This window comes from Methyloglobulus sp. (genome assembly GCF_040079455.1).
In the GTDB taxonomy this organism is placed as follows: Bacteria; Pseudomonadota; Gammaproteobacteria; order Methylococcales; family Methylomonadaceae; genus Methyloglobulus.
The window spans coordinates 1-57,671 of the sequence record NZ_JBEBKJ010000001.1; the positions used below are offsets into that span (position 1 = coordinate 1).

Genomic DNA, 57,671 nt, shown 5'->3' on the forward strand with positions numbered 1-57,671 from the left:
ACACACAGGTTACGATTAATTGCTTGCATTCACTTGCTCATTGTAAATTGTGGGATAGTAATGAAGCCCATGTAGTAATTTGGGAGAATGGCACGGGATTGGAAGCGGTCGCCTTGCTTCAAGATTGCATCCAGCAAAACCAGTGGGAAAGTTGGGTTGAACTACTAGTTTCTCCGGTCAATCTTGGCTTTACCGGTGGCAATAATCGGGTAATCGAGCGAGCTCCTGCGTTGTCCTACTTACATTCGTGTAGGTAAACCTCAAGGGAGAAGGAACTAGATCGCTTAACTTAACTCCATCGACTGAATATCCAAGTCATAAAGCTACTTGTTCTGCACTAACCTTGCCGCAAACCTTCCCGATGCAACGCTAACCACTGGATAGCAATAATCGGTATCCCTGATTCAATCTTACCTTCATCCAACATTTTATAAGCCTCGTCAAAAGGCACGGTATATACCAAAATATCTTCATCTTCGTGATCCAGACCATGAATTCCGCCGACTTGGGTGCTGTCAACCCTGCCATAAAAAAGGCTAATTTGTTCCGAAGAACCACCCGGTGTGGTGTAAAAGCGGTTAATTAATATAAGCTCCAAAATATCGCAACCCGCTTCTTCTTTAGATTCACGGTGGGCAACCTGTTCGGGGGTTTCACCTTCGTCAATTGCGCCTGCGACAATTTCCACTAACCAAGCACGTTCAGGGTTTGCTGCCGCACCGATGCGGAATTGCTCGATTAACACGACTTTGTCGGCATCGGGATCGTACAGTAAAACCGCTACGCAATTGGTGCGCCGGAACAGTTCACGACTGAACTCTCCGCTCCAGCCACCGCCAAACAAGGTGTGTTTCAGGTAATATTTTTCCATTTGGTAAAAGCCGCTATAAACCACGTCTTTTTTAACGATTTCAAACTGTTTTTTCATTTTTTACCTTGATATTCAAGCTTGTAAATAACGCCAAACTGATCGTCTGAGATAAGTAAACTGCCATCTGGTTGTTCCAAAATATCCACTGGTCTGCCAAGTATTTTGTCATCTTTACTTAGCCAGCCGTCAATAAAAACCTCTTCCGAGACGGGTTTGCCCTGTTTGAAACGAACCAAAGCAATGCGGTAACCATCCGGTTTAGTGCGATTCCAGGAACCATGTTGGGCAACAAATAGCTGATTTCTATATTCAGCGGGAAATGCACCACCGCGATAAAACCGTAAACCTAGCGGTGCTATGTGGGCTTTAAATTTCCAGGCAGGTGCAGTGAATTTCTTGCAACTTTTACCTTTACCAAACTCTGGATCAAGAATTTCGCCAGCATGGCAGTAAGGATAACCAAAATGCTCACCCATTTTCGTCCAATTATTCAATTCCTCTGGCGGCACGTCATCGCCTAATAAATCTCGACCATTTTCGGTAAAAAACAAGGAATCTGTTTCGGGTTGCCAGTCAAAACCGACGGTATTCCTGATGCCTGTGGCAATGATTTCAAAATGACTACCATCTGGATTTAAGCGTATCAGGGAAGCGTAAGGCTTTTCGGGTTTACAGATATTGCAAGGCGCACCAATGGCGGTGTAAAGCTTGCCATCTGGGCCAAAACGCAGGTATTTCCAGCCATGATGCTTATCTGACGGCAACTTATCATAAACTACAGATGGCTTTGGCGGCTTACTTAGGGATTCGGTAATATTGTCATACCGGATGATACGGTTGATTTCCGCCACGTATAAAGCGCCATCTTTGTAAGCCACGCCATTCGGCATGTACAAATCGGTAGCAATGGTATGGGTTTTATCGGCAACACCATCGTGATTGGCATCTTCAACGGCATAAACATTGCCGGATGCGCCCGTGCCAACAAAAACCACACCCTTATCACCTAATGCCAAACTACGCGCATTCGGGACGTTGTCGGCAAAGATAGACAGCTTAAAACCGTCCGGAATATGGAGGTTTTTTAGTAAATCTTGATGGCTTGCAGGTTGTGCAAAGCCAAAACCTGTGTTAAATACAAGCAGGAACGTAAGTAAGGTTTTGGTTTGTGTCATAAAATATTCTCCTCAACTAAACTTATACTCAGTTTATCATTCTAACAGGGCGTTGAATTCATTTATTCAATCCCCATAACGGCTATATAACACAACACAAGAGGCCACACCATGATGCGAATTTTACTGTTTTTAGCTACTAACGTCGCCGTAATGATCGTTATTAGCATTCTGTTTAACTTACTGGGCTTAACTGGCTACATTAACGCCCAAGGGGGGATAGACCTGGGCCAGTTGCTGATGATGTCCGCAGTCATCGGCGTAACGGGTTCCGTGATTTCGCTGGCCATGTCGAAGATGATGGCTAAACGCTCGATGGGGGTGCAAGTTATCGAGCAACCACAAAACCAAACCGAGAAATGGCTGATTGATGTCGTCACCAAACAAGCCCAGAAAGCGGGTATCGGTATGCCGGAGGTGGGCATTTTTCAAGCCCCTGTAGCCAATGCGTTTGCTACTGGCATGAATAGGAATAATGCCTTAGTGGCTGTCAGCACGGGGTTGCTACAAAGCATGACTCCTGATGAAGTGGAAGCTGTGGTCGGGCACGAAATAACGCACGTTGCTAATGGCGATATGGTGACGATGGCCTTAATGCAAGGCGTACTTAACACCTTCGTGTACTTCTTCGCCACCATTATAGGGCACGTCGTAGACCGCGCCTTATCCGGCGATAATGAACGTGGCGGTTTCGGCATGGGCTATTACATCGTACAGATGATTGCCCAGGTTGCTTTGGGTTTCTTGGCTTCTATGCTGGTCTGCTGGTTTTCCAGACACCGCGAGTTCCATGCCGATGCGGGTGGTGCAAACTTGGCGGGAAAGGAAAAGATGATCGGCGCGTTGCGAGCGTTACAGCGTGGACATGAAGCCGAAGAACTGCCCGGCCAATTTGCCGCTTTCGGCATTAACGGTGGCGGCATACAAAAACTGTTCATGACCCATCCACCTTTGGAAGAGCGTATTGCCGCATTACAAAACAACAAATAATTCTAGCTTAGATAGATGCCGGACAGCGGGTTGTCCGGCATTTACCATATGAATCGCTTACTAACTGAAGGGAAGATATTAGTCGCTGTACATAGACTCAACTGGTACTGAGTGGTTTCAGTATTGGTGTTTCCACAAAATCCATGCACAACCAGTTGATTGCCAACCCGTACAAAACCCACCGCAAGATTTGTCCCACACCCACTTAGGAAACCATAGTTGGCATTAGTCGCCCCCCAATGTAAAGGCTGTTGAGGCAAAACCTTGTCTTGTAAGTATCGGTAAAATAGGATGCCCTACAACTGACCCAGTTGTCCAGCTACCTTGGAAGTAATGTTGGGATTTATGTTGACACATCAATTGGTATACCCCCCCTACTGAACAATCACCTTCTCCGGCGATGCCACACGGCCTAGCCGTTCCACCAGTACATCCCAATTGACGCGAGGATTATAACCCAGCACGTCAATTCTCGGCAGCCAACCGCCTTTAATCAGGTAATAACCCTGCCCGGCTGCCTCTAAACCCATCATTTGGCACACACCATCATGCAGATAACAACCCATGCCGATTTTGTCATAACGAAAGGTTTCAAACATGCCTAAAAAGCTTCTGGATAAGGCATCAGAAGCCCCGCCACCGCCAATACTGGCGATATTTTTTACCGCTTTTTGGCTGATGGTGTGAGCTGAGTCATCGTTATCAGGTGTCCCTAACCAGGCATAAAAGGAAACCGGATGCCAGTTTTCCAAAATGAGTTTGTTGATAGTTCCCGACACTCTGCCGGTAATATTTCCGAATTCAAATTTTCTCGTAAGTTGATCTAAATCCAGGCTTTCTATTGCAATATCGCCATAAACCTTAGGAAAATCAGTGAATAAATCTGATGAAGCAAGGTTATTGACTTTAATAATACCGTCGAAAACGTTAATCCTTAGCTCTCCATCCAGTGTTAAGGTTTTATCGTGGTAATCAACACCTGGAATCTGGCCGCTGATATTTCCTGATAAGGGTGTCCAACCCAACGTTTTCGATAACTGCTCCAAGGACACGTTATCCAGCGACCCTGCAAAAGAAACATCGGGTTCTTCCTGTTTCTTGGCTTGCCAACTGAATTTATCGACGGCAACGAAACCGCTCAAGAACGGTATTTTGATTTTCTCAACCAAGGTGAAACTATTCCCCTGGTTGATAAACGGTATTTTGGTTGACCCCATAGGCAAGCCTTTAATGGAAAGCTGCTGCCATGCCAATTCTGATTGTTTTATAAGCATTGGGTTATCCGACCAGTTAAGCAATCCAGACCCGTCATTGATTGCCAAGCGCCCAGCTTCATCTTTTACATTCAATTTGCTGAAGTGTATTGAAGTATCCGTTAAGGTCTGCTGAATAAAGCTGAAATTCGCCTGGACATCGCCCGTAACGGTAACGCCTGCAAAGGGCGATTCGGTAAAAAACGGGTTGATATAGGTTGTCAACAACCCTTGCAAAGTACCACTATGCAAAGCGACATCAGCCTTATCAATCTTGATGCCGTCACGGTAATAAGCTGCACCCTTTCCGCTTAATACTCCAACATTTGGATGTTGATAAGTGAAAGACAGAATATCGGCCTTCTTGGTTTTGGTATCCCAAAGACCCTGGGCATTCAACACGATAGGTTGCAACCCAGCTTCCAAATAAACTGGATCGACATAAAGCGCACCGCCAGTGAGTTTAGATTCGCTTTGCCAAACCCAATCTTCTTTGGATTTTTTGCCTTCCCAATGCGTAAGTAAATTTAATTTTTCGGTGGCAACTTTGCCATCTTCGGTTTGGTCAGTTAAGCCTTCAACCTCGGCTGTTAAATTAAAACCCTGCATTGTGTCTTGCTTACCCGAAAATGTTCCTGTTAGATTCAAACCACCTAGTTTCACTTGTGCTTGTTTCTCCTTCGGCGGTTTTGATTGTAATAGCTTATCTACCAACTTGTTGCTGATATGTTCCGCTTTCACCTTACATTGCCAATTTTCTCCGTTAATTACTGCATCTAACGATAAGCGGCTACCTGCTAGACGTGCATCTTCCAGTTTAACGCTGTTAAGTTTCGGGCTAAGGTGAAAAGAAAAATTCGTCGTTGGCGATTGCCAATAGGCAGAACGGACAGATGCCCTGCCTTGATTGCAATGCAGTTCATCGTGATCCCAGGTGAAATCATTACAGCGGATGTCCGCAAGGGAAAAGTCATTGAACGGTTTGGGCAACGTCAGTTTTGTTGCCGACATTTTGAATTGTGGCTTTTTTTGGTTGAGGTCGATAAGCGCAAGAGTCACACCCTCCAGTTTCCAGTCTTTGCCCGCTATCGAGCCAGCATCGAGTTTGGCTGTATCAATCGCATAAACGGCATTAGCTATTTGCCAAAGTGCTATAAAAATACATAGCTTTATTATGGGACTACAATCAACCTGCGGGTCTTTCAAAATCAGGTCACTTTTGTTTAATGGTTTTCGAGAGGACTTTAATCACATCATAGTAGGACGTGCCGAGCTAAATGGAGAATCTTCCGCAACTTACAAGCTTCACTTTGTCTGGCAAATCTATGGTACTTATTCCGAATTTATTTTTTGTTTTTTGATTTTTTTGTGATTATTTCTCTTAAAAAGATTAGTTTAGGTATTTTGTCAATTCCGTTTTCCAAAGAGAATAATACAGAAACATTTGCTAAAAATTTTCTTTTTTTAGAAAGTTCATCTGGATTGATTGTAGGATCCAATTGCATCTTAATCCTTTTACCATGTAAATTTGGAGCAACAACATGCCATCCTGTTTTTTTGCTATCTAAATCGATCGCCCTAATCTCAAGTTCAATACCTTTAATATCTTCGATAATATCCTCTTCCTCAGATTCCTGGATATAACTTGGCATAGCTTTTACAGAAGCATTATTTATCTCTAGATTTTTATCTACACCAACTTTTATTGATGAATCTTCATCTAACTTTGCAGGTCTCACTACCTTGACCGCATTTTTTGTTAATTTTTTATTAATTGCATCTTCGACTATTGATTTATATTTTTCCGGTTCTATATCAAATTCGTTAGCTGTTAATTGAATTATTGTGTTGTTATTTCCATTTATAGCTATTTTATGATTTAAGTTAGAAGACTTATCCTTATCTAGTAGATAATACCCAGCAGATAATATAAGGGTTATTACTATAGCGGATAATAATAGCGGCTTATTTGCAAGCTCTTCTATCTTGAGCTGCTTTCTTGAATTGTCAATAAACTTTTCTAAGTTTTCTTGACTCCCAAAAACAAACTTAACAAAAAGGTCTTCAGAAATGCTGCCTGATTGTAATTCGTTAAAAAAGACTTCAACTGATTCAATCGTAGTTCCAGGAAATAATGCTTCAAGAATAGAAGATGATTGTTTGAAAACCTCATCTAATGCCATTAACGATTCAGCTACTTCTCTCAATGGAACTGATTCTTTATTTGAATAATAAATTTGTTGATTGATTATGAGTTCCATAATTTGAATTGGACAATTAATGTCCCATATTGTTTATACAAATCATATTGATAGAATGAATACGGCAGATTGGGGTGAAGAGCGAACCCTAACATGGCGTCGATCAAAATTTGTTGGGTTCACAAATTGATCCCAACAATTTCTAACTCGGAAACACCCCCGTAGACAAATAGTTAGTAGGATGGATAAGCATTGCGCATCCATCAAATTCAATCTTGACATTCAACCTTGGCGAATGATGGATGTGCTGCGCTTATCCATCCTACATCTATGCAGCCACATCCACAAACGTACTTTTTGATACAGGTTGAGGAATCGGATGCCCTTCGCTTTGTAAATCTTCCAGATGGAATTGAATAGCCTCTTGAATCAACGTCATAACTTCTTGCTCGGTCTCACCGACCGCAATACAACCCGGTAAATCAGGCACGAAAGCACCGTAACTCGACTCGCCTTTTTCAACGATAACCATATACCGCATAATTACTCCTTCAAGCCAGCTTGTTTCAAGATATTGTTTAACGTACCACGCGGCACGTCAATGCTGGGTTTACCCGCAACCGTCACCGTGCCTGATTTTGTAGTGTGATGAAATTGGCGATGGCTGCCTCGCTGGCGTACTAAAAACCAACCATCTTGTTCCAAAATACCTAATAATTCAGATACTTTCATACGAATAATTTTACGCCTTTGTTCTATGAAAAACTAACTCGGAAACACACCCGTAGACAAATAGCGATCCCCGCGATCACAAATAATCACCACGATCACCGCATCGCTTAGTTCTTGAGATAATCGCAAAGCAACGGACACCCCACCTCCTGACGAAACACCCGCAAAAATACCTTCTTTCGCAGCCAAATCCCGTGTAGTTTGTTCGGCAGAGGCCTGATCGACATCAATAATCCGATCTACCCGCTCGGCTTGGTATATTTTTGGGAGATATTCTTTCGGCCAGCGCCTGATGCCGGGAATTTTAGATTCCCCTTCCGGTTGTACGCCGATTATTTGGATGTTAGGGTTTTGTTCTTTGAGAAATTTTGACGTACCCATAATCGTCCCCGTCGTACCCATGGAACTAACAAAATGGGTAATTTGGCCGTGGGTATCCCGCCATATTTCTGGCCCTGTGCCTTCGTAATGGGCGCGGGGATTATCAGGATTGGCAAACTGGTCGAGAATCCGTCCTTCGCCATTCGCCTCCATTTCCCTGGATAAATCAATTGCCGCTTCCATACTGCCTGCCGCCGGGGTCAGGATGATTTCCGCACCGTAAGCTTTCATGGATGCGATACGTTCCGAACTCATATTGTCCGGCATAATCAAGGTCATTTTGTAACCTTTGATGGCGGCCGCCATTGCCAAAGCTATGCCTGTATTGCCGCTGGTCGCCTCAATCAATCGGTCGCCTGGCTTGATTTCACCCCTAGCTTCGGCATGTTTAATCATGCTCAGGGCTGGGCGGTCTTTCACTGAACCGGCTGGGTTATTGCCTTCCAGCTTAATTAGGATGGTATTGCTGGTTTCCCCAGGCAACCGCTGTAACCTGACTAATGGCGTATTGCCGACAAAAGATTCAATCGTAGGATAAGACATGGATTAAAGTGAGAAGTCAAAAACAGTTTTGATTATCCCATAAAATCTTGCAGGAATGAGCAGGATTAGTTAACGCGGGTTTGTAAAAACTTACAAAGGATAAATGCTAAAAAGCTGTTAACCATCCTTGGTTAACAGTAAAGACGAAACCCAACTTACCTTAATAAGCTGGCTATCGTTTTTGTCCAAGGAGTTAAAGTTAACGATTTTTGCTTTTCGGTTGTTAATTATCCTTGTCTTGAATCATACTATATCCCTAAAACAGGAAGCCCCATATACGTATGAATACCTATCAATACGTTATTTTTTGCGACGCTTCCTGATTAACTTACCGCCAGTGGTGGGTTCTTTTGCACCGCTTTGTTTAACCAGCAAATCAAAATCTATTTTTTTATCATCTAAGCTTACCCGCGCCACTTTAACTATAACGCGGTCGCCGATACGGAATTTATTGCCGGTACGTTCACCGATTAACTGGTGGCTAGTAGGGTCGAAATGGAAATAATCTTGACCCAGATTGCTGATATGCACCAAGCCTTCCACATAAATTTCGGCAAGTTCGACAAAAAAGCCAAACGAAGTAACCGCTGAGATAATACCAGGAAACACCTCGCCGATTTTGTCCATCATGTATTCGCATTTGAGCCAACTGACCACATCACGGGTGGCATCGTCCGCCCTGCGTTCATTGGCAGAGCAGGATTCGCCCAGCGTTATCATATCCGGAAAACCATAGACGAACGTTTCCGGTTTATTGCCCTGTAAGCAATGCCTGATGGCACGATGGACCAGCAAATCGGGGTAGCGCCGTATCGGTGAAGTGAAATGGGCATACGCATCCAGCGCCAGGCCAAAATGTCCTTTCAATTCTGGGCTGTAAACCGCTTGCGACATTGAACGCAACAATACAGTCTGTATCAAATGGCAATCCGGCCTGTCTTTAACGGACTCGATCAAAACCATATAATCGAGCGGTGTTGGCTTATCACCACCGCCCAATGATAAGCCTAATTCACCCAGGAATGTTTTCAGGTTCATGAGCTTATCGGCACTGGGACCGTCATGTACCCTAAGCAGCTTGGGCATTTTTTTAGCATTCAAGAATTTCGCAGCAGCCATATTTGCGGTAATCATGAATTCTTCGATCAATTTATGGGCATCGTTACGTACGGTAGGCACGATTTTTTCTATTTTGCGGTCTGCGCCGAAAATGATACGGGTTTCCTGGGTATCAAAATCCATCGCCCCACGTTGTTCACGGCTAACGCGCATGACTTTGTATAAGTCATACAGTTGCTTGAGGTGTGGCAGAATAGTTTTGTGTTTGGCGATCAGTTCCTTATCGCCATCGACGAGTACTTTGGCGACTTCCGTGTAGGTAAGACGGGCATGGGAACGCATGACGGCTTCAAAAAAACGCGATTTGGTAACTTTGCCTTCCTGGTCGATAAACAGCTCGCAAACCATGCACAGCCGATCAACGTCAGGATTGAGCGAACATAAGCCATTTGACAAGATTTCCGGCAACATAGGAATCACTTGCTCAGGGAAATAGACTGAGGTGCTGCGCTTTTGCGCTTCTTTGTCTAGAGCAGAGTTAATCCTGACGTAATGCGACACATCGGCAATGGCAACCAGCAGCTTCCAGCCTTTGGGAGTTTTCTGGCAAAACACCGCATCATCAAAATCCCGTGCGTCTTCGCCATCAATGGTGACCAGAGCTGTCTTCCTTAAATCGGTGCGAGCTTCTTTTGCCGATTCCGGCACTTCAGCCGTCAGTGGTTTTATTTCTTCCAGTAATTCATCCGGCCATTGGTGCGGCAATTCGTGGGAACGAATCGCCATCTCAATTTCCATACCTGGTGCAAGGTGGTCGCCCAACACCTCGATAATTCGGCCTATGGGCTGACGTTGTTTGGTCGGTTGTTCGAGAATTTCCGCGACCACTATTTGCCCTTGCTTGGCTTTACCAACACCGTCTTGGTGTATTAAAACCGTTTGGGCAATATTTTTTTGTTCTGGGACGACGTAAGTAAAACCATCTTCCTTGTACAACCGCCCGACAATCTGGTGCGTATTCCGTTCCAGGATTTCAACGACCGCGCCTTCCCTTCGGCCTTTCTTATCTATCCCGACGATGCGAACCATTGCCCGATCATTGTGCAGTAAGGGGTTCATCTCTCTCGGCGTTAAAAATAGATCATCCGAGCCGTCATCCGGCTTAACGAAGCCAAAACCATCCGCGTGACCGATAACGCGTCCTACAATTAAGTCTTTGTTGTTGACTACGCAGTATTGCTGCACCCGGTTGAACAATAACTGTCCGTCGCGCTCCATCGCCCGCAGTCGGCGGCGCAACGCCTCAAGTTGGTCTTCGTCAACAATGGAGAACGCCTCGGCAATCTCGGCGCGGCGCAGCGGTTTTCCGGTGTGTTCCAGCAGTTGCAGAATATGCTCACGACTAGCTATGGGCTGTTCGTACTTTTCTGCTTCGCGTTGGATGTAGGGGTCTTTTTTTGTGCTGAATGCAGCTTCTTTTTTGGATTTTAATGTCATGTATTTACCAAACGTCTAATGGTTCGAGTCACTTGGCTAACTCACAAAAGGTGAAAGTGTTGCGAACGGATTTAATGAGAAGAGAACTTAAAAATACGGAAATTGTCTAGGGGCTGTTCTCAATTAAAGTATATTTCAATATAAATCAATTGATTACAAAACAATCAACTTTATTAAAATTTTTTATATTCAATAAGTTACGGCTAATTGAGTACAGTACCTAGTTTATTTAAGACGACCACAGACCGTTTACGGTTGCTAGTTGTCCTGTCATCAGTCAAATTCTTCGTCACTTACAGCTTAAGTATTGAAAAAGCCCCTATTCGTCACTAGTACTATCTTAGATTTCGCAAAATACCAGCATGTAAGTGCAATATACATCAGTATAGGTTACGGTGCTGAATTAGATGTAATATCGGTAGATAGCACTTAAGGAATGTTCTGCTCTCTATCTCCGCGCTCAAATGGCAACTGCCGTTTTAAAAAAAATATAGTGTTGGAATGATTGGTCTTGCCACACTCTAGCGGACTGAAATGGTTTAATTAAACGGGACACATCTAGAGGCAGATTTATAAAGTCATTAGAGGTGGCTATGAAAGAACAAACGAAACGGCCAAGTCCGAAGTACATGCTTGAATTTAAATAAGATGCGGCAAAGTTAGTGAATAAAAACGGCTATACTCACCAACAAGCAGCGGATAATCTTGGCATATCCTTGAGCGCGATGGGGCGTTGGGTCAGGGCAGAAAGAGCCCCTACAGCGACATCTGCAACAAAGAAAGCAACCTTGAACCTGACGGATCACTGAGTTGGCCTACTTCATTCGGTCAAATCCTGGCGAAGGATAAAATTGAACTGGCTATTGCCGTATTATCGGGCAAAATAAAGCAGCGCTGATATTAACCACTTTTATCACATTGATTTAAAATATTTTAAAAATTCCGAGGGTTTGGGCTTGCCCCACCCTGAAGCGGCTATTGCTGCGCAGCAAGATAACAGTTTGTGTTTTGAATTAAGAGGATTTTTTATGCTGACCATTAAACCAGAATTAAAGCGGACATTGAAAAAGTTGGCACAGCACAACAAGAACACATTTCGCTTGATAAGATCATCAAGCGGCTCATTAGCCTTTACGCCAAACACAAGCAACCGTCCGAATTGTGGGTGGACATTATTAAGGATTTGCCTGAAACACCCGCTTTTGCTGGTCAAGACCCGTTAGAAATGCAAAAACAAAGGCGCGGCGAAACACCCATGACAAAACAACAGGCGCAAGCCAAGCAAGAATTATGGTTGCTTATGGCAAAAATCCCCAGATCGGTGAGTTTGGCGGATGAGTTAATCCAAGACAGACGGCTTGAGGCAAAAAGGGAACATGTGCTAGTAAACGCTTATAGAGCGGTACTTTTGCGGTATTCTTGCGCTTCAAGTGCGAGATCCAGACTGCGCCGTCTATGGTCGCACGGCAAATGGCACCGTGACGTTTTGCTATGATTGCCCCAGGCTGCCAACCTTGGAAAAGACCCTCCCAGACAGTTTTAGAACTTTCTTGATGGGCACCGTACAAATAATATTCCTGGTTATCGATGACATCCAGCACACCGGGCGCACTATCGGCGGCATTGATTTTTTTGATAATCGTTGCGGCATCGTCATTTGCCCAATCGATTCTGCGCTCTTGTTGCTTCATTTGGGGACGCAGCTCACCACGCACATCGGGTTTTGAATAATCCAATGGTTCAGGTGTAAAAGTCTTGGTTTCGAACCGTTCGACTGCCTGAAGCATCGCCTTGATTGCGGCTTTAGTCACTTCTCGGCGATAGATGCTGGCTTTGCTGGCTTGCCGCATTTTAAATGTTTCGGTCGCCCAAATATCACCGGCATCCATTTCCTCCACAGCCTGCAACACGGTCACACCCCATTCCTGTTCACCATTCATTATCGCCCAGTCCAGGGAAGAAGCCCCCTGGTCGCCGACAATGCCAGGATGGACAATGAGGCAAGTATGATTGCTCCAGACATCTTCCGGAATTTTTTCTTTTAAAAACGGGCAGATAATTAAATCGGGCTGAAAAAATGTCACCCGTTTTCTGATATAGTCAGGATTGAGCGCCAAGGTTATCGAGATGTCATGGCCCAATGCTTCCAACTCCATATGGGCACGTTGACATAAGCCGTTATAGGCTGATGATATTAGTAATATTCTCATGATGTATCTCCTTTATTGGATGTTAACTTTGTGATTATCGTTTGCTAAAGCGGTTAATGGTTTCGCAAAAAAGCGTAGCTATCAGCCTTTCCGGCCATCAACCGCCACACCCGATGTTCTCCCACATGTACATCCCGCTCTCATGCAATTCCAGTTCTCTTAATTGTTGGGTTGCAGTGTGGTGTTTGGTGCGTAACTCAGCCAGTTTCTGGGCGAATTGTTTTGCCGTTACGGTTGCAGCGTCTTGTTTCGCGCCTAGAACGGCTATTTGAACGCTCCATTCTTTAAGTTGGTTCGTTAATGTTTGGCTGTCTTCGTCTGTTGTTTTCATGGCTCATTCCTCATTGGTTTGCTACAAGTCACATGGGTATGTTTTCAGATCGTAGGACTTGTTGAAAGCCGCTTAATGGTGGGCAAAACTGCCTACCCACCTTTCCAACTAACCGTGATCAAAGCGGCATATCAGCAAACTTCCCGGTACAATGCACAATCCGCGAGGTGTTATTTTGAATGACACCTTCCACAAATTGCGGGCCGCCAAATGAGGTTCGCGTTCGGGTGGTGAAAACGCGAGTATCGAAGCTTTTGTAAGATCCAATACTATTGCTGACGTTGACATCGGGTAGCAGCAAGGTCAGCGTATCGGTACGAAGGTCGGGGACGGCAGCTCGGGTGATGGTCAACAGGTGTCCTAGTACCGTGACTTCATCTGTAATTTCTGCACCGCGCCCGATAAAATCTTTGTCGCCAATCGTAAACATAAGGACAGGGGAAGGCACTAGATCTGACGTTGCGTAATTGACGTAAAGCCCGCTTCCTCTGCATTGATAAAGGTTCGCAGGTGTTGCGGCAAAACTAACGGCGCTAAATAAGGCTAGGCCCAGGGATAGTAAAATTTTCATAATAATCACCTAAAAATAATAAGTTTTAAAAAGATTCGACGTTACATTTTTTAACATCGAATCCGTTTGCAATACCGTAGGTTGTGGTGTTCCGTGCAGCCATCATAAATAAAGGCATCCATCCCGCGTGGGCACGAACAGCACGTACCCACCCTACTTGGCTACATTCAGCACATCCTACGGACTAAGAATTAAAGTGAGCCAATAAGTCCGAGTCGTCGTCCTGGAGACTCGGTGTTTCATCGCTTAATTTTCCCGTTACTGATTTTGCACCAGCGTTGATTGCGTTCCTTCAAAAGCGACTTCTTTTCTACTTCCATCAGGATTGGTCACGACTTTAAAGCAGTCCATGTTAATGTCGTAAGGCTCTACTACGTTGCTAAATGACTTATGTACGGTAATTAAATAATTACCCGCACCGGCACCTCTCATGGTCACTCCAGTATTTCTATTCTCCAAGGCGTTGGCGGTCAATGCGCGCCCATTAGGCACGATGACTTGCATGCTGATCGATTCCGCTGCACCCCCGATTTTATTGCCAACTTCAGCGATAACATGGGTAGTCCCTATTGGACAACTTAGTGAGTAAACATCGGTCGCAAATCCGGCTGTGTTCAAGAATACCGAAGGGCCGTAATATAAATCGGCCAAGGCCACAGACATGTTGGCTGATGCCGCAATAGCTAGGATCGCCAGACGGGCGCTTTTACGTATAAATGTTTTCATGATAATTCTCCAAAAATAAATAAAATGGTTTGTATGGGTTAGTAACATTTTTGTACTAACCCACACAGTTCAATGGTTACTTGATGTCGATATAATTGACTTTTTCAACACCTTTGTTATCGCAGGTGCCGGTGCCGACAATTTGAACGGTTTTACCAACTTGGTAGGCGGCGACCACGGCATCAGTCCAGTTTTTACCCAAACCGGTATGTGCGTTTTCAAAGGCATACCAATTGCCGAAACAAGGGCCTGTAGTCGTACTGAACATTTCGATACTGGTTCTGGCTGGCGATGCGACTGTTTTGTTTATACGGACGGTTTTCACCCGCGACGTTGCCGTGCTGGCAAAAACGCTTTGTTGAAACACAGCAAGTCCTACTACGACCAATAATGTTTTTACGATAAGTTTTTTCATGATCTATTCCTTATGTCAGCGATGCTGACGATTACATGGATAATGCTCATTTACGAGAAGCCGTAAGTGAGGATGGCTTGTTAATTATTCACCATCGATAATTGAGTCGTTTGAGGCTTTAAATGGGTTCAAAAAAATTGCTCAGGAATTTTTTTATTGTTATTTAACGGGGTCATTGCACGAACCAAAATCTGCTTCGGAGGTAAAGACATTCAAATTCTTCTAAGCAATTGGGCTTTTGTATTTGATGACTTTTATATGGGGCTATTTGTCAGTATTGACCCTGGATTTGCCCCGTTCGTGAAAAGGAATTCAGTTAAGCTGGTACTTACAGTGCTTATATTGTGTAATAGCATTGTGGAGCTTATTTGCGTTTTGTTTATCATCTCATCTATGCGCAAAAATTTAATTGAGCCGAGAATGGGTAGAGAGGCTAAGCCCCCGTCATAGGGGCATTAAATAAATGCAGTCGGAGAAACTATGACGAAATCAACGGTGATGTACTGGAATCCCCTGGCTTTCGAAAGTCGCGGAAAATGGTCGCCCATCGAAGGGCTGGAAGGCATGGCCGAAGAACTAACTTTGAGCATCGACCAAATGACTGGTGAGTACACCAGGCTAACCCGCTTCCTGGCCGGTGCCGATACCTCGCTTTTCGGCGGTAAAACCCACCCTTATCCCGAAGAGGTATTCATTGTCAGAGGCCGTTTGTTCGATCAAGCATTTGACCTGTGGCTAGAAGCAGGCCATTATGCCAGCCGACCTCCCGGCGAAATGCACGGGCCATTCAAAACGGATGTCGGTTGTGTTGTCTTGGAGATATCGTTTCCAAATCGGGTTTCTGACGGCGATATCACCTAACGTCGCGGTCAAATATTTGACGATCCAAAAGCAAGCCGCTCCTAATATTTAAGTTATATTTTTTTGTTTGATTTTACCTATGCAAAAATGGACAAGTAGCTTTAATCTATAAAGTTTGAGTAGTTTTTGAAATTTTCGCTTAATTTTAAGGACATTGCTCAAGAAGACCCGCCTTTAAACAAATTTCAGCACCCATCAAACCATCAACAAATTCAGGCTTTTGCAGGCCACCGCTACGATGAAAGACTTCTTCGGTCAGCTTCCGGAATAATTTTTCCACGGGTTGCCCTGGGGTTGATAGGAGTTCGAGCAATACTTGCGTGTATAAACTGTGTTCGTTCTCTCCACCGTCACTCGCCAATTGGCCCGGCCCGGTCGAATAAGCGATCAGTGTGCCGCTAGACTTGCGCTCATTACTTAAGCCTAAGCTGCTCAACACGCCTCGGCATTGACCCACCGGACATATGGTCACCCGGCAAGTATCCAGAATAATAATACTGGCACCCTGCTGCAGCCCATCCAGGCTCCGCCTGAGCTCGTCAAGCATATAACCGGTATGCGGGATTTCCGAAGGTAAACCTAGGTTAGCGTCCGTGGGTATCAGGTAATTCTTGCCTTCAAATTGAATGCCATGACCGGCATAGTAAACTAGGCGCAACTCGCTAAGCGATGCTTTGTGATGGAAAAAATCGAAGACCTGTTGAACCATGCTTTTTTGGTCCAGATTGGTAAAATAATCCACTTCAAAACCCAAAGCGGTGAGGGCATTTCTCACTGCCTGGGCGTCATTTTCCGGATTCTTGAGGTTGCCGATGTTGTAACGGCTGTTGCCGATCACTAAGGCAACCCGTTTTGAGTGCGTATTTATGGGAACTTGAGAAATAGGCTTATTCGCGGCTGAGGTCACACTAACGAACAGTAGCGATAACAACAATACTGTTTTAAGCATTTGAAGGGATAGCTGAATGCAAGTTATGTTCATCAACGTAACCTCATCAACGCTCGAGTGGTAATTCCGGCAGGATTTGCACGGACTCAATAATCTTTGAATTTATTACTTCTTTTTGTGCTTCAGTTATCGTATCTTCCGGCACTTTAACTAGATATTTACCAAGCTGGCCGGGTCCGCCGAGTAAAGACCCTCGAATCTTAACTAATAACAACCGGATATCTGCTTCGGGCGAAGTTGACTTAAAGGTAATCTCTAACACAGGCCCCTGAAATTGAGATGGAGTCGTCACCGAACGCCATTGGTTTTGTTTCGGTAGTGTAGTGCCAACACGCGATAATAACAAAGTCGTAATTGCTCCGGTTTGTAGCAGGATTAAGGTCACGGCAACAGCCCATTTTGGATTCAGCAATAAGCTGTTAAATGCGCCTATAAAACGATTGACGACGCTGTTTCGCCTATCCGGAGATGTCGGCTGTGTTGAGCCTTCCTCGGCTCTAATCCGGCTCATTAACGTATTCAAACCGTAATCCAGCGGATAGTCAGGTAACTCGTTAAGTAATGTGTTTTTTAGTGCCTTTTCGATTTCAACTTCTGTTGCCGCCTGTTGATGTTCAGCTACATACTGTTCCATCCAGGCTGTTTTAATTTCATCCAATTGACCGTTAACATACAAAAGCAGCCATTGCTGAAATTGTGTACGGTGTTCTTGTTCATTCACCATGATCAATTCCTCCCATTAAGCGCTTTTTTAGGCAGTTCTTAATACGTAAACGGGCATAATGTAACCTTGTTTTTATAGTGCTTTCCAAGCAGTTGAGAACCTGGGCAATTTCGTGGATATCTTGGTCTTGAATATAAGCTAAGTGTAAAACCTCTCGATGCGCATCGGATAATTTGCCCGCAGTAAATAAGCTTTCCAAGCAGTATTTTAAGCCTTGTTGAATTTGCTCTTTATGGATCAGGTCGCTAATGGATATGTCCTCAGAAGGCAGGGTTTCTTCTATTTCTTCTATGGAAATGTGGTTGATGACATTTTTTCGAAGACGGTCGATTGTTTTGTGTCGGGCGATTCCAAGCAGCCATGTTTTGAATTTGGATTCGCCACGGAATCGATCCGGCTGTTTCCAAACTTCAAAAAAAGTATCTTGAACAACTTCTTCAATCACTGTGGCATCCTGAGTAAACGTTTTAAAAATGTAATTCCTGACTGAGCGGTGATATTCAAGGTATAAGCTTGATAGTGCCTGTTCTCTTAACGACTTTGAGTTTCCATTGGCAATTTTTTCGAGCAATGAAAGTATCTGTTCTTCCGTTAAACCCATGTTCTTATCTCTAGTAGTCGAAACAAACTCGTTATGAGTTCAAAAATAAATTATTGCAAGGTAATTTTTAACAGTAATTGCAACAAAAATCTGGTAGCTTTGATCTCTTTACCGTGAATGATTAAGATTTGTAATTCACCTTTTCAGTCGAAAAGCTGGTAATTTTTATAATTCTACGAAGCCTTTAGCCACATTTTACAGTGGTTATTATCTTGGGTGCTTGGCTCAACCTGTAGTATAACCTTTTATTCACAACGTCATTTTTTCGGGCATTAGTGTCACATTGATTAGTAGCTTTCAAATTTTGCAATCAGGTATCAGATGAAGAAAGTAGTCATTTTTCTAACGATTACCCTTTTTGTTAGCATGAATCATGTTGTTGCCGATTCCAATCGCCAATTGATTCCAGCTAGCAACGTGGAAACGTTGCTGAGCCAAGGCAGCGAATATCAACGCTCCGGTTTTTATCTGGAAGCACAGAGCACTTATCAAGCGGCGTTGCTCGCAGCGCAGCGACAAAATGATAAGGGAGAACAAGCGTTTGCTCAGAGCGCTCTTGGTTATATTGCCTATTTGCAGCATCATCCGGATCAGGCCGCCCCGTTGTTGCAGCAAGCATTGATCAAGGCAAAACAGGCCAAAGAATTCGATTTAGTGGCCGTTACCGAGTATTACAGCGGCTTGACAGCGCAAAGCAGAAATCACAATGACCAAGCGCAAATGTACCTTCAACACGCTTTAAATTCAGCGAGGCAGTTAAGGAATCAGGAACTCGCTGCGCGCTGCCATCTGGCGCTTGCTCAAATGGCGGGTACCCTCTCTGGGTTTAAACAACACCAGCAACTCGCACTGACTAGCATTAATTTAATGACAGACCCAGCATTAGCGGGTGAATTACGTTTGATGCTTTCCGAGCAATGGCTTGATCATCCCCTATTACCGCCTTTAACGGTTGCGAATGGCGCACAAGAGCAGCGGCTTGCGATACTGCATCAACAACTGACGCTGTCATATTCGCACCTTCCAGCAGAAAGTCACCGCTCACTTGCCCGGTATTTCGGGTTATTAGGCCATGTCTATGAAAGCCAGCAGCGGTACCAGGAAGCACTGACCCTTACTCAATCGGCACTAGAGCAATTACAAACCATCAACGCCGAAGACTTAAAGGTATTTTATAATTGGCAAGCCGCCCGCCTTTATACAGCACTGCAACAAAAAGATGCCGCAATCGCCAGCTATCGCCGCGCGATTAGCGCCATGCAAGCTATTCGGCAGGATATTCCGGTAACTTATCAAAACGGCAAATCATCATTTTTACAATTATTCGGTCCGTTGTATCGTGGCGCAGTCTCTTTGCTATCTGAATCATCGAAAACTAAGGGAACAGTAAGCCAAAATCCGTATTTGGCAGAAGTTCTCGGCTTAATGGAACAATTAAAACAAACGGAATTGGAGGATTTTTTCAAGGACAGGTGCTTATTGACCGACTTTCAAGGCAGCTTAGCAAAGACTCAAAACATTAAGACAGCAATTTTTTATCCGGTAATGCTTGATGACCGCATCGAGTTGTTACTGAGTATCAACAATCGTTTATACCAGCATACACTTACAATTGAAGGCGAACTGTTAGATAAGCAGATCAAAAGTTTTGCCGGTCAATTGCGTTACGGACAAAATTATCAACAGGCAGCACAGCAGTTTTATGATGGCTTGATCCGCCCTATAGAGCCGCTTTTACAGGCGAATGCCATTGATACTATCGTTTACGTACCAGATAGTTCGTTACGATTGTTACCGTTAGCCGCCTTTCATGATGGTCAACATTATTTTATAGAGCGCTATGCCGTTGTCACTACCCCCAGTTTAGCGTTGATTTCTCCCGCGACACAAAAAGTCATGAATAAAACTTTGTTGGCAGGATTGAGCGAGCCAAGCATTGAGGTTGCGGCGCAACTCTCAGGTAAGCTGCTTAACAAACTACTGGGGGAAACCGTTAACAGTCGGGGTTTAAGCGGCAACAACAGTCCCGTTGGGTTAAGATCAGTCGCGGCGAAGTTACGCAAAGTTGGCGGTATTTCTTCTACAAAATCGAATGCCGATAATCTACACGAAATTGCGCAAAGCTTGGCCCTACCCGGTGTTAAAGCCGAAATTGACAGCTTAGCCGCCAAACTACCCAATCAAGTGCTATTCAATCGCAACTATACCTTGCAAAACTTTGACCATGCCGCCAAACAAGCCGATTACAGCAGTATACATATCGCTTCACACGGTTTTTTTGGTAGCAGTTCAGAAGATAGTTTTATTTTGACTTACGATAAGGTACTAGGCATTGATCATTTGGAAGCCTTAATAAAGGATCGGGGGCAAGCACAATCGCTTGATCTGTTGGTTCTAAGCGCCTGCCAGACTGCAGAAGGCGACGACCGCGCGCCCTTGGGGTTAAGCGGGGTAGCCCTAAAAGCAAAAGCCAATAATGCCTTAGGCGCATTATGGCCGATCAATGATGAAGCCACCGTTAAATTAATGCTCCGGTTTTATGATGGCTTTATCAATCAGGGTTTAACCAAGGCTAAAGCACTACAACGTGCGCAGATCGATTTACTACAAAGTAAAGCGATGACCAACCCGTTTTTTTGGGCGCCGTTCATTTTGGTTGGCAATGGCTTGTAAACACTTAAGGATAGGGCTAAAAATAACTTACCGCTCGGGAACAGAGAAAATTTTTCCGTTTTCTATTTCGGGAAGTATTTTTAAGGAATCCTTATTAATCTGTAGGGTGCGTTTTACGCACCTATTGGTGCATACAATGCACCCTACACGACTTAATTTAGCATAGTCACCTGATGGGCTGTCATTTCGACCGTAGGGACGACTGCAAGGACAGATATATTGCTCCTGCAATATCTGCATTCACCACATCCCTGTGGCTCAAGCAGGAGGTAGAGCAACGCAGGAGCAGTTGCCGAGAAATCTTAAACGCATAAGCGTGAATAAAAGCTCAAGATTCCTCGCTTTGCTCGGAATAACAAAATACGCTGAATAGTTACAACAGGACTAAAGATGAATAAAAAAACCATATTAGCCGTCATCTGTTTCTTGACTATCTCGACGCCTTGTCTGGCCGAAATCACGACCGATGGCACCGTTGGACCGAAAGGGCAATTATCGGGTCCGCAGTTCCGTATCGGTCAGGAGCTGGGATCGCTACGCGGCAATAACTTGTTCCACAGTTTTGGTCGCTTTAACCTGAACAGTTCCGAAAGCGCGACGTTTACAGGAAATAGCCATATTCAAAATGTCATCAGCCGTGTAACCGGCGGTGCGCTATCAAGTATAGCTGGTACGCTAAAATCGGAGATCGGCAGTGCGGCATTTTATTTCATCAATCCAGCAGGTATTGTCTTTGGTCAGAATACGCAAATTGATGTGCCAGGGGCATTTTACGCCAGTACTGCCGGGGAACTGAAATTCGCCGACGGCACAAAGTTTAGCGCAGACCACCCACAAGCCAATACCGTAAGTATGGCTGCACCTGAAGCCTTTGGTTTTCTGGGTAAGCAAACCGGTACGATGGACCTAAACGGTGCTGAGTTGGTGTTTAAACCAGGGACTGCCGTGCAACTCAGCGCGGCCAAGATCACTATGGATAAAGCAAGCCTTACCGGCGAAGGCATGGACTTGCAATTGGCTGCGGTGGGAGATGCCAGGCAGGATGTGGGTGTTGCAACCTTGCCCAACCAAGCCTTGGCGGGCGCTATTTCCATTAATAATACGGTATTGGATGCGTCCGGTAATGGTAAAGGGCGGATCGCGGTGAGGGCTGGGGATGTGAAAGCTTTAAAGTCCGGTGTTTTTGCTAATAATAATGGAAATGATGATATGCCTAAAAATCAGGGTATCGATATGCGGGTTGACAACTTGCTATTAGATAATAGTTTTGTAACCAATTACGCCCTTAAAATAGGTGACGCTGGTACTATAACTGTGAACGCACAAAAGGAATTAACTTTAATTAATCGTGGAACAATTGCTTCTTTAGTATTTAACGAAGGTTATGGCGGAGCAATTGTAGTCAAAGCAGGAAAAATAAGTATTGGTGAGCAAAAATCCGAATCAGAAGCAGGTATTTTATCGCTTGCTAACGAAGGTACTGGGAAAGCCGGCACTGTTAACGTGACAGCAGAACAAGGACTCTCAATTTTCAATAGTGGGTTTATTGCTACCTCAACATTTACCGAAGGTGATGCTGGTAACATCACTGTTAAAGCAGGAGAAATACTAATTAATGGTCATAAATCAATAACGCCTACGGGTATCTTTTCGGATGCTAATGTTAATAAAGGAAACGCAGGCATTGTAAACATCAGTGTAGAAAGGGAACTTAAAATATACGATGGTGGGCGTATTTCTACCATTACCTTTGATAAAGGTAATGCAGGGACTGTGAACGTCGAGGCAGAAAAAATACTAATTGATAACTCGCAGGAAAAATTGGCAACAGGTATTGCTTCGGTAAACGCCAAAGGTTCAAGTGGAAAATCTGGTAACGTAAACGTCACCGCCCAAAAGGAGTTGGTACTGGCCAATGCTGGAGTGATTTCTACCAATACGTCCGGCACACAAAATGCAGGTAATGTAATGGTCAAATCAGGAAGTATAACTATTGATGGACAAAACTCACAATTTCTCGCTGGTATTACTTCAGATTCTAACAGTGTTGGAGATGCTGGCACTGTAAGAGTCAGCGCAGAAGGGGAATTGAAGATTGTCAATGGAGGACGTGTTTCATCTATTACACAAAATGATGGCGATGCCGGAATAGTGAATGTGAAAGCCGAAACAATAAAAATTAATAACCTTATTAACCCAGGGATTTTTACGGGTATTTCCTCAGCTGTAGCGCAACAGAATAGAGGTAGCCCTGGAGTAGTAAATGTTACTGCTACAAAATCCATATCAATGACGGCAGGCGATATCAGTATTAGCTCAGGTAAATTTTCTGATAATCTTGCCAAAAGAAATGCAAAAATAACCGTTACCGCGCCTCAGTTAAACCTAAACAATAACAGTCATATTACTACCGAAGCCCTTGGAAACCTTCCTGCCAGCCCCATTGAAATCAACACCTCACAGCTCAGCATGGATAATAGCTCAATCACAACCGCTGCCAACCAGGGCGATGGCGGCCCTATCACCATCAATGCCAACGATTGGGTGCAACTCAAAAACAGTCTTATTACCACCTCGGTAGCCAATTCACTGGAATCTTTTGGCACAAACATCGGAAACGGTGGCGACATTACATTAAATACCGACGTATTAGTCATGGATACCGGGTTTATTCAGGCCAATACAAATGCAAAAAATGCCAGCGGCGGCAACATCAATCTTAATGTCAAACAACTGGTTGCGAGTAACGGCAACTTGCAAAGTGGAGACGACAAGCCATTAACCTTTAAGCCCAATTCTGGTATTAACGTCATCCAGGCCGCCTCGCCAAACGGCATAAACGGCACTATAACCAACACCGCACCGCAACTTAATATCGTTGGCGCACTGGCTGGTCTCAATACACCTCAACTTGATCTGAATCGCGTCGGTCACGATCCGTGTTCCAGCACCGTACAACAAAGCACCATGAAAAAACTGGGCAAAGGCGGCATTCCTTACTTCAACAAAGGCCAGGATGGTTACACCCTAGATCGCTTGCTGCCCAAAAAGCAAGACAGACCATCGCAAACCACTTACCTATCACAGGCCTTACCCCATAGTCACGATTGCCAACTCAAAACAAAGCATCCACGACCACAAGGCGTGACGAAACAAGCGGGGTAAAAAATGCCTAACAAACTATTGCCTAGCCTGTCATTCTTTCTTTTATGGGCAGTCTTTACGTCCTGTGAAGCGCGCAATAACCCGTCCAGCCGTCTTAGCGAACAAAAGCAAACGCTGCCTGAATTTTCGAAGGATACGGATAAAAAACCGTTTGTATTGCCGCCCATAGAAGAAAGCAAATCCCCGGCAAAGAACACAGGGCTTAAAGTAACCATTAAACGTGTTGTGTTTTCCGGACACAGCGTTTTCGACGAAGACCTACTGCAAAACTTAGCCAAACCCTTTTTAAACCATGCCATTGATGTTGGCGACCTGGAAGAATTACGTTACCAGATAACACAGCAGTACGTTAAAAATGGCTATGTCAATTCCGGTGCGATTATCCCCACGCAAACTTTTAAAGACAACACCCTCAACATACAAATCGTTGAAGGCAAGCTATCTGAGGTCAATGTTGCTGGCAATGGCTGGTTACATCCGGACTATATCCGTAAGCGCCTGCTAGACGACAAGCCATTCAACACACAAACTTTTCAAGATCGCTATCAGAGGCTGTTAAATGACCCTTTAATAGAACAGATCAACGGCAACCTTAAACCTTTGCCGCAACTCGGGGAGAGCGCACTTGATTTACAGGTAACACGCACCACGCCTTACCAGTTAGCCTTGCACTTCAACAACTACAATCCACCCAGTATCGGGGCGGAACAACTGCAAGTGGAGGCTTGGGTCAGAAACCTGACCCGCTGGGGGGATAAATTCGATTTCCGTTTTGATACAAGCCAAGGCTCGGATATTTTCGCAGGCGGCTTGACGATGCCGCTAAATTCGTACGGCACTGTTTTCGATTTCCACTTTGAAACCGGACGATCTTCTGTCGTAGAAGAACCGTTAAACAAAATCAATATCACCAGCCAAGTGACGAATTTCAACTGGACGTTGAATCACCCTGTCTACCAAACAGCTGACCAAAACTTAACTCTTGGTGTCAGTTTGGGGACTCGGTTTAATCAGGCCGGCTTATTAAGCAACCCCTGCTTTGCATTTAACGACGCGCCTTGCAAAACCAAAGTAGTGGCTTTGCGTTTTATTCAAGATTACAGCGGGCGTTTTGAACACCATGTTTTTGCCTTACGCTCGGTCTTCAGTGTTGGTTTAGGTGGGGTATTTGATTCGACAGTTCAAGCGGATTCAAAAGGGCCAGATAGTCGTTATTTCGCTTGGTTAGGACAAATGCAAACTGCGTGGAAAGTGATGGATAACGGGGCGCAATTACGATTACGAGGAAACCTGCAACTCAGCAATGAAGCCTTGCTTCCTCAAGAACGGATCGCAGTTGGGGGTGTTTATACTGTTAGAGGTTATCGAGAAAATGAACTGGTACGCGATAACGGTTATAGCGGCAGTATCGAATTCCATTACCCGCTGTTCGCAATGCAGGGAACTTATGCCAATCAACTGACAGTCTTTCCATTTATGGATGTTGGCGCAGGCTGGAATAACCAAGATAACGCCGACTATTTGCATGCTATCGGCATCGGCATGAGTTGGCAGGGCTTAAAACATTTCAAGGCGGATTTTTACTACGCCCATGATATCCATCAAGCGACTCAAAAAGCCTCACACGATCTTCAGGACGATGGCATATTTTTCAACCTTTCGATGTATGCTTTTTAATTCAGGACTTTTGCACGAAAGAGAAAAAGCCTTTCGAAATATACCTTGTGAGGTTTGACACGGAACAAGACTTTGATAGCTTCAAGCAAGACGAAGAACGAAAGAAGTTTTTGCATTTAAAAGAAAAGTACATTAAAACATCCCTTTTGATTAAAGGCAGTCTGGCCTAAAAATTAGCCGATTAACTATAGCCATGATCCTCGAAGTAGCTCACCTATCTGTCCGACCAAACCATACCGGTGAGTTCGAATTTGCTTTTCGTCATGCGCAAACAATCATTGCGGCTATGCCGGGTTATATTTCTCACGAGTTGCAGCGGTGTGTTGAGCGTGAAAATGAATACATCCTACTTGTTCGCTGGGAAACGCTTGAAGACCATGAAGACGGGTTTCGCGGATCACCTCAATATCAAGAATGGAAAAAATTGTTGCATCATTTTTATGAGCCTTTCCCAGTCGTTTTACATTATGAACCAGTGCTAGGCACAAATGGTCAGAAATAAAAAAATCAGCCAAGCACTTCACTCCCCAAAAAGGCATTAATGTTAAAGATAAGCATCCTATACCCGAACACAAAAGGTTCACGATTTGATCTTCCTTATTACGTTGACACGCACATGCCGATGTCTATTAAGCTCCTGAGTACTCATCCTGGTTTCAAAGGTGTCTCAGTGGAACGTGGGTTAAGTGGCGGAATCCCTGGAACTAATGCAGCATACATAGCCATGTGTCACTTCTTGTTTGATTCTGTTGAAGACTCATGGCTGCATTCATCTCTCATTCCGCAATACTCCAAGGTGATATGCCAAATTACACAGATATAGAACCCGTTATTCAGGTTAACGAAGTACTTATATCTCAATGACAGGTTAAAGTACAAGTAGCCCGCTTTAGGAGAACGGGATGAAATATCACGTTATCACTATCGACATCTTGTTGGTCGCATTGTTACTCTACATTGTCGGGTTTTGGTGCTTTTGCGTTCATTGTAGGCAGCGCTTGTGAACTTTGGTTCTGGGTGCGGCTACTTATTTCAAGGTGCACTCCATCAATAAGCCTTACAAAGGCTACCTCAAACTAAATAGTTGGAATATTAACAAAAGTTGTTTTTGTGTTGTTCTTAAGCGTCAACGCAATTGGTTAGCTTAACTATAAGGTTTCATGAAAAGAACTAACTCCAAGATAAAGTTTGAAATAAACGGAATATAGGGATATGTTTTGATTAAAAAGAGCTTTATGTGAATGTCTGTTAGCCGGAAAATGACTAAACCTTGCGTCTGTCCGAGAAGGGTTGGTTGGGGCTGCTCAACTAACCAATAAATGTGTTCATTGTCAGCGGCTGCTTTCAGTGGAATAGGTTATATTTTTTGTTCGCAAATAATGTGGGTCTTGGGCGATGTTTGCAGGCTGTTTGCAAAAAATGCGGGTTCATTCGCAATTAATTTGGGTCGAATGAGGCGGGTATTCTCAAATAATTCGAGCCGAAAAAGCGGATGCTAGCAGGTCTCAGGGATTATGTTCGCAGACTGCTACAGCTAATGAAAGCCAAACAAGAACAAAAATCCCAAGTTGTTCGCAACAAATATACCTATCCAGTTTAAAGAATACGTATTAGGCATGGTATTTTTGGAAGAAATAATTTGTAGGTTAGAATGTAGCACTAGGTATACATTTTTTACGACTATTGAATGGCTTGTTAAAATGCTTACGATCTGTGAAGTTTAAAGAAAGGTTTTCAATAACACATGCAAATCAAACAACTACTATTCATTGCTTTCACAACATCCATGCTTACTGCTTGTGCGGAATTCGGGGGGCAACCGCCAGCGCCGGTATTTGGCGGTCAATCTGGAAATAATGGCAATGATCCGTATTTGGGAGAACCTAGCAACCCTGAGCAAGTTCCACAACAGCCTCCTCAGGTTATTGAAACGAAACCACTTGAAGGCTTAGGTAAAGCACCGGAAATGGTAGAAATTAAGCCAGACTTACCACCACCTGCAGCAGAGCCAAGCGTAGATCCTACACAACCTGCTGAAACAACTGATCCGTTTGAGGCCGTACAGCAGGATGAAAATCCAGCAGAAACCCCAGTGTTGCCGGAAACTGAACATCCGGCGGAACAGCCAAAACCGGCTGAGATTGTTGAGCCAATTGCTCCTCCCGTGCCAGAACCACCTAAAGAACCAGAAGCGTTAGTGCCATTGGAAACGTTTGCTCCGCAATCTCCCGCAGTAGGCTCGTTGGTTATGGCTGCCAATGAGAATAGCCAAAGTGGTAATCAGGATTCAGCCGTTGCTTCTATCGAGCGGGCTATCCGAATCGAACCGAGAAACGCCACACTCTACTATAGATTAGCCGTATTGCGGTTAAAGCAATCAAAACCCCGATTAGCAGAAGATATCGCCAGAAAAGCCGCGTTATTGGCGGTTAACGATAATGCTTTGAAAAAACACAGTTGGTTGTTGATTGCGAATGCGCGGGAATTACAGAAAAATGTTGCGGGTGCCAGGAAAGCTAAGGCCGAAGCTGATAAATACTGATTGCACGGAGCAAGCAAAATGATAGTTGCGTTTTTATGGGAATCGCCAATAATTTCCCCTTCCTAGGGGAAAGGGAGAGGTTAATAACCACTTGATTTTAAAATCCTCATCCCACCCTTCTACTACAGGGAGAAGGGTGTTTTTGAATTTATAGAGGTTAACTTATGTTTGCGCCGCAACCTAACCGGAACTAAGCACAATAAATCCAGTCCCAACGCCATGAAATTCAGTCCTTGTCATATCTTTTTTGCACTGGTGCTCGTGCTATTTCCTGTTACCTATCAAGCTGAACTCAATACTAAAATCGATTTGCCCGATATGGGCGATTCTTCCGGAACCATCATCACTCCCGCAGAAGAAAAGGAATTAGGCGAATATTTTTTCAGGAGTTTGCATTCCCAAATTACAATCAATCAGGATGCAGAAATTCAGGAATATATTCAAACAATTGGTCAAAAGCTGGCAGCTAATAGTGATGCCCCTAGCTTACCGTTCCATTTTTTTGTCGTGTTGGAAAACGACATCAATGCGTTTGCAGGGCCTGGCGGCTATATTGGGGTCAATTCCGGTTTGATCGTTTTGACCGAAGCGGAAAGCGAGCTGGCTTCGGTAATGGCGCACGAAATCGCCCACGTTACTCAACGGCACTTATACCGTGCAGCAGAGGCCGCTGGCCGTTTGTCGCTGCCGACGATGGCGGCAACTATCGCGGCAATATTGTTGGGCACACAGTCGCCCGCTTTGGGGCAAGCCGCGATTATGGCTATTATGGGCAGCAGTGTGCAATTCCAGATTGATTTTACCCGTGAAAATGAAATGGAAGCGGATCGAGTGGGGATGCAGACTTTACAGGAAGCTAGGTACGATCCCCGCAGTATGCCGACTTTTTTCGAACGTCTACAGCAATCCAGCCGCTATTACGGAAAAGATGTGCCGGAGTTTTTACGGACTCACCCAGTTACTGCATCGCGTATATCAGACACCCGTGGACGGGCAGAAACCTATCCCTATAGACAATATCCAGATTCCTTAAGTTATCAATTAATCAGGGCCAAGCTTAAGGTTTTAGCCAGTAATGACGATGCTGCAACGACAAAACAGTTTCAGTCCGGTTTGACGCAAGGCACAACCGAACAACGGACTGTCGCAAGGTATGGCACGGGCTTGGTGGCACTTAAAGCGCAAAGATATATCGAAGCGGAGTCGATTTTTCAGCAATTGGCAAAACAAAATCCAGGCCAATCGCACTATGCCACCGCGCTTGCCCGTACCGCGCTTGAGTCCAAAAATTATCGGCTTGCCCTTACACGCTATCAGCAACTCACCGAACAATTCCCCAGTAACGAAGCCATTAAGCTCGAATATATTACTGCTTTGGTGAGGTCAGGGGATTCTGTTACAGCAAAGAAAAGTCTATCTTCTTTGCCTTATAAAACGCAAAGCCTTCCTGTTTATTATGAATTGATGGCGCAGGTACATAATGATTTAAAAAAACCGGCAGAGTCACATCGTTATCTGGCTGAATACTATTATGCCATGGGGCAAATTCAGGATGCGATCTTCCAAATCAGATTAGCACAACAATCAAAAGGGCTTAATCAGCATTTGTCGGCTATATTGAGGGAAAGGCGTGATTTCTTTTTGCATGAACAAATTGAAGCTAGACGCGGTCAATAATTGTCATAAACCATTTCTGAACCTAAGCTTAATGGAATCAATCTTAGGTCAGCTTGTGCTTACAAATTTAGTAAATAGCGATTCCTTACTTTTTGTAACTGACTGTAATAAAATGTGATTTTTAAGGAAGTGCTAATTAATTTAAAAAATACTATTTTTTGTTGGACAAGAGCATTTTTTCGGATATACAATAGTCCCAGCTTTTCGGAGCGATGCCGATTTAACCGTCGGTATAGAGGGGGAAATAGCCTTTTAGGCTATTGATATATAACAATAATAAAAAAGTAATTCTGCTTGAGTTAAGTTGTACAGGCGACACACAGTACAATGAAATAATAACTATAATTAAGACTCAACATGCCCGCTTTATGCGGGCTTTTTATTGCCTGTTAGTTTGTGCGACTGAATTATAATCTTGCTCATGAAAGCTCCTTTGTTGAAACCAGCCGACTAGCTGCTTAGCTGATCGGGCTTGTTTCAATCACAAGCGGCAAATCCTGAAGCTATAGGAATACACAAAAAATAACGTGATTCAGCCATGCTTTTTATCAAGCGGAGACAGTAACCAGCATTGATATTAATCGCATAAGTCTGACCACACCCAGCAACATACAGGCCATTCCCTGGAGTAAGGGAAATAAGTAAAAATCGGCTGATTAACGCAGTAAACTAAATGCTTCGCAAAATTTGTTTTGTAATGCCATTAACCGTACATTGTATATATACCAACCCCCTTATTATCAGGGCAATCGCGCTTAAATCACCCCGAGACGCGAAGTAAATAATCGTAATCCCAACCGATTTTTAACCGTTTGATCTTGATGCCGACCTTAGCAGTTTTTTCAGTCTTAATGGGATTCAGGCCGTTGGCACCGATCAAATTTTGACCAGGTAATCCACGTATACTGCTTAGCACCAAAAGTAAACTGTAATCCAGAACAATCCTTAAGCTTATTTGCAAGCCTCGACCTGGCGTGCGGTATCATAGGGCATTAGGCTTTAATTTTCCTCAGTTCAGTTAAGGCTTCATCAAGTCTTAAAGTCTTTGCTCAAACAACCCCAAATGTTCCTGATAACCCGGCAAACCTAATCTCGCCCCCGACTTCGTACAACAAAGCGCTCCCGCCGCACTGGCGTAAGCTAAAACCTCATTCCACGATAACCCCAAGGCTAATGCCGCTGCATAAGCGCCGTGAAAGGCATCCCCTGCCCCAGTCGTATCAACAGCAACAATAGGAAATGCCAGTAACGCACCATGATTATCCTCGCGTTGCCAGATTAAGCCCTGCTCCCCTAAAGTAATTACCGCTGTGGCCGTGTCATTTGCCAACTTACGCAATGCACTTTCATTGTCGCCATGAAGCTGCACAGCAAATTTTTCTGAACATACGAGGTGATCGACAATTGACATTAACGCCAACGTGCCTTCATGCACCGAACCCGCGTCCAATACAGTCGCAATACTTTGAGCTTTAGCTTGTTTCGCCAATGGCACAGAAATTTGCGGCTCGTGTCCGTCAAACAGGATAACCTTGGCTTTAATCGCTGAGAAATCAACTGCATATTCAGATAAAGGCTTAGTTTCGCCCTTATAATTGATTAACGCTCGTTTACCATCAGGCTTGACCAATACCATTGATACTGGCGTGGGCGATGATCCTCTAACAATCTTATCGACAACCACTTTGTTATCAATAAGCTCTTGCCTGTGCATTTCGCCATAAAGATCATTCCCTAAATAACCAACGAATGCTGACTTTAACCCCAATTTAGCCACCATTACCGCTGCATTTGCCGCAGGCCCGCCACCGCAGCTTATAAAACTGTCGGCGACTATTTTTTCATCCTCACCTGGGTGATGCGGCACACAATACACGAGATCATACGAAGCATGGCCGACGCAAAGCACGTCTACTGTTATTGGTTTAGTTGTCAAAAAAACTCCTGCTGAAAAAATAATTACCACAACATACGCGGCTCCAACTGTAGACGGGGAAGCCCCAACCTAACTGCCACATAACGCTATGAAAATCTATCTTAAGATAAAATCAACTTGGTTAGAACACCTAAGTGTGTATTAAAAGCAAGTATTGTTGGCACTCTGCTCGTATCTGCATTCGATTGGATTGATCTAGCTATAATACCAATCCCATAGGCTCACATATTATCCCTTCTCCAGTGGAAGAAGGTTAGGATGAGGGGATTCAAATAACAACTTATTGGGATTGGTATAACACCTTGATTATTCTAACAACCAAGGCCATACTTCTAGCGTCTCCAATCGGAGACATTAAAATAAAAACTCATTGAGGATTATTTATGAAAAAAATATTAAAAATTATGGCGTTAGTTTGTGTGGCGTTAGGTTTAACGGCTTGTGCGACACCTTATCCAGTCGGCGGAATAATGACGAGTGTTAATTTGCCCGTTCAAGTCACTTCTAATGATGGGGCATCTTCAAAAGTTGGGGAAGCTGTTTGTAAAAGCTACTTAGCGATGATCTCTACCGGTGATTGCAGTATTGATGCCGCTAAGAAGAACGGCAACATTACCAAAGTTCACCATGCCGATTGGCATGCAAAAAACTTTTTGGGCTTAATCGGCACTTACAGGCTCATGGTATACGGCGATTAATCGCGCGTTATTTTTGCCGAATTGAAAGAGGCCGTTAATTATAGTTTCGATTTTTTCACACTCGGCAATCTACTAATAAAATCCCGCTCAGCCTTGATTTATTAAAGGTGGCGGGATATTTTTTCAACGCATTTCCTAAAAATGAACCTCATGCGAATAAGTAAGCCGTTAAGTATTCCTCTGTCCAACTTTCACCAAAGCTACGGTTCATTAATCGAAGTCCTGGAGAATTAATTTTATGATGTTTTTTATAGTCGTCCAGATAAGTTTTATGTAAAGTCGTAGTATCTTTATCAAATATTTCAACATGCTGAAATAGTTTGGCTAGATTTTCTATGAGCAACGCATGTATCTTGCCTAACATTGAAAATTCACTCATATCCCGTGGCCTAATAAAAAACTCATCTCCTGATCGGCATTCTTCGAACCATTGGGGAAATACTTCTTCCTGATTAAACTCAGGATAAGCTGAATGTGCAGAATCCATAAAATCTTTGACTATAGTTGAAATTGGCATGTGCTGAATCAAACAAACCATATCCATCAACGCAATGATCGGCTTTTGCCCTAACATCACAAATTCCATACTGTACACAGGCAATTGACAACGGCATTGCGGAAAAAAAAATACTGCGATAATGTTAATTTTAGGGGCATGCGTATAGGCAATACGCAATTGTCCGACATCCCCTACCCTAAAAAAATGATTCTCAAGTGTTAAAACACCATCCTGTTCCTTCCGTTCAATCTTGGAAAACCGCTGGGGTAAGTCAATTGGTTGACAGGGAAATGCGGTAAACTGTGCTTCTGTTTTTTTTATAACATATTGAAAAGACATAACCCTGTAAATTATTAGGTGGATATGCCATTATTTAATTGCCCCTTACACCATAGCAGCGCAGAAACGCTGATATCAGTGAAATACGCGGGAGAATGTAACTGTTGCACTCTATCTATAGACTGAGCCAAGGACTCGTTATGGAGATGGTTCAGTGCGGCAGCCGCGACAAGCGGTGATCGCGCCAGTCCACGATGGCAAAAAATACCAGTAGTGTTGTACTTTTCAATTTGTGTGATTAGTGCTTTGACAGCTTCTAAAAATGCACGTCGGTGTTTCAACTCTGATACTCTTTTATAGAGATGGGTGCTGATTTGTTCAAGCGAGGAAAAGTCAGTAAGTATTTTCCCATTGGTAAAGACATCGGCAAAATCAAACTGTGAAATGGAATATCCCAACAAGGCTGGCTTTGGGTATATCTGGTGAATATCTATTCCAGACACATTGATCCAATGTTGTAGATGGACGATACTGTGATACCGCTCTAACTCTTGAAGGGATGGCAAGCTTGATATATATAACTTGTCTTTATAAATGTAGCTCACAAAACTATACAGAATTAAGGGCAGGGAAATCGTTGAGTAAATCACGCAGAATCGACTCACGTAGCTTATTATCCGGGAATTGTCTGTTCGGGTGACTGCACAGATGCAATCCCTTCCATTTGTCCTTGTTTAGGCATTGTTCCTTAACGAGAGACTCAGTTAACGTGAGCAATCCAGTGCTTGGAAAATCGGCGATATCCCAAACAATTGAAAAATCGCTCATTAGTGGATAAGCGCTAACAAATTGTGGCCCATCATTGATGTGAATCAACACGGTTACCTCATCTATAAGGCTGTCAACGGTTGCTACCAAGGAAAGTGCTGCTATCAGCGTATCTACTGTTGTCGGAGGATTGGATGCCAAAATAATAGGTACATTTAGATTTTTAGGTCGATAAGCGATTTTATGTAGCTGCGCTCCAGGTTGCAGAAGCTCTATTAGACCTTTATGACGCGCCTCGTCTCTGTCAAAAGCAGGGGCAAACTTCGATTCCAGAGCCAACTCCACGAGTAGTTCATTACCCGTTTTTATCAGTCCTAACGTTTCTAGTTGATAAATCGACCAGACATGCGAATAAAATAAACAATGAATGGATCTGGATGTGGTCATTTATGACTCCCGATTATTGAAAATTGTGACAATCGCTTGGTTTCGTCCGACCAAATCCAACATGGCAATGTATAGACCATCGAACGATACCGCAAATTTAGTGGTGGTTTGGGTAAAATTGCCAATCATTTTGTGCTGAAGACCTGCATCGCAACAATATAATTCAGCATTTTGAGTTAACCAAAAAATTGCATTTTCTGTACAGCTTATTTGCTTAACTTTTTCAGTTAACACCCATTTTTTAATTTCTTCAAACTCATGCAAACACCAAATCGAATATTTGTTTTGGTCTTTGATGCTTAAGGAAGCACCCAGAATAATATTATCAATTCGCCGAGTCATCGCTACCAGAGGGCCATCCAACATCCACTCAGATAAAATGGCTCCTGTACTGTCTCGCTTGACTAATTTTTCGTTAGCCATACCTTCACTTATACAAAAACTACCATTTTCAAACACGCTTATTTTCGGATCGAAGAGGTAAGATGGGGATCGAAAACAAAAATTAGAGCCATCGTTTAAGTTATAAAAATAAACATTGAAGTCATCTGTGAATAACAGCGTGTTGTTATAAAAGTAAAATTTTTTAGGATTATTGATTTTTTCTATTAGCAATGTCGAAACCATACGGTTTAAATCAAGTTGCTGGATTCGGCTAGGGGTTGCGTAGGTTATTGATGCCGATCCGGTAACTTGAATCGAATGCGTATTCGTTAGCGTTTTTAATACATCGTCAGGATATTTTGGATCGATTATGTCCGTATATCCTGAGTAGGTCAGTCCAATCAGTATCCGCTCATCTGCATGAAAACACTGTATCGCCAAAAGGTTATCGCCAGTGGTCAACTTTAACTGCTGTCGCTGCCCACTCTGTTTTAAAGAAAGGGAACAATCTGATTTATTCTGTTGCAGGAAAGGAGGCATCTTTACCGTTGAACAAGCATTTTCATACTGTTTTTGCAACTTGTTCAAATAAAAATAAACCAAACTGGCAGTTTCAATTCTTTTTTGGGGTGATTTTATCAATAAATGATCTATCAAATCCCGTAAAGGCTGGTATTCGATGGCTTCCAAAGAAGGTATCTGAGATAACACGCACTGGGTAATCTCTTCAACACTGCCCATAAAAGGTCGATAACCTGTGCATAATTCAAAAGCAACAACGCCTAAGCTGTATAGGTCACTATTAAAAAAAAACTGATTTCTAATACGCTCAGGGGCTATGTAAGCGGGCGTTCCAGTAACATGATGACCTTCTTGGGCTTCACGAAGGAAACAAGCAGCACCTAAATCGCCTAAAACATATTCAAATTGCCCATTCGCTTTAGGCCGCAAAAAAATATTTCCGGGTTTAATGTCGCAATGAATTCGATTAAGCGCATGCAAGTAGATAAGTGCCTTTAGAATATCGTTCAGGCAATGGAACACCAAGTCAACGCTTAGAACCCCAGCCGATTCAATAAGGTCAGCTAAACTGCCACCGATAAGATATTCATAAACGAGACAAGAATGTCCGTCGGTGCGATTAAAAGTATTTAAACAACGCGCCAAGTGGTTATGTTTCAGGTCGTAAACAGCGCTTATTTCCCGTAAATAAGCACCTTTTGCCGCTTGTTTAAAACACTTGATAATCACTTTGCAGCCCAATTGATTATCAAAAGCTATCAGAACACTGCTGGTTTGGCTTTCTCTTAGAATTTCCAGAACGGTATATTGTTCTGGAAAAAGATTGTTATCAGGTAAAACGTAATCTTGCCAGTGCTTCATCAGGATTTAGCTCTTGCGCAAAACCGGATTGTTCGAAGAAATCAATTCGTGATTTAGCACTGATAAGGAATTCACTCGATTCTGCCCCAGTATTTTCATAACTCACTTGTATACAACTCAAGTCATGCCCACTAATCGTGGAAAAGACACCTTGCAACATCCCTGCTATCATGAACTCTATAGGGCTGTTAAGGTGTTTTAAGGTTTCCGCAAACAAGCTGTTTTTAAGGTTAGCCCTTACGATGCCATGCGTTTCGGCATCCTCAAGATAGAACTGCATTTTGCCCCAACCATGACTGGCAAAATAGGATTCCAGCAAATGAATGAAGCTATCAACATCAAGTTGCCCCATTTTTTGGTTGGTAGTGACATGAACTTCTTTATCCAATGATGCGCTGATTCGTTCTCCCCAGATAATGCCGCAGTTTTTGAGGATCAATGACCAGGCATCTCCAGTTTCGTATTTTAAGACATCGTAAATGCCCCGGAGGATATCAGATGACAAATAAATGACTCTAGCATCGGTAACACTGAGGACTGTACCCTTGTTGAGATCAAAATTCAGCGAACTGTCTCCAAACAGCCTATCCAGAACTTGTGTACTCAGCTGTCCACTATTTTGGACACTCGAAACGCTATTGCTTGTTGTACTCATGTCATTAATCTCAGTCTGATGAAAGTATGTCGACCGCCAACTGTAGATGGGGTCTAATCATTTTGAATGTCTTTGCCGTCAGGACTTCTTCATAGTTGATTATCAACCGCGAATACGTCTCATAAATCGAACGCTGGCCTTTGGGAAGCGTATCGGCATGTTCCGTAATTTCTGGATAAGGTAGTGGTTTGCGAGTTAAGGCGATGGCTGGATCAGGTTCTTCACGCGCAGGGTATGAAAAAGATTGCAGGATGGTTTTCAGCCAAATCAGCAGTTTATCCCGAAACCAGTCAGGGTCGTCCATCATCATGCTGTGAGTTGCATAAATACTGACATAACCGACATCCCGCATACACTTTTCCAGGGGAAGCTCATGGTATTTCGGATAGGGATACAATGAAAAAACCTGTTTAATGGTTTTAGCTACGACGGCTAATTGAGCGTCCATTATTTCACGAGCCGCAACTTCCCTATCCTTAAACTGTGGTGCCAAGGAGCGATATTGGGAAAATTCCTCCGTAGTAAGATGTCGACTTTCTGCCTCGCTGAAAAGGCTTCTTATCTGGGCATCATCCCTGAGTTTTGATTTCAAAACTGCATCAAGTGTACTCATAGTCTATTCCTAATTAAATTTTATAAATGGTTCGTCATAACTTTAATAAACGATTATCAAGGGTTGCCTTTCCAAGGTAACAAACTAAAAAACTTATCTGTTCTCTTATTGGTCGGCTGACCGTTAATCATTTGGGCTTTTTCGGCAGCACGCAGGGCAGAGTGAGTGGCGGCCACAAAAATGCTGGGAATCCCTTCATTACTTGCTTCTGAAACATCAAGGTCACCAATACCTGAAGTAACGGGTTTAGCTTGCCAAGGTAAATTCTGAAAATAACCGCCCATCGGTTTAGCGAGCTCGGAAAGTTTTGGCGATTCCAATTGGACGACTTGATGATATGGAATACTTTTCTGCGGTTCAGCCTTGACGCTTTGAGTGTGGGTGGAAGCCTCTTTTGACGCAAACCAAGGCAATGCCGAAAAATAAACATTCGCTACAGCCTTATTAATAGGTAACGGTTTATCGACTATCCGGTCGATGGTAATTGTCTTTTCGGCATGGCCTACTTGCACTTGCCTGGGTTCTAACCCAGTCGCTACAGGGGATTCAATCTTTTTATGATTTTCAATAAACCAAGGTAATCCGCCAAAAAAACTTTTGGCAGAAAGGCTACCCTGATGGTGCAAAAGGTTAACAGCGTTATTTAGCCGCAATTCAGCTATTGCGCCTGATACATCAATAAGGTTGTCGATTTTGTCTTTACTGGTAGCCCAGGGTAATCCTGAAAAAAAACTGCTTACAATTCGAGTATCTTTTGGATAATCACGTACTATCTTAGTTTGAGCGGTAGTAGACTTTGTAGTCTTCCCACTGCTGTCAAAATCAGATAAATCATCAGGAGGAACAAAGGTTACTTCTGGTTTTTTTGAAAACCAGGATAATCGCGAAAAAATGTGTTTGGCTTTGGGCTTGCTCGAATCTTTTAAATCGGGAAGAAAACTTTGTATCGGGTTCGCATAAACTTCGCTTTCTGGCATCGCTTCGGGTTTGCTGGACACCACATCGTCTGATGCCTGCGGCATGCCTTCTTTAGCAACGAACAAACTTTGTTCGGCGACAACTAGATCACCCTGCAATACTCCTTCTGCTAGCACAGCCAAAGCAGATCGAAATGCAGCTAATTGGGCGGGAGTATAGGGATAAGCCATGATTCTCGTTATCTATGTCTGCGTATCAGTCGAGCTTTTCCAAAATTTCTTTTGCGTTAGCACCTTCTTTGCGCCAAAACTCAACCGCATTCACCTGTTTTTGACTACCGATGAGAAACTTGCAAACATCATTACCCATGGCATAGCATTGAATTTCAATACCACCTCTTTCAGCCTTATCCAGAAAAGAGAATACGCCTGCAAACAGGCCTGCATACATGTGACATACGGGTTTACCAACCAATCCCATGGACTGGGCGATAGCGGAATTTCTTAGCTCAACAACTACTATGCCATTATTCTCAAAGCTAGTATCTAAGCGCCAATCACCGAAACCTTGAATAATGAGAGGCCACCACCACGATTCCAAAACAAAACGTTTATTCATTTGCCAGACATCAATTTTGCCGCCGCCAAATTCTTGGCGCATCTTTTCACTGAAGCGTTTCATATCACGGAGCGCCCACTGATGCCCACAACGGTACATTAAAAGGCCGGATGAATCGCCGACTTCTTCTTCCATGCCCAAATGTAAACCATTAATAAAGGATTCACTGACCTTGGCAACCCTTTCTCCATCACGAAGATAAAGAGCGCCTTTTTCCGGATCGGTCTTGAAAAATTCTTCTGGGACATAGTAATTATGGTGTCCATCAAAGCCACCGTTAACAACACTTATAGCCATAACTTTGCCTCTTTTATGTTTTGATAATGCGCTTCAGTTTTAATTTTTTGCGTCAGTAGATTTAACTTTTGCAATATCGAAATCTAAGCTTTTCAGTTCTTCAACAATTGTCCGAATAATAATTTTTTTTGCGGCTACCAGAACGTCGCCGGTCACTGGATGAAGAATCGGTATCTGAGTACGCTGCCCAATCAACTTTTCCAGAGACTCGAAAGAATCAATATAAAGCCCTTCTGGGAAGGCAAGCTCAATATCATCGCCGATAACATGCGCTTGGCAGGATAAACGACTATTTGCTCTGGCACCTGTTAACACAGATAAAGTTAGCGATTCTTTTGCAGTTGGCGGGGTCAAATGTTCAGGATTCTTAAGCACATAAACATGACATGTCGCACATAGACCGCGTCCACCGCAGAGCATTTTCACACCAACATCGCGCGAAAGTAATGCATCCAATAAACGTGATTGCGTACTGACATCAATCGTTTGCAGCCCATCTGCATTAAACTTAATTTTCATTTGACCTCAGTTGGTTACTAACCTTTTTAAACAAACAGAACATCAACCTTATGTTTTTTAACTATCAATTTGGCTCATCTTGATTACGGCCTAGTTTGCATCAATTTCTACTTTGCCTGCACTTAGCCAGCAATCTTGTTGAGCAGCTCAACCATTCTATCTGGCTCTACAGATTTCTCTTCTTTGCCGAAATCAAAATATGACTTTTTAACACCATAATCAAATAATGGCTTTTTAATCACACATTGCGAATCCGTATTCCAAGGCTCTCGCGTGAAAGCTATCGTTTTATTCTCATCTTTTAATGCCGATAAGAAATACCAAACACGTTTACCCACTTCATCATCAATCTCTATTAAGAGATAGTCAGCTTCAATATTTGAACCCATTGCATCTATAGTTTCGGTGGGATCGAAATTGCCAACATATAACCATTTATTTTTGAGGTTTTTCCGATATTGCTTCAGGAATTTTTTAAAGAAATCAGCTTGCTCATCGTGCATTCCTACGCTTGCAATTTTTAACTGATTAGTTGAAAAAAACATTAAGATACTCAAAAAAATTCTAATGATTTACGGCAAAGATGCTATAGCACAAAGACTAGACCAGACCTTGGCTTTTTTCAAACCACACAGACAATTAATTCGTATCGACTGCTATTCGTTACTTTTGCAAAGATTAAATAATGGACTAACATTGAATCTATCAGATTGTAAATCTTCGTAATATCCGAGCATACATTGCATTCATTTAAGCGAAATATTCGTAACCTCTTCCTCCCTCTGACTAAAAATTACTGAATGAAACCTAATCAAAATGAGTTCACAAACGGGGCGACCCACACAGAAAAGCCACCGCTGGTCATGTCGGCTCTTAAAACAGAAACGATGTCTGCTCACAAGCAGTTAGAACGTACAAACTATTTTATCAGGCTGTTTGAGCCGGATTATTCGATACAGGAATACCGAAGGTTACTCTGCCGTTTTTATGGCTTTTTTTCAGCTATCGAACCTTTAATATTCGAAAATCTGACAGAAACGCAGTTATCGGTTTTAGGGCACAAGGTAAAAGTCGGTTTACTGGCAAAGGATATAAGCCTTTTTGAGGGCGATGAAGCTGGGTTGCAAAACATGCCTCAGTGTGACAAATTACCTCGATTAAACTCGTTTGCCAGACAAATGGGCGCGCTCTATGTTTTGGAGGGTTCTACTTTAGGTGGCAGGATTATCGCTAAACGGCTCAAGGAGCATTTCGGCACTGAGATCCTAGATAAATTGAATTATTACAATTGCTATGGTGAAAATATCAGTGTCGAATGGAAAGGTTTCCAAAGCTTTATGGGCAGTCAATTTGACGATAAAGAGGCTGAAATCCCTGATGTTATTGCAGCAGCCAACGACACTTTCCTGTGCTTACACCAGTGGTTTGATAAACCATAACGTATATTAACTCAAAACCCATAGACAAATGAGTAAGTAGACCTTTACGTAAGAATATCGCCCCCTTTTACAGTGGGATTGGGACTAGTACAACTTAGCCCAGTTTGTCATTATATAGCTTTCGGCGTTCCGCTATATTCTTCACAAAGAGTTCGCGTGTATTAGCATCGACTTTTGTCCAGGTCACCACTTCCATAAATGATCGAAAACAGCCCATACATATATCTTCATCGTCCATATCGCAGTTATCGTTGCAAGGCGATGGAATTTCTTCTTTTTCAGCCATGTAGATTCAATCTCAAAAAATATGACAGTTACTAAACCTGTCAGCCATATACTTAAAGTTATATAGAGCTTACCTCTACATTGCATTTTCGCAATTATGTTTTGGTAACAACCACACCCTAAGTGTAGCTCAAAGAATACCTATTTACTTCGACGGCCTTAAATTGTCCCTCTGAAAAACCGCCAGCTAAAATAGCATATATCCCAGCGATCTTTCACCTGCCAGTATTTTTCCTATTGCTAATGCACGTTAATGAGTTGCGTTATATTTTTCCTTAACTTCCTTATAATCGGCTAATGCTTCTTTGACCAATTCCCCGCCTTTTTTCATGTCACCATCGTTAAGACTGGTGCGTGCCTGTCCCAGCTTGTTGCTACCTTGCGATTTCTTTATCGAAACTTTTGGGTCGGATGTAGAAATTGATTTTTGTGATTGCTTGGCTTCTATCACCATATCAACAATTACCTTAGTGTCTTCGCCTTTTTCCAAAGCGGTTACGGCTTGCTCTAACTTAGCCACCGTTTGATCTATAGCGGCTTTTACTTGCTCATTGTTTTCTGCATAAACCATAGAACTTGCAAATGCAAAACTGAATACCGTTATATAGACCAGAATTTTTAATAGATTCATGTGTAAAAACCTCGTTAGTTAGTGTAATTAGGAACATTGTTGTCGCTTATGAAGTTGGCATTATCTTCTGTGCAGCTAGTTTTCGTTGTAACTTCGTTACTACACATTGGGGGAACTCTAGATTATTGCCGCCGACTTCAATTCTAAGGCTAGCCCACTATTAAGTCCATGCCTATTGCTGTTCCAGGCAAAAAGTAATCAACGAAATTTGACTCTTTTAACTATCGTTTGTATTGATCAATCAAAGCATGACAACGCCAAGGCTGCGCTGAATGCAGACGTCTACTTCACCCATCCTTACAACTCATGGGAACGCGGTTTGAACGAAAACACCAATGGCTTAACAGGCAGTACTTTACCAAAAGCCGCATGATAACTGGAGTTGCACTTCGGAGTTGAATCCGCCAACTATTTCAGTTTACATTTGGCTAGAAGTGAGCATTACACTACTTACCAGCTTTTCTGTCCAATTCCCTGAGATGCTTTAATTTTTCACCTATTTTTATTTCCAGCCCGCGATTCACCGGCTCATAATAACAACTACCCTTTAAATCATCGGGAAAATAATTCTCACCAGCGGCATAGGCTTCCGGCTCATGATGGGCATAGCGGTATTCTTTACCGTAATCCAACGATTTCATAAGCTTTGTAGGTGCATTTCTTAGGTGTATCGGAACGGGCAAACTGCCATGCTGTTTGGCTTCTCGCATTGCGGCGTTGTAAGCCATATACACCGCATTGCTTTTGGGCGCACAGGCCAAGTAAACCACGGCTTGCGCCAAACTCAGCTCGCCCTCTGGACTGCCTAAGCGTTCCTGCGCTTCCCAGGCATTGATGGCAATCTGCAAGGCCCGTGGATCGGCATTACCGATGTCTTCCGATGCCATCCTGACGATTCTTCTTGCTAGGTAAGATAAATCACAACCACCATCCATCATCCGACATAACCAATAAAGGGAAGCATCTGGAGAGCTGCCACGCACCGACTTATGTAAAGCGGAGATCTGGTTATAAAACTCTTCGCCTTGATTATCAAAACGCCGGACTCCGCCTGAAAGCACTTCGGTTGCAAAAGCCTCTGTTATTTCATTTTGATCGTGTGCCAAAGCCAATTCGGCGGCTATTTCTAAAAGGTTAAGCAATCGTCTGGCATCGCCATCAGCGGCCTGAGCAAATTGCTGTTTGATAGCTTCAGCAATTTTTATATCCAACGTGCCTAGCCCCTTGACCTTATCATTTAGGGCCTGCTCCAGAACCGTTAAAAGATCGTCGGTTGTCAGTGCATTCAACACATAGACGCGGGCACGTGACAACAAGGCGTTGTTGAGCGCAAACGAGGGGTTTTCGGTAGTCGCACCGACAAAGTAAAACGTACCGTCTTCGACATGTGGCAAGAAAGCGTCTTGTTGGGATTTGTTAAAACGATGTACTTCATCCACGAACAATACGGTAGCCCTATGCTGCTCATTCTGGATTTTTTTGGCTTGTATGACCGCATCCCGAATGTCTTTAACCCCTGAAAGCACGGCGGAGATAGGGATGAATTCGGCTTCGGAATGCTGTGCTATGAGGCGCGCCAAAGTAGTTTTTCCTGAGCCAGGCGGCCCCCAGAAAATCATTGAATGCAGATGACCTGATTTAATGGCTTCGTATAGGGGTTTGCCCGGCTTTAAGATGTGCTGTTGACCAATGTACTCATCCAACTGGATTGGACGCATCCGATCCGCTAAAGGTTTGGTTAAGTCATCACTCATAGATGCCAAACTAATGCATTGAAATCTAAATAAATCTATTTCTGCCGATTAATCATCAGAAAAAACATCAGCTCCTTTGGGTGGTTTAAACTCAAATAAAGTCTGTTTTAGTGGCGCATTCACGATCACATTGGAGAAATAAATCCGTGTTAGCTGACCGAAGTTATCGCTTAATTCCATGCCAGCTAAAGTCCCTTTTGACAAACCAATTAATACATACTTAAAACTGCTATCCTGGCTTTTGGGGACAAGTTTTACCCATTGCATGTCGCCGTCTGCACCCTGCCCCTCCATGGTGTAATTGTCTTCCAGGGAAACATCACCACTTAGCAATAAGGCCGGGGTTGAACCCAGGGATTCATCAATCTTTTTTACGGTGACTTGTTCAAGATCGGTATCGTAAAACCAGACTTTTCCAGTGTTGGAAACGATCTCTTGCTGAAAGGGTTTTTTATAATCCCAACGAAATTTGCCTGGCCTTTGTAAGTAAAATACGCCATAACTGGTCTGGGTCGGATTGCCGGCTTCGTTAATCAGCACTTGCTTGAAATCGGCAGTAAGCGATTTTGAAACTTTTAAAAATACCTGTAATTGAGTAACTGGCTCATTTTTTGAATGGGTGTTAGCCTTGGATTTTGCATCACAATAACCCGTCATAACCACCAAACACAGTGCTACCATAGATAACGCATTAATCTTATTCATAGTTTTCTCTATTGTTAAAGGTTATTCTGTAAATAAATCATCAAACCAGTTTTTATCCTGCTCGATAACTGCTTGCCCACAGGTTGAATAAGCTGTGGGCGCTGATCCCGGCAGGTAAGGGAATTCTTTCGCCCCCCTACAGGCTTTATTAGCTAATAAGCCGTTTCCTGAATCCACCCAGGCGGTCGTGATATTTTCTGGTGGAATGAGTGTGACGGGTTGTTTGGAAATCTGTTTCATTAAGGCTGTCCAGACTTGCAATGCCCCCGTTGAACCCGTCAAACCGATAGGTTTGTTGTCGTCCCGCCCCAACCAAACCACCGATAGGTAATCGCCCGTATAACCTGCAAACCAACTATCTTTGGCATCGTTTGTGGTGCCAGTTTTGCCGATTAAACCATAATCTTTTGGGAATTCGTCATAGGCCGTATGCCCAGTGCCATGAAGCATAACCTCTTGCAACATAGTGTTTACGATATAAGTCGCCGACGGATCAACCGCTTGCTTAACAATAAAAGGGTAGCTTTGCAATTGCTTGCCGCCCTCTGCAACGACCGCCCGAATACCACGTAATGGCGTTAAAAAACCATCGCCGGCCAAGGTTTGGTACATTTGTGCCACTTCAATAGGCGTTAGCGAAGTCGCGCCTAATAACAATGACGGGAATATATCAACCTCTCGGTTAACACCCATTTCTTTTAAGGTTTTTGCTGTTCTGGCAACCCCAATATCCAGACCAACCCTTACCGTTGCCAGATTATAGGATTTGGTCAATGCCGTCAGTAACGAGACATTACCATGTTCTCGATGATCGTAGTTTTTAGGACTCCAAGTCGTGCCATTCGGTAAATTAACCGTAATATCACTATCGCTAACACGAGTTGTTATGGTGTATTTATTTGGGTATTGTAGCGCAGTCAAATACACCGCTGGCTTTACGAGCGAACCTATAGGACGCAACGCATCCAAAGCCCGATTGAATCCGGACGCTGACTCCTCTCGTGCACTGGCCAAGGCAGCGATTTCGCCACTATCCCTGCGTGTAACTACTACTGCGGTCTCAAGCTCTCTGGCGCTGGATGTTTTTTCTAACTGGCTTAATTTTTTGCTTATCGTCTGTTCAAGAGTATCTTGAATTTGGGTGTCGAGAGTGGTGAAAATCCGCAGCCCATCAGAAGTTAGATCTTTTTCCTGGTATTCTTGTTTTAACTGCCGTTTGACTACATCAAGAAAACCAGGATAACGGTTTTTTGCCATATGCGAACGCGGTAAAATCGCCAATGGTTTCTGAATTGCCTGGTTTGCTTGTGCTGTCGTGATATAACCTTGGCTTGCCATCTCACTTAGCACCAAATTGCGCCGCTCGACCGCACGCTCAGGATAACGTCTTGGGTCATACTGCGAAGGCCCCCGCACCAAGGCAACCAAGGTTGCCATTTGTTCCAGATTAAGATCCCTCAAGGCTGTACCAAAATAGAACTCGCTCGCCAGCCCAAAGCCATGTACCGCACTACCACCATCTTGACCCAGGTATATTTCATTCAGGTAGGCTTCCAAAATTTCGTGTTTGCTGTAACGAAATTCTAAAATCAACGCCATAAATATTTCTTGGATTTTACGCCAAATCCGCCGCTCAGAAGTCAGATAAAAATTCTTCGCCAACTGCTGGGTAATGGTGCTGCCGCCCTGCACCATGCCGCGCGCCTTAATATCGGCCATGACGGCTCTGGCAATCCCGCGAAAAGAAATGCCAATATGATTGAAAAAATCGCGGTCTTCTGATGCCAATAAACCTTTGATGAGAATGTCCGGTGTTTCATCGAGCTTGATTAAAATTCGATCTTCTTTTATCGCGGGATAAAAACTGCCAATTTGCACAGGATCCATGCGTACGATTGCTACTTCTTTTGCTTCAGCTAAATCCATCACATTAGCAATAGCGGATTCGCTAAAATTTACACTTAACATCCTACTGGGTTCATGTTGATCCCAAAAATCAAATGCACGGGTTTTGACGATGATTTGCTGGTCTTTTTTGGAATAAGAACCTTCTATTCTTAGTTGATTGTCTTGACGGTAGTTTAAGCGCCGCACTAGCTCTTCAAACTTTCCGGCAGTCAGGTTTTCGCCAGCATAAAGCTCAACCGGACTTGCAAAAACACGGGCAGGGATTGCCCAACGCTTACCTTCAAATTGCTCTCGAACGTTGTAATCAAGATAGCCTAAAAAGCTAAATAGCATAAAAGAGCAGGCAACCAGAACCAGTAAGACTGTATTTCTAAACCAGTGCGAACCGGATTTCTTCGGCTTTTTTTTAGCAACATATCTGGAGTTACGTTGTGGTGTTTTTTCTGCCATAGTTCCTGACTGGATCAGTCAATTTCCGTGTTTATTACGTGTCGAGTAGGCTTATTATACTGATATTCAACCTTATCGACTTATCTTGAAGTTAGTCTAGCTTTTTCAGGTGAATGCAGAATGAATGGTTTAATGAATGGTTTAATGAATGTTTTAAGGATGCGACCAACCTTAGCAGCGATCATAAATCAGGCAGGATTTATGGATACTTAAGATTCAGCCAGGGATAAAACTATTTTTCCGGTCGTATGCCCAGTTTCTATCAAACGATGTGCTTTAGCTGCTTGTTGCAAGGGAAGTTCTTGACCGATATGCGGTTTTAGCAAGCCGTCGTCTATCCAAAGCGCACATTGTTGCAATATTTGAACGTGCTTGTCCCTGGCTTCATCAAGGTCTCTGAGCATCGGCGTTAACATGAGTTCAAAACCCATCAGCAAATTCCGCATTCTGGCTTCGGTTAAATCTATGTTGTCCACAGCTAATAAGGTGATTATTCGTCCGAAATGTGCAGTTGCGTTGATGTTTTCTTTAAACACCGGTGACCCGACTGTATCGAAAACCAAATCAGCACCCTTACCTTCCGTAAGACTTAATACTGAACTTACAACGTCGTCACGCGAATACAAAATCACCTCATCAGCGCCTAATGCCCTAACAAAATCGGCTTTTTCCTCACTACTTACGGTAGTGATTACCCTGGCTCCTTTGTGTTTTGCCAATTGGATGCCAACATGGCCGACCCCGCCTGCACCTGCATGGATAAGTACGGTCTGCCCTTGCTGCAAGCCGCCACGATCAAAAAGACCACCCCATGCAGTTATCAAGACCAACGGCAAAGCAGCGGCTTCAGCGAATGATAAACTATTCGGCATCAAACTAACCCAACGCTCATCAAGCACATTGTATTCGGCATAATTGCCCTGCTCCCGACCCAAACCGCCATGACAAAACCAAACCTTATCTCCGAGTTTAAACCGACTCGCAGAAGACCCCATCTCGACCACTGTACCTGCACCATCACAACCTAAAACCGCAGGTAAAGGCTGGTCGTAAAAAATGCCATTCTGCCTGATTTTGGTGTCAACAGGATTAACCCCAGCCGCAGCAAGCTTAACTTTAATGTGCGTGGGCAAGGCTATTTGGGGTTCTGGAATGTCTTGATATTGTAGGACATCGGGACTGCCAGTCGCTGTCATGACGATTGCTTTCATTGTATGTTACCTCTGTGCTTATATTATTGGATCGAATTCAAAGGCTAAGCCTTTAATCATCATGTACCCATTGCCGTCTATAGTCCTGATAGGTATGGTGTTTTATTAGCCTTATTTGCTTACCATTAACCATATAAACATCGGGCAGATTATACCCATTAAACCGATTAGCTTTAACCAAGCTGTAAGAGCCAACATTTATAAACACAACTTTATCGCCTACCATCAAGGGCTGGTCAAATCGGTATTCCCCAAATATATCGCCTGCCAAGCAGGTGCTGCCTGCCAATATGACCGGATAAGCTCCCTCTGGATTATGCTCGGCTAATTCCGGTTTACTTTGATATTCAAACACTTGGGGGTTGTGATTGACGGAGGTATCTAATATCACAATCGCTTTGCCGTCACTGTTAAAGCAATCAATTACAGTTGCCAGCAAATAACCCGCCTTTCCTACGATAGCATTACCCGGCTCGATAATGACATCTAAATCAAAGTCATGTTTTAGCTGACTTAGCTGTTCGATAAAACCGTTGTTATCAGTAATCTGATCGTATAAATAACCACCACCAATATTTAGCCACTCAAATTTTGCTAAGCCCTTAGCCATTAAGTGATGAAGCTTTTCTAAAGTTTGAATGAGCGGCGCATAATCCATTGAAGAAAAAACCGTATGAAAATGCATGCCTTTAATTTTATTGAAAATATCAGAGCTAAGTACATCACCTATATCAGCGCCCAATTTTGAATATTGACGACAAGGATCGTAACGGACATCTTCGATAAAAGAAAGCTTAGGGTTAACCCTCAGCCCTATAGATGCTTGAGATGCTTGGTTTTGGGCAACGCTTGCAACTTGCCGGAACTGGCTAATGGAATTGCAACTGATATGGGTACAAAGCGATGTCAACTCAGCGACCTCATCTGGCCTGATTCCAGGTGTCGTCAAGTGAATGCTGCCCTGCCCCGTTAGGATTTCATTTGCCAGTCGCGCCTCAAACAATGAGCTGACCGAAAAACCATCGACATAAGGTTTTGCCAGCTCCATTACCGCAGATAAAGGCAACGATTTTATGGAATACAATACCTTACAGCCACTACTTTCCCTAATAATTGCCAATGCCGCTAAAGCCTTAAGCACCTCAACCTCATCCACCACGAATGCAGGCGAACTAGGAACACACTCTTTTAATGCCTGAATATCCATTGTCGAAAAATTATCGCCTTGTACATCAAGAGAACTGCGCTGGATAATACATGTAATTTAAGAAAAAGTGAGCAGGAATCCAATCCGATGGAATATATCACAGCCTGTTTGGTCGAGAGAAAAAGTGGATTGTTCAGCTACGGTTAATAATTATCGGGTAAATTATCGACAAGCAACTTCTGCTTAGTTGTTTGTTTTGGGCTACACTAAAGGAGAGAAAGGCACTTTATCCACAAAAAATAATACGATTATCTTTTAACTACTTACTACTTAGAGACCGTACCATGATAAACAAAAAATTATTAGTGATAAGCATTAGTTCGATATTGTTAACGGCCTGTGTAACCGACCCTTATACTGGTCAATCCACCATTGGCAATGCGGCTAAAGGTGGTGGTATAGGCGCTGTCCTTGGTGCAGCAACCGGCACCGCGTTTGGTGGCAACGACCTCAAAAACGCAGGTTGGGGCGCTTTAGCAGGTGGTGCTGTGGGTGCTGCTGTCGGCGCGTACATGGATCACCAACAGCAAGCCATGCAGCAATCATTACAGGGAACGGGAATCGAAGTACAAAGAACGGCTGAAAACACCCTTAACCTGACCATGCCAAGCAGCATTACCTTTGGATTTAATTCCGCCCAGTTAACCTCTGACGCACAGAATGCGCTAAATTCCGTATCAAACGTGTTGAATCAATATCCTGCTTCGACCATTAATGTTACAGGACATACCGATGACATCGGTAGCGATAGCTATAATCAGAAGTTATCTGAGCAACGTGCCGCTAGTGTGGCCACTTACTTAGCTCAGCATAACGTCAATTCTAGCCGTCTCGCCCAGCAAGGCATGGGGGAACGGTCGCCTAAATTCCCTAATACCGACGAAAACAATCGCGGGCAAAATCGGCGCGTAGAATTAGCGATTGTCGCTAATAATAATGCCGGTGCTAGTCAAAGTAATCAACAAGGTGCTTCTCAACAACAAGGCGGCTATCCTCAGCAACAACAGCAAGGATACCCACAACAACAAGGTTATCCTCAACAACAACAAAACTATCCGCAACAACAAGGCTACCCTCAGCAGCAACAGCAGGGTTATCCACGCTAACGGCTATACTTGGAATTAGCGGTGCGTAAGTAATGACTTACGCACCTCTTGCTATCAGTCGCTTAACTACATCCCAAAATAATTGATAAATGACCCAATGGCTTCCTCATTTGTGGTCAAATAAGGTTTCATCCTCCGCCTTCAAGGCCGCCGCATTCACTGCAAAATATTGCTTTACAGCACCCTGATTAAAGACCCACAATATTCATTTTTTATTCAGTTTAGTCATGGCAATCGAAACATTACAATCTCCCACAAACACCGCAAAATCAGAGCTTGTGGCTGACAAAAACCCGAAATCTTTGTCCTCTATCGACATGGAAGATTTTGATGCATCTGCCGGTGAAGACGATTTGGCATTGCCCCCTGAAAATGAACTGGGAAACAACAAAGTCGCCGTCCGCCGTAAAATTGAATTGTACTGGGAAAAAAAACGTCTGCAGGAGCAACTGGGAGATTTTGGTGAGATAGATTTTGATTTTTAGAACCTAGGTGGGTTAAGGTAACCTTGATTTTGGTGACTGTTGTGTAACCCAGATTTAATTCTGTGCCAAAGGAGTATTTCAATGAACCAACAATTCAATGATGCCATCGATCAAACGTTCTCGGAAATTGATTTTTTGCCTGGATGCAGTTGGGCCCCGCTTGCAGAACCTGTACCATCTGGCTCTTTTCATCGCCTTAAAATACAGGCTGGTTCAAAAATTCCTCCGCATACGCATCCAACCGATGAATTTGTTCTGCTGCTATCCGGCGATCTCGTGACTGGTGGTCGTAAGTGCACCGCTGGCTGTTTTTGGCACACACCAGCCAACATACGCCAAGGGCCGCATGAAGCTGTCACGGATGTAGAACTGATAACCGTCCGGCTTGGCTCAATGGGTTCGTTTGAGCCCTAAACAAATCGTCTGGGTATAGTTGCTCGATAATCCTGCATAGGAAAACCAAATATGACCCCCAATCAAGAAATCACCCTCTACCATTCTCCCAATACCCGTTCCACCGGAGTGCTTATTATTCTGGAAGAACTCGGCGCTAAATACCAGTTGCATGTCCTCAACATGAAAGAAGGCGAGCAGCGGAAAGCGGACTACCTGACGATTAATCCGATGGGAAAAGTGCCAGCAATAAAACATGGTGATGCTGTGATTACTGAGCAGGTGGCGGTTTTTCTCTATCTCGCTGATCTTTATTCAGAAGCCGGTCTCGCCCCGAAAATAGGCGATCCACTACGCGGACCTTATTTACGCTGGATGGTATTTTACGGTTCGTGCTTTGAGCCAGCGATCATTGACCGCTCACAAAATCGTGAACCTGCGCCACAAATGATGTCGCCTTATGGTGATTTCGATACTATGTTCAACACCCTGACCGATCAGCTTGCCAAGGGCCAGTATATGCTGGGCGACAAATTTACCGCCGTTGATGTCCTGTGGGGTACGGCGCTTACCTGGGTTACTCAATTTCAACTTGTCCCAACACTGCCCGTAATTCAAGCTTATATTGACAGAGTAAATGCGCGACCTTCAGTGGCATGGGTAAGGGATAAAGATGCCGAACTCGCCGCTGCTCAGAGATAACGGATCCTTCTCCCTTAAGAGCATAAGTATCTACACAACTTTTCAATATAACAAAAACAATGGGTTGCCAAATCACCAAGCCCCCTCTCCTGCTGGAGAGGAGAGGAGAGGAGGGGGTGAGGAGAATAAAATAAACTGTTTATATCCCCCTCATCCCGACCTTCTCCCTCAAGGGAGAAGGGGCAGATACTTGTGTAGATACTTATGCTCTAAGTGGCAACCACAAGAAATTACCCCTACAGTAATACGTAGACATCAAATTTCGCTTTTTTCTTTCTTCATAAAATCACGAACATCACCAAAGGTAAATTTTGCAAAGCCTAGGGGCTGTTCTCAATTAAAGGTAACCTCTAAAAATTCAAAAAGCCCCTTCTCCCTTTGGGAGAAGGTTGGGATGAGGGCTTTAAAATCAAGTGGTTATTTCCCTCACCCTAGCCCTCTCCCAAAAGGAGAGGGGATACTTTAGAGATCCCCCAAAGTATATTTCAATATAACTCAATTGGTTACAAAACAACCAACTTTATTAAAATTATTTATATTCAATAAGTACGGCTAATTGAGAACAGTCTCTAGCTGTTGCGTTCGCTGCAAATTTTGAAGCCACATCCGTTCGAGAAGTCTAAAACTACAAGTATTTTGTAGTTGTGTGAAACAATCTTTTTTGGCAAAAAACAGCTTGTTTTAACAAAGGCAGCGCTGAAGGGTTTTCAATGGTAAATCAAAAGTATCGCCCACTCTTAGTGCTTTTGTAATTAAGGCTTGGTATTCCAATAACTGTTTGAAATAGCTATTGTATTTGTCTTAAGTAAACGCAATTCACACTTTAAATCATGCGGACACACACTTTATATATTTGTGCTAACCTTAAATACGTAAATTTAAAGCCCAACTATAACACCCACAATGGATAAGAATTAACTGCATTAATGAACCTCTCTGAGACACAACTTCCGGTTTTATTAGTAATCGACGACGATCAGACCCTGCATTTGTGGGCAAAACGTAATCTAACTACCGCCGGTTTTAATTTAATTTCCTGCACCGATGGTAAGGCAGGTATTGAAGCTTTTAAAGAATATTCACCTAATATTGTATTAATCGACGTTGAAATGCCCGGTATGGACGGCTTTGAATCCTGTGCAGAAATACGCAGCTTGCCGAACGGCGCTAGCACGCCTGTGATCATGATGACAGTGACCGAGGACTCGCAAAAAATAGCCCAAGCTTATGCTTCGGGTGCTACAGATTTTGTGATCAAACCGATCAACTGGGAAGTGCTAACACATCGCCTGCAATTTATGGTGAAGGCAAGTAATAATTTAATTAAGCTAGAGCAAAACGAATTACGTTTGTCAAAAGCAAAAAAAATGGCGCGATTGGGTAACTGGGAATGGCAGACCCATAACGATAGCGTGTACTGGTCGGATGAAATTTATTCGATGGTCGAATTAGACAGGAAAATGTTCACTCCTGACATCCATAATATCAAGGGGTTTATCCACACTGCTGACATAAAGCACGTCTGGCAACATTTACAGAACGCTGCTAAAACCAAAGAAGCGACCGTTATTGAATTTCGAATTATTAATTCAAGAAAGCAAGAGCGCTTCGTCTCACAACAAATTGAGGCTATTGAAAACCATAAAGCGCAAATCACCGGCCTGATAGGCACAATTCAGGATATAACGGAACGAAAACACCAAGAAAACAAAATTCGGCGTTTAGCTTACTACGATGAAGTTACACAACTACCAAATCGGAGCTTCTTTCTACAATTTTTATCAAAAACCATTGGCCTAGCACAACGGAACAAGCGTAACTTTGCCATTTTGTTTTTAGATCTGGACGGTTTTAAAGGCATTAATGACAGTTACGGGCATCAAGCTGGGGATCTGCTTTTGAAGGAAATATCAAGGCGTTTGACAAAGGGACTCAGATGTTCTGATTTAGCCTCAAGACACTTTGATCATTTTGACCCGAATATCGATCTAGCAAGATTAGGCGGTGATGAATTTATCATTCTATTGAATGATCTAACCCGTCCTGAAGATGCCGCTATCGTAGCGGAACGAATTCAAGGCTGGATAGCGGAGCCTGTAATGCTGGGTGACCGTCAGGCACATATTGGCGTAAGTATGGGTATTTCTGTCTTTCCGCATGATGGCGAAGATGCTGAAACCTTGCTAAAAAATGCGGATATTGCCATGTATCATGCTAAAAAATTGGGCAAAGGTCATTTTAAGTTTTTCCACGAGGCCATGACGTTAAGAGCCAAAAAACGGCTGGAAATGGAAACCTATATGCACTGCGCCGTCGCCAAAAATGAGCTACGCTTACATTATCAACCAGTAATCGATACCATATCTGGACAAATGATTGGAGCAGAGGCTCTGCTACGCTGGGAAAGCCCACAACTGGGTTTTTTGCCGCCCAATGATTTTATTTCCTTGGCAGAAGAAAACGGCGTTATTAATCAATTTGGTGAGTGGGTTATTCGTGAAGCGTGCCGCCAATATAACGTCTGGCAAAAGCTAGGATTAGGAGAGTTGACCATCGCAGTCAATCTGAGCAGCCTGCAATTCAATCAATCTTCATTCATCCCTATGATTGCAAAAATCATTCAGGAACATGACGTAAATCCCACTTTTTTAACATTTGAATTGACTGAAAGCATGCTTATGGCAGACACCGAAAACATGCTGAAAAAACTAGACGCACTGAAAAGTTTAGGTGTAAAACTGGCACTGGACGATTTTGGCACCGGCTACTCGTCGCTAAGTTACCTCAACCGTTTTCCACTGGATTCATTAAAAATTGACCACTCATTTGTGAAAGAATTACCTGATAGCGCCGATGCCGCAGCGATAGTGGGCGCAATTTTAGCATTAGCCAAAGCACTCAATTTAAAAACCGTTGCAGAAGGTGTCGAAACCAGCCAGCAAAATGTGTATTTGCAAAATACCACTTGTGATGCCATACAAGGTTATTATTTCTCAAAACCCCTGCCCGTCGAGGAATTTAAGAAATATTGGGAACAAAACAATAGCCCTATCCTATTAGGTTGAATTTATGTTTGGACTAACCCGAATCAGAGCTTATTTTCACCATGCTTCCATACGGACAAAACTGACATGGGTGATTGGTTCGTCTGCAATTCTTGCATTAATCTTTGTGGTGTCCACCCTCTTTTTCAGGGAATACTTCAATCGAAAACAACAAGCTGAACAGGATTTATCTGCCATAGCTGGCATAATCGCCTGGAATAATCGCGCAGCACTGGCACTTAAAGACTTTGATTCCACCAAGGAATCGTTGCAATCTTTAAAAAATCAACAGGGGATTGTTTCGGCCTTTTTCTATGACGGTGCCGGCAAAGTAGTTGCCTCTTATAAAACCGCACATCAATTGAATGAACCCATAACGGCTATGCAAGCCATCAACATTGTAAGGGATGACGCAACGATAGTACTATCAGAGCCGCTAGATCATTCTGTACTCGGCTCATTACAGCTAGAATTAAAAAAAATCTTCCGTGACGCTTCAAGGCATCCTCTAAAAACTGGCTATTCGGAAGTGACTATCTATGGCCAGAACGATCATCTACATTTATTTCGACCCATTTTCATGGGTAATAAACTCATTGGTATTTTGCATTTGGTAGATGGCCTCAGCCGTTTAAATGCCTTTTTGTCCAGCTTTTATCTGATTACCGCTGCACTTGTTTTCTTTACCTTACTAGCTGTTTGGTATATTTCGACGCGTCTCCAGCGGATTTTTTCAGATCCCTTGCTAAATTTGATGCAGGCCATGCGCACGGTCTCCCAGGAGAAACAATTCACCGCCCATGTCCCTAAAATCAATAATGATGAATTCGGTCAGCTAGTTGATGTTTATAATGCAATGCTAGATGAAATTCATAGCAGAGATACATTATTAGAATGGCAGCGGGAAATGTTGGCTATCCAAGTGGAAGACCGCACAGCCGAATTGTCAAGTAAGAATGTTGAATTACAACAGGTTATCGCTGAAGCTTTAGCCGCCAAAGAAGATGCCGAAGCATCTAGCCGTGCCAAATCGCAGTTTTTGTCCAATATCAGCCATGAAATTAGAACACCGATGAATGCCATTCTCGGCATGGCTGATTTTTTGTGGCATAGCGACTTGGTTGATGAACAACGCCGTTCCGTTAAGGTGATGAAACAATCTTCGGCCTTACTTCTCAGTGTCATTAACGATATTCTAGACTTCTCCAAGATAGAAGCCGGTAAATTAGCGCTATCCTTACAAAACTTTGTTTGCCAAAATTTACTGCGTGACAGCTTTGAGTTATTACAGATCGAAGCAAAAGCAAAAGACTTGCGGTATCGTCTGCAAATCAACTCGGAGTTGCCAGAACTAGTCCTTGGAGATTCAGTCAGATTAAGCCAGATTTTAGTTAATTTACTCAGCAATGCCGTCAAGTTCACTGCCCAAGGCGAAGTGACTCTCAGCGTTTCCAGCCAAGCTCTGCCTGAACAAAAAGTGAGATTATACTGTGAGATAACCGATACGGGAATTGGCATTAGTGCAGACAAGTTGAACTTGATTTTCGATGCTTTTTCCCAGGCAGACAGTACAATGACTCGAATTTACAGGGGTACGGGTCTGGGACTCGCCATCGCTAAGCAGCTAGTCCAATTAATGCAAGGGCAAATTGGCGTTAACAGCCAGCCCGGCATAGGCTCAACCTTTTGGTTTTGGGTGGACTTGGAAATATCGAAAGCATTGCCAAAACCCCTTAAAACTAACAACAATTATCGATTTAAAGCCAAGCTGCTGGTAGCGGAAGATTATCCTGCCAATCAATTGGTTGTACAACGATTTCTGGAAGATCTTGGTTGTCAGGTACATTTAGTCAGTAACGGCTTTGAAGCCGTAAAAGTATTGAAAAAACAACACTTCGATCTTGTTTTTATGGATTGCCAGATGCCTTTTATGGATGGCTATCAAGCCACCAAAGAGATTCGCCGCGATGAACTGGCAGAAGGATCAGGCAAGCACATTCCTATCATTGCTTTAACAGCCCACGCCTTAAGCGAAGATGAAACCCAATGCAAAGAAGCCGGTATGGATGAATGGGTTACCAAGCCCTTTACCCGTCAAGATTTGAGTAAAGCACTGCAAAAGTGGTTGCCAGAGCAATTACTTATTTCAGATCAACCTGCCCTTAAAACGGATATAAGCACCCTAGTAAAAGCAAGCAGTGTGATAGAAGACACCACTGCCATTAATATGGGGTTTTTCACGCAACAATTTCACTTGGATAACATTGTCGACTTAGATTTCATCACCACGTTAACGCAAACATTTCAACAAGATGCGGCACGAACGCTCAGTAATCTACAACAAAGCATAGAAAGTGGAGATGCCGAGCAGATTCGTAAGCTCGCGCATGGATTGAAATCGCTAAGTACAAACGTTGCTAGTGGCAAACTCACTGAATTGTGCAAGACCATGGAACAAGCCGGAAAAAATAATAATCTGACCGACACCCAAGCACTACTTGAATCCATGAAGC

General features: G+C 43.4%; 54 protein-coding genes and 1 pseudogene (1 of these 55 running past the window's edge). 20 read left to right on the forward strand and 35 right to left on the reverse strand.

Annotation, left to right across the window (positions count from 1 at the left end; genetic code table 11):
- Positions 1-257, forward strand: a pseudogene (locus tag ABL924_RS00005) (hypothetical protein); the annotation flags it as partial.
- Between the two features lie 80 nt (positions 258-337).
- Here ABL924_RS00005 and ABL924_RS00010 read toward each other — a convergent pair.
- Positions 338-928, reverse strand: coding sequence for an NUDIX domain-containing protein (locus ABL924_RS00010; protein ID WP_349025008.1), 591 nt, complete (start codon positions 926-928; stop codon positions 338-340).
- A complete protein-coding gene (locus ABL924_RS00015; RefSeq protein WP_349025009.1) occupies positions 925-2,046 on the reverse strand; it encodes a sorbosone dehydrogenase family protein in 1,122 nt (373 codons plus the stop codon). The genes ABL924_RS00010 and ABL924_RS00015 overlap by 4 nt, the downstream gene beginning before the upstream one ends.
- A 111-nt stretch (positions 2,047-2,157) precedes the next feature.
- Here ABL924_RS00015 and htpX point away from each other — a divergent pair, with 111 nt between their 5' ends.
- Positions 2,158-3,036: a protease HtpX gene (gene htpX, locus ABL924_RS00020; RefSeq protein ID WP_349025010.1), complete on the forward strand. Its 879-nt coding sequence runs from the start codon at positions 2,158-2,160 to the stop codon at positions 3,034-3,036.
- A gap of 374 nt (positions 3,037-3,410) precedes the next feature.
- Here htpX and ABL924_RS00025 read toward each other — a convergent pair whose 3' ends face one another.
- From ABL924_RS00025 to rnr, 6 genes are all read right to left on the reverse strand, one after another.
- Positions 3,411-5,495, reverse strand: coding sequence for a C4-dicarboxylate ABC transporter (locus ABL924_RS00025; protein WP_349025011.1), 2,085 nt, complete (start codon positions 5,493-5,495; stop codon positions 3,411-3,413).
- Positions 5,496-5,632: 137 nt separating this feature from the next.
- Positions 5,633-6,550 carry a hypothetical protein gene (locus tag ABL924_RS00030; protein ID WP_349025012.1) on the reverse strand — a complete coding sequence of 306 codons (918 nt, stop codon included), beginning with the start codon at positions 6,548-6,550 and terminating at the stop codon, positions 5,633-5,635.
- A gap of 268 nt (positions 6,551-6,818) precedes the next feature.
- Positions 6,819-7,031 carry a type II toxin-antitoxin system HicB family antitoxin gene (locus ABL924_RS00035; protein ID WP_349025013.1) on the reverse strand — a complete coding sequence of 71 codons (213 nt, stop codon included), beginning with the start codon at positions 7,029-7,031 and terminating at the stop codon, positions 6,819-6,821.
- 2 nt (positions 7,032-7,033) lie between these two features.
- Positions 7,034-7,222 (reverse strand): type II toxin-antitoxin system HicA family toxin, encoded by a 189-nt coding sequence (locus tag ABL924_RS00040; RefSeq protein WP_349025014.1) that lies wholly within the window; start codon positions 7,220-7,222, stop codon positions 7,034-7,036.
- A gap of 33 nt (positions 7,223-7,255) precedes the next feature.
- A complete protein-coding gene (cysM, locus tag ABL924_RS00045; protein ID WP_349025015.1) occupies positions 7,256-8,146 on the reverse strand; it encodes a cysteine synthase CysM in 891 nt (296 codons plus the stop codon).
- A gap of 300 nt (positions 8,147-8,446) precedes the next feature.
- Positions 8,447-10,702 carry a ribonuclease R gene (gene rnr / locus ABL924_RS00050; protein ID WP_349025016.1) on the reverse strand — a complete coding sequence of 752 codons (2,256 nt, stop codon included), beginning with the start codon at positions 10,700-10,702 and terminating at the stop codon, positions 8,447-8,449.
- A gap of 662 nt (positions 10,703-11,364) precedes the next feature.
- On the opposite strand from rnr, the gene ABL924_RS00055 reads away from it, so the two are divergent.
- Entirely contained in the window at positions 11,365-11,511 is a 147-nt protein-coding gene (locus ABL924_RS00055; protein ID WP_349025017.1) for a helix-turn-helix transcriptional regulator, read from the forward strand.
- Positions 11,512-12,000: 489 nt separating this feature from the next.
- Here the strand turns inward: ABL924_RS00055 and ABL924_RS00060 are convergent, their stop codons facing one another.
- From ABL924_RS00060 to ABL924_RS00080, 5 genes are all read right to left on the reverse strand, one after another.
- Positions 12,001-12,912: a formyltransferase family protein gene (locus tag ABL924_RS00060; RefSeq protein ID WP_349025018.1), complete on the reverse strand. Its 912-nt coding sequence runs from the start codon at positions 12,910-12,912 to the stop codon at positions 12,001-12,003.
- Positions 12,913-13,009: 97 nt separating this feature from the next.
- Positions 13,010-13,243 (reverse strand): hypothetical protein, encoded by a 234-nt coding sequence (locus ABL924_RS00065; RefSeq protein WP_349025019.1) that lies wholly within the window; start codon positions 13,241-13,243, stop codon positions 13,010-13,012.
- Between the two features lie 118 nt (positions 13,244-13,361).
- Positions 13,362-13,814, reverse strand: coding sequence for a hypothetical protein (locus ABL924_RS00070; RefSeq protein WP_349025020.1), 453 nt, complete (start codon positions 13,812-13,814; stop codon positions 13,362-13,364).
- A gap of 258 nt (positions 13,815-14,072) precedes the next feature.
- Positions 14,073-14,540, reverse strand: coding sequence for a hypothetical protein (locus ABL924_RS00075; RefSeq protein ID WP_349025021.1), 468 nt, complete (start codon positions 14,538-14,540; stop codon positions 14,073-14,075).
- 76 nt (positions 14,541-14,616) lie between these two features.
- Entirely contained in the window at positions 14,617-14,955 is a 339-nt protein-coding gene (locus ABL924_RS00080) for a hypothetical protein (protein ID WP_349025022.1), read from the reverse strand.
- Between the two features lie 480 nt (positions 14,956-15,435).
- Between ABL924_RS00080 and ABL924_RS00085 the strand changes: the two genes are divergently transcribed.
- Positions 15,436-15,816: a cupin domain-containing protein gene (locus ABL924_RS00085; protein ID WP_349025023.1), complete on the forward strand. Its 381-nt coding sequence runs from the start codon at positions 15,436-15,438 to the stop codon at positions 15,814-15,816.
- Between the two features lie 145 nt (positions 15,817-15,961).
- Here the strand turns inward: ABL924_RS00085 and ABL924_RS00090 are convergent, their stop codons facing one another.
- Genes ABL924_RS00090 through ABL924_RS00100 form a run of 3 tightly spaced genes read right to left on the reverse strand, consistent with a single transcriptional unit; the run spans position 15,962 to position 18,090 of the window.
- Entirely contained in the window at positions 15,962-16,798 is an 837-nt protein-coding gene (locus tag ABL924_RS00090; RefSeq protein ID WP_349025024.1) for a caspase family protein, read from the reverse strand.
- Between the two features lie 13 nt (positions 16,799-16,811).
- Complete coding sequence (locus ABL924_RS00095) at positions 16,812-17,489, reverse strand: hypothetical protein (protein WP_349025025.1); 678 nt, start codon at positions 17,487-17,489, stop codon at positions 16,812-16,814.
- Positions 17,479-18,090, reverse strand: coding sequence for an RNA polymerase sigma factor (locus ABL924_RS00100; protein ID WP_349025026.1), 612 nt, complete (start codon positions 18,088-18,090; stop codon positions 17,479-17,481). The genes ABL924_RS00095 and ABL924_RS00100 overlap by 11 nt, the downstream gene beginning before the upstream one ends.
- A gap of 321 nt (positions 18,091-18,411) precedes the next feature.
- On the opposite strand from ABL924_RS00100, the gene ABL924_RS00105 reads away from it, so the two are divergent.
- From ABL924_RS00105 to ABL924_RS00135, 7 genes are all read left to right on the forward strand, one after another.
- Positions 18,412-20,763: a CHAT domain-containing protein gene (locus ABL924_RS00105; RefSeq protein WP_349025027.1), complete on the forward strand. Its 2,352-nt coding sequence runs from the start codon at positions 18,412-18,414 to the stop codon at positions 20,761-20,763.
- Between the two features lie 390 nt (positions 20,764-21,153).
- Positions 21,154-23,928 (forward strand): filamentous hemagglutinin N-terminal domain-containing protein, encoded by a 2,775-nt coding sequence (locus ABL924_RS00110; RefSeq protein ID WP_349025028.1) that lies wholly within the window; start codon positions 21,154-21,156, stop codon positions 23,926-23,928.
- A gap of 3 nt (positions 23,929-23,931) precedes the next feature.
- Positions 23,932-25,605, forward strand: coding sequence for a ShlB/FhaC/HecB family hemolysin secretion/activation protein (locus ABL924_RS00115; protein ID WP_349025029.1), 1,674 nt, complete (start codon positions 23,932-23,934; stop codon positions 25,603-25,605).
- 193 nt (positions 25,606-25,798) lie between these two features.
- Complete coding sequence (locus ABL924_RS00120) at positions 25,799-26,107, forward strand: antibiotic biosynthesis monooxygenase (protein WP_349025030.1); 309 nt, start codon at positions 25,799-25,801, stop codon at positions 26,105-26,107.
- Positions 26,108-26,146: 39 nt separating this feature from the next.
- Positions 26,147-26,428: an EthD family reductase gene (locus ABL924_RS00125; RefSeq protein ID WP_349025031.1), complete on the forward strand. Its 282-nt coding sequence runs from the start codon at positions 26,147-26,149 to the stop codon at positions 26,426-26,428.
- Positions 26,429-27,349: 921 nt separating this feature from the next.
- On the forward strand, positions 27,350-28,147 hold the full coding sequence (locus ABL924_RS00130) for a hypothetical protein (RefSeq protein WP_349025032.1): 798 nt from the start codon (positions 27,350-27,352) through the stop codon (positions 28,145-28,147).
- Between the two features lie 219 nt (positions 28,148-28,366).
- Entirely contained in the window at positions 28,367-29,824 is a 1,458-nt protein-coding gene (locus ABL924_RS00135; RefSeq protein ID WP_349025033.1) for a M48 family metalloprotease, read from the forward strand.
- Between the two features lie 760 nt (positions 29,825-30,584).
- Here ABL924_RS00135 and ABL924_RS00140 read toward each other — a convergent pair.
- Both ABL924_RS00140 and ABL924_RS00145 read right to left on the reverse strand, forming a co-directional pair.
- Positions 30,585-30,785: a hypothetical protein gene (locus tag ABL924_RS00140; protein ID WP_349025128.1), complete on the reverse strand. Its 201-nt coding sequence runs from the start codon at positions 30,783-30,785 to the stop codon at positions 30,585-30,587.
- A gap of 75 nt (positions 30,786-30,860) precedes the next feature.
- Positions 30,861-31,760: a PfkB family carbohydrate kinase gene (locus ABL924_RS00145; RefSeq protein WP_349025034.1), complete on the reverse strand. Its 900-nt coding sequence runs from the start codon at positions 31,758-31,760 to the stop codon at positions 30,861-30,863.
- A 383-nt stretch (positions 31,761-32,143) separates the two neighbouring features.
- On the opposite strand from ABL924_RS00145, the gene ABL924_RS00150 reads away from it, so the two are divergent.
- Positions 32,144-32,458 carry a TRL domain-containing protein gene (locus tag ABL924_RS00150; protein ID WP_349025035.1) on the forward strand — a complete coding sequence of 105 codons (315 nt, stop codon included), beginning with the start codon at positions 32,144-32,146 and terminating at the stop codon, positions 32,456-32,458.
- 148 nt (positions 32,459-32,606) lie between these two features.
- Here the strand turns inward: ABL924_RS00150 and ABL924_RS00155 are convergent, their stop codons facing one another.
- The 10 genes from ABL924_RS00155 to ABL924_RS00200 form a co-directional block, all read right to left on the reverse strand.
- Complete coding sequence (locus tag ABL924_RS00155) at positions 32,607-33,296, reverse strand: hypothetical protein (RefSeq protein ID WP_349025036.1); 690 nt, start codon at positions 33,294-33,296, stop codon at positions 32,607-32,609.
- A gap of 14 nt (positions 33,297-33,310) precedes the next feature.
- Entirely contained in the window at positions 33,311-33,841 is a 531-nt protein-coding gene (locus ABL924_RS00160; RefSeq protein ID WP_349025037.1) for a hypothetical protein, read from the reverse strand.
- 4 nt (positions 33,842-33,845) lie between these two features.
- The gene (locus ABL924_RS00165; protein ID WP_349025038.1) at positions 33,846-34,451 is read right to left on the reverse strand and encodes a hypothetical protein; all 606 of its coding nucleotides are present in this window, start codon (positions 34,449-34,451) and stop codon (positions 33,846-33,848) included.
- Positions 34,452-36,218: a serine/threonine-protein kinase gene (locus ABL924_RS00170; protein WP_349025039.1), complete on the reverse strand. Its 1,767-nt coding sequence runs from the start codon at positions 36,216-36,218 to the stop codon at positions 34,452-34,454. It abuts the gene before it with no gap.
- Positions 36,187-36,873 carry a hypothetical protein gene (locus ABL924_RS00175; protein ID WP_349025040.1) on the reverse strand — a complete coding sequence of 229 codons (687 nt, stop codon included), beginning with the start codon at positions 36,871-36,873 and terminating at the stop codon, positions 36,187-36,189. Before ABL924_RS00175 ends, ABL924_RS00170 begins: the two co-directional genes overlap by 32 nt.
- A 10-nt stretch (positions 36,874-36,883) precedes the next feature.
- Positions 36,884-37,486 (reverse strand): hypothetical protein, encoded by a 603-nt coding sequence (locus tag ABL924_RS00180; RefSeq protein WP_349025041.1) that lies wholly within the window; start codon positions 37,484-37,486, stop codon positions 36,884-36,886.
- A gap of 56 nt (positions 37,487-37,542) precedes the next feature.
- On the reverse strand, positions 37,543-38,634 hold the full coding sequence (locus tag ABL924_RS00185; protein ID WP_349025042.1) for a hypothetical protein: 1,092 nt from the start codon (positions 38,632-38,634) through the stop codon (positions 37,543-37,545).
- A 25-nt stretch (positions 38,635-38,659) separates the two neighbouring features.
- Entirely contained in the window at positions 38,660-39,319 is a 660-nt protein-coding gene (locus tag ABL924_RS00190; RefSeq protein ID WP_349025043.1) for a V4R domain-containing protein, read from the reverse strand.
- Positions 39,320-39,358: 39 nt separating this feature from the next.
- Positions 39,359-39,838: a 2Fe-2S iron-sulfur cluster-binding protein gene (locus ABL924_RS00195; RefSeq protein WP_349025044.1), complete on the reverse strand. Its 480-nt coding sequence runs from the start codon at positions 39,836-39,838 to the stop codon at positions 39,359-39,361.
- A gap of 122 nt (positions 39,839-39,960) precedes the next feature.
- On the reverse strand, positions 39,961-40,383 hold the full coding sequence (locus tag ABL924_RS00200; protein WP_349025045.1) for a hypothetical protein: 423 nt from the start codon (positions 40,381-40,383) through the stop codon (positions 39,961-39,963).
- A 255-nt stretch (positions 40,384-40,638) separates the two neighbouring features.
- On the opposite strand from ABL924_RS00200, the gene ABL924_RS00205 reads away from it, so the two are divergent.
- Complete coding sequence (locus ABL924_RS00205) at positions 40,639-41,277, forward strand: biliverdin-producing heme oxygenase (protein WP_349025046.1); 639 nt, start codon at positions 40,639-40,641, stop codon at positions 41,275-41,277.
- Between the two features lie 94 nt (positions 41,278-41,371).
- On the opposite strand, the gene ABL924_RS00210 is transcribed toward ABL924_RS00205, so the two are convergent.
- Both ABL924_RS00210 and ABL924_RS00215 read right to left on the reverse strand, forming a co-directional pair.
- Positions 41,372-41,563 (reverse strand): DUF1289 domain-containing protein, encoded by a 192-nt coding sequence (locus ABL924_RS00210; protein WP_349025047.1) that lies wholly within the window; start codon positions 41,561-41,563, stop codon positions 41,372-41,374.
- Between the two features lie 249 nt (positions 41,564-41,812).
- Positions 41,813-42,193, reverse strand: coding sequence for a hypothetical protein (locus ABL924_RS00215; RefSeq protein WP_349025048.1), 381 nt, complete (start codon positions 42,191-42,193; stop codon positions 41,813-41,815).
- Between the two features lie 208 nt (positions 42,194-42,401).
- Here ABL924_RS00215 and ABL924_RS00220 point away from each other — a divergent pair, with 208 nt between their 5' ends.
- A complete protein-coding gene (locus tag ABL924_RS00220) occupies positions 42,402-42,566 on the forward strand; it encodes a hypothetical protein (RefSeq protein ID WP_349025129.1) in 165 nt (54 codons plus the stop codon).
- Positions 42,567-42,639: 73 nt separating this feature from the next.
- Here ABL924_RS00220 and ABL924_RS00225 read toward each other — a convergent pair whose 3' ends face one another.
- From ABL924_RS00225 to ABL924_RS00245, 5 genes are all read right to left on the reverse strand, one after another.
- Positions 42,640-43,947 carry a replication-associated recombination protein A gene (locus ABL924_RS00225; protein ID WP_349025049.1) on the reverse strand — a complete coding sequence of 436 codons (1,308 nt, stop codon included), beginning with the start codon at positions 43,945-43,947 and terminating at the stop codon, positions 42,640-42,642.
- 48 nt (positions 43,948-43,995) lie between these two features.
- Positions 43,996-44,604 carry an outer membrane lipoprotein chaperone LolA gene (gene lolA, locus ABL924_RS00230; RefSeq protein ID WP_349025123.1) on the reverse strand — a complete coding sequence of 203 codons (609 nt, stop codon included), beginning with the start codon at positions 44,602-44,604 and terminating at the stop codon, positions 43,996-43,998.
- Between the two features lie 69 nt (positions 44,605-44,673).
- Positions 44,674-47,010, reverse strand: coding sequence for a penicillin-binding protein 1B (mrcB, locus tag ABL924_RS00235; RefSeq protein WP_349025050.1), 2,337 nt, complete (start codon positions 47,008-47,010; stop codon positions 44,674-44,676).
- Between the two features lie 209 nt (positions 47,011-47,219).
- On the reverse strand, positions 47,220-48,221 hold the full coding sequence (locus ABL924_RS00240) for a zinc-dependent alcohol dehydrogenase family protein (RefSeq protein WP_349025051.1): 1,002 nt from the start codon (positions 48,219-48,221) through the stop codon (positions 47,220-47,222).
- A gap of 52 nt (positions 48,222-48,273) precedes the next feature.
- The gene (locus tag ABL924_RS00245) at positions 48,274-49,428 is read right to left on the reverse strand and encodes a carboxynorspermidine decarboxylase (RefSeq protein WP_349025052.1); all 1,155 of its coding nucleotides are present in this window, start codon (positions 49,426-49,428) and stop codon (positions 48,274-48,276) included.
- Between the two features lie 287 nt (positions 49,429-49,715).
- On the opposite strand from ABL924_RS00245, the gene ABL924_RS00250 reads away from it, so the two are divergent.
- The 6 genes from ABL924_RS00250 to ABL924_RS00275 all read left to right on the forward strand — a co-directional run.
- A complete protein-coding gene (locus ABL924_RS00250; protein ID WP_349025124.1) occupies positions 49,716-50,534 on the forward strand; it encodes an OmpA family protein in 819 nt (272 codons plus the stop codon).
- Positions 50,535-50,761: 227 nt separating this feature from the next.
- Positions 50,762-51,019 carry a hypothetical protein gene (locus ABL924_RS00255; RefSeq protein ID WP_349025053.1) on the forward strand — a complete coding sequence of 86 codons (258 nt, stop codon included), beginning with the start codon at positions 50,762-50,764 and terminating at the stop codon, positions 51,017-51,019.
- Between the two features lie 81 nt (positions 51,020-51,100).
- Complete coding sequence (locus ABL924_RS00260) at positions 51,101-51,433, forward strand: hypothetical protein (protein WP_349025054.1); 333 nt, start codon at positions 51,101-51,103, stop codon at positions 51,431-51,433.
- 51 nt (positions 51,434-51,484) lie between these two features.
- Positions 51,485-52,114, forward strand: a complete 630-nt coding sequence (locus tag ABL924_RS00265; protein WP_349025055.1) for a glutathione S-transferase family protein — start codon at positions 51,485-51,487, stop codon at positions 52,112-52,114.
- Positions 52,115-53,040: 926 nt separating this feature from the next.
- Positions 53,041-55,179, forward strand: coding sequence for an EAL domain-containing protein (locus ABL924_RS00270; protein WP_349025056.1), 2,139 nt, complete (start codon positions 53,041-53,043; stop codon positions 55,177-55,179).
- Positions 55,180-55,183: 4 nt separating this feature from the next.
- Positions 55,184-57,671 carry the 5' portion of an ATP-binding protein gene (locus ABL924_RS00275; protein WP_349025057.1) on the forward strand. 53 nt of this gene lie beyond the right edge of the window, so 2,488 of the gene's 2,541 nt are visible here — the first part of the coding sequence; it begins with the start codon at positions 55,184-55,186; its stop codon lies off the right edge, out of view.

Coding starts and splice junctions, on each gene's coding strand:
- ABL924_RS00010 (WP_349025008.1), bottom strand. CDS start 928: ATGAAAAAACAGTTTGAAATCGTTAAAAAAGACGTGGTTTATAGCGGC.
- ABL924_RS00015 (WP_349025009.1), bottom strand. CDS start 2,046: ATGACACAAACCAAAACCTTACTTACGTTCCTGCTTGTATTTAACACA.
- htpX (WP_349025010.1), top strand. CDS start 2,158: ATGATGCGAATTTTACTGTTTTTAGCTACTAACGTCGCCGTAATGATC.
- ABL924_RS00030 (WP_349025012.1), bottom strand. CDS start 6,550: ATGGAACTCATAATCAATCAACAAATTTATTATTCAAATAAAGAATCA.
- ABL924_RS00035 (WP_349025013.1), bottom strand. CDS start 7,031: ATGCGGTATATGGTTATCGTTGAAAAAGGCGAGTCGAGTTACGGTGCT.
- ABL924_RS00040 (WP_349025014.1), bottom strand. CDS start 7,222: ATGAAAGTATCTGAATTATTAGGTATTTTGGAACAAGATGGTTGGTTT.
- cysM (WP_349025015.1), bottom strand. CDS start 8,146: ATGTCTTATCCTACGATTGAATCTTTTGTCGGCAATACGCCATTAGTC.
- rnr (WP_349025016.1), bottom strand. CDS start 10,702: ATGACATTAAAATCCAAAAAAGAAGCTGCATTCAGCACAAAAAAAGAC.
- ABL924_RS00060 (WP_349025018.1), bottom strand. CDS start 12,912: ATGAGAATATTACTAATATCATCAGCCTATAACGGCTTATGTCAACGT.
- ABL924_RS00065 (WP_349025019.1), bottom strand. CDS start 13,243: ATGAAAACAACAGACGAAGACAGCCAAACATTAACGAACCAACTTAAA.
- ABL924_RS00070 (WP_349025020.1), bottom strand. CDS start 13,814: ATGAAAATTTTACTATCCCTGGGCCTAGCCTTATTTAGCGCCGTTAGT.
- ABL924_RS00075 (WP_349025021.1), bottom strand. CDS start 14,540: ATGAAAACATTTATACGTAAAAGCGCCCGTCTGGCGATCCTAGCTATT.
- ABL924_RS00080 (WP_349025022.1), bottom strand. CDS start 14,955: ATGAAAAAACTTATCGTAAAAACATTATTGGTCGTAGTAGGACTTGCT.
- ABL924_RS00085 (WP_349025023.1), top strand. CDS start 15,436: ATGACGAAATCAACGGTGATGTACTGGAATCCCCTGGCTTTCGAAAGT.
- ABL924_RS00090 (WP_349025024.1), bottom strand. CDS start 16,798: ATGAACATAACTTGCATTCAGCTATCCCTTCAAATGCTTAAAACAGTA.
- ABL924_RS00095 (WP_349025025.1), bottom strand. CDS start 17,489: ATGGTGAATGAACAAGAACACCGTACACAATTTCAGCAATGGCTGCTT.
- ABL924_RS00100 (WP_349025026.1), bottom strand. CDS start 18,090: ATGGGTTTAACGGAAGAACAGATACTTTCATTGCTCGAAAAAATTGCC.
- ABL924_RS00105 (WP_349025027.1), top strand. CDS start 18,412: ATGAAGAAAGTAGTCATTTTTCTAACGATTACCCTTTTTGTTAGCATG.
- ABL924_RS00110 (WP_349025028.1), top strand. CDS start 21,154: ATGAATAAAAAAACCATATTAGCCGTCATCTGTTTCTTGACTATCTCG.
- ABL924_RS00115 (WP_349025029.1), top strand. CDS start 23,932: ATGCCTAACAAACTATTGCCTAGCCTGTCATTCTTTCTTTTATGGGCA.
- ABL924_RS00120 (WP_349025030.1), top strand. CDS start 25,799: ATGATCCTCGAAGTAGCTCACCTATCTGTCCGACCAAACCATACCGGT.
- ABL924_RS00125 (WP_349025031.1), top strand. CDS start 26,147: ATGTTAAAGATAAGCATCCTATACCCGAACACAAAAGGTTCACGATTT.
- ABL924_RS00130 (WP_349025032.1), top strand. CDS start 27,350: ATGCAAATCAAACAACTACTATTCATTGCTTTCACAACATCCATGCTT.
- ABL924_RS00135 (WP_349025033.1), top strand. CDS start 28,367: ATGAAATTCAGTCCTTGTCATATCTTTTTTGCACTGGTGCTCGTGCTA.
- ABL924_RS00150 (WP_349025035.1), top strand. CDS start 32,144: ATGAAAAAAATATTAAAAATTATGGCGTTAGTTTGTGTGGCGTTAGGT.
- ABL924_RS00155 (WP_349025036.1), bottom strand. CDS start 33,296: ATGTCTTTTCAATATGTTATAAAAAAAACAGAAGCACAGTTTACCGCA.
- ABL924_RS00165 (WP_349025038.1), bottom strand. CDS start 34,451: ATGACCACATCCAGATCCATTCATTGTTTATTTTATTCGCATGTCTGG.
- ABL924_RS00170 (WP_349025039.1), bottom strand. CDS start 36,218: ATGAAGCACTGGCAAGATTACGTTTTACCTGATAACAATCTTTTTCCA.
- ABL924_RS00175 (WP_349025040.1), bottom strand. CDS start 36,873: ATGAGTACAACAAGCAATAGCGTTTCGAGTGTCCAAAATAGTGGACAG.
- ABL924_RS00180 (WP_349025041.1), bottom strand. CDS start 37,486: ATGAGTACACTTGATGCAGTTTTGAAATCAAAACTCAGGGATGATGCC.
- ABL924_RS00185 (WP_349025042.1), bottom strand. CDS start 38,634: ATGGCTTATCCCTATACTCCCGCCCAATTAGCTGCATTTCGATCTGCT.
- ABL924_RS00190 (WP_349025043.1), bottom strand. CDS start 39,319: ATGGCTATAAGTGTTGTTAACGGTGGCTTTGATGGACACCATAATTAC.
- ABL924_RS00195 (WP_349025044.1), bottom strand. CDS start 39,838: ATGAAAATTAAGTTTAATGCAGATGGGCTGCAAACGATTGATGTCAGT.
- ABL924_RS00200 (WP_349025045.1), bottom strand. CDS start 40,383: ATGTTTTTTTCAACTAATCAGTTAAAAATTGCAAGCGTAGGAATGCAC.
- ABL924_RS00205 (WP_349025046.1), top strand. CDS start 40,639: ATGAAACCTAATCAAAATGAGTTCACAAACGGGGCGACCCACACAGAA.
- ABL924_RS00210 (WP_349025047.1), bottom strand. CDS start 41,563: ATGGCTGAAAAAGAAGAAATTCCATCGCCTTGCAACGATAACTGCGAT.
- ABL924_RS00215 (WP_349025048.1), bottom strand. CDS start 42,193: ATGAATCTATTAAAAATTCTGGTCTATATAACGGTATTCAGTTTTGCA.
- ABL924_RS00225 (WP_349025049.1), bottom strand. CDS start 43,947: ATGAGTGATGACTTAACCAAACCTTTAGCGGATCGGATGCGTCCAATC.
- lolA (WP_349025123.1), bottom strand. CDS start 44,604: ATGACGGGTTATTGTGATGCAAAATCCAAGGCTAACACCCATTCAAAA.
- mrcB (WP_349025050.1), bottom strand. CDS start 47,010: ATGGCAGAAAAAACACCACAACGTAACTCCAGATATGTTGCTAAAAAA.
- ABL924_RS00240 (WP_349025051.1), bottom strand. CDS start 48,221: ATGAAAGCAATCGTCATGACAGCGACTGGCAGTCCCGATGTCCTACAA.
- ABL924_RS00245 (WP_349025052.1), bottom strand. CDS start 49,428: ATGGATATTCAGGCATTAAAAGAGTGTGTTCCTAGTTCGCCTGCATTC.
- ABL924_RS00255 (WP_349025053.1), top strand. CDS start 50,762: ATGGCAATCGAAACATTACAATCTCCCACAAACACCGCAAAATCAGAG.
- ABL924_RS00260 (WP_349025054.1), top strand. CDS start 51,101: ATGAACCAACAATTCAATGATGCCATCGATCAAACGTTCTCGGAAATT.
- ABL924_RS00265 (WP_349025055.1), top strand. CDS start 51,485: ATGACCCCCAATCAAGAAATCACCCTCTACCATTCTCCCAATACCCGT.
- ABL924_RS00270 (WP_349025056.1), top strand. CDS start 53,041: ATGAACCTCTCTGAGACACAACTTCCGGTTTTATTAGTAATCGACGAC.